Source organism: Paraburkholderia dinghuensis (genome assembly GCF_003837865.1).
In the GTDB taxonomy this organism is placed as follows: domain Bacteria; phylum Pseudomonadota; class Gammaproteobacteria; order Burkholderiales; family Burkholderiaceae; genus Paraburkholderia; species Paraburkholderia dinghuensis.
This window is the reverse complement of the sequence record NZ_RQIS01000014.1, coordinates 1-57,671: the sequence shown is the minus strand read 5'-3', so window position 1 is coordinate 57,671 and position 57,671 is coordinate 1. Positions and strand designations below refer to the sequence as shown.

Sequence of the window (57,671 nt, the reverse complement as noted above, 5' to 3'; positions counted from 1 at the left end):
GCACGCTGATTGCGGCGCCCGCGACGACGGTGCTGAAACCGAGATCGTTGTGGACGTAACCTGGCAGGACCGCGAGCGGAATGCCGATGGCGAGGTAGCAGAGGAACGTGAAAAAAACGACCGAAACGATCTGCAGGGTCGTGGCGAACGCGCTGCGCGCCGGCGCCGAATCAGCGGACATGGGGAAAATACGGATAGAACACGGCAAAGGACCGGCGATTTTCCCACGGAACCGGTTTTTATGCAGACGCAGAATAACGGTGTCGTGCTGTGTACGGAACGAGCGGCGCGGCGCCCCCGGATGTCCGCGCTCCGGCCGGTGATAGCCGGACGGTGGCCCCGTTTGCCGGAGCCGGACCGGGAAATCAAGGCATTACGACGCGTCAGCCTTCGCGAGCCCCGAAGGCAGTGAACTGATGCGCTTCACTTCGCGCGAGTCGAGCCAGTTCGGCGAACGGGCGCAGTAGAGCACCATCGGCAGTGCGTCCTCGCCCCAGAACAGTTGCTTGTTCATCCAGAAGCTCGGCACGCCGAACACACCGAGTGAGATCGCGTCGTTGGTATTGCGGCGCAACTGGGCGCGCACCTGCTCCTGTTCGATCAGCGCTTCGCCATGCGCGACGCCCACACGCTGGCACAACTGGTCGAACCCTTCGTCGGTCGACGGGTCGTGGCCGTCCCGCCAGATGAAGCGGAAGATCTCGCGCACGCACGCGAAGTCGCCGCCCGCTGCGATGGCGAGCAGCATCGGCTTGAGCGAATCGAACGGATGCGCCGGCGGCATCTTGAACGGAATGCCGAGTTGTTCCGCGCGAAAGAGCGCGTGACGGTACGTGAAGATGCGCTTGCCGGAAACCGAATAGGAAGGCGCCTGGCCCCAGTGGCGGTGCAACTCGGTCAGCAGCACGGGCCGTGGCACGAAGTCGATGTCCGGCCATTTGCCGTGCTGCTCCAGCAGCAGGTACGAAAAGGGCGACACGAAGTCGTAGAACCACGTTGCCTCGTTGGCGTCGATACCGCTGATCATGCTGTTCCTCCCGCTATGCGGTTCATGCCGGTCGCCCGCTGAGCGGCCCGTTGTTTTGATCTGGTGTTTCGATCTGGCGTTTTGATCTGGTTGTGTCCTGCAATCCCGCCTGCGGTCGCGCGTGCCGACACACAATCTTGCGCGCCTGCTGCGGCGCGTGCCATCGGTGTCATTCCGGGCGATCCGCGTCGCGGCTCCCGCCGGCCGGTTTCGCCGCCGCGCCGCCGCCTTCGTCGTGCGTTGCATCTTCCGGCTTGCCGCGCGCCGCTTCGTCATCGCGCTCGTTCGCTTCGCCAGACGCATCGTCGTCGTCATTGGCATCATCGGCTTCGTGCGCGAACCGCCTGCGCACGAAGCCGATGTGCTCACGCAGCACGTAGAACTGGTCAGCGTAGGCGAGCGGCATCTTCATGCCGTTCACCGAGTCTTCGATGGCGTCGAGCTGACGCAGGAGCTTGTGACGTTCGGCGGGCGACGGGTCGGCCATCGCAGCCCGCTCCAGCGCGATCAACGAACCGTACCAGCGATAGATCCGCGATTTTACCCGCCACGCGTACAGCGAAGGAACGAGCCGCATGCCGGGAATCAGCACGACGATGATCGGCACGAGCAACACGATGAGCCGGTCGGCGAGACTCGCGACCCAGAACGGCAGCACGCGATAGAGGAAGCCCTTGCCGGACTTGTAATAGCGTGCGGCGTCGTCGCTGATCGGGAAATCCTGCGTGCGCGGCGCAGGGAATTCGCCTGCGCGCTGCAGAAGCGTCGAGTGACCGTGCACCTCTTTCGCCGCCTCGATCAGCAGGTCGGAGAGCGCCGGATGCAGCGAATCGCGCGCGACCAGTTCGACGGTGGGCGCGATCATGTGCATCGGCTCGGGGGGCAGGTTGTGGCGCAGGTCGAATGCGCCCATCGGGATCGTGATCGCGGTGAGGAAGGGGTAGCGCCGCGCAAAGGCGTCGGCCTGCTTGAAGTCGAAAAAGCGCACGCCGCGCACATGCAAGAGGCGCGCCATCACGGGTGGCTGTGCGGAGTCGCCCGCGAGAAACGCCGCGTCGATCTTGCCATCGGTGAGGGCTTGCGCCGCGTCTTCGCCGGAGAGCGGCAGGAGCGCGGTCGTGCCGCCCGGCTCGATGCCGTTGGCCTTCAGGAGCGTGAGCGCGAGTTCGCGGGCGCCGCTGCCTTCCACGCCGATCGCGAGGCGTTTCCCCTCGAACTGCGAGAGCCGCGTGAGCAACGGCCCTTGATAGAAGATGGCGAGCGGCACGTAAGCCACGCTGCCGAGCGACACGAGATCGCCAGGCGCCTTGCTCGCCAGTCCGTCCTGCACGAACGCGACATCGACGTTCGATTTCGGATCGGCGAGACGGTGAAGGTTCTCCACCGATCCCTCCGATTCGAGCACGTTCAGTGTGATTCTGTTGCGCGCGAGGATCGCCTTGTACTGCTGCGCCGCGTTCCAGAAGGTGCTGCCCTTCGGACCCGCGCTCATCGTGAGCGTGCTGGGCGGCGCGGGCTGAATGAGCCGCACGGCGAGCCAGATGGCCGCAATGCTGATGAGCAGGATCGGACCGAAGGACACCGCCAGGTCGCGCCACGAAATCGCCACGAAACGCGCGACGAGATGGCGAGGAGGTATGCGGCCTTCGGGTGGGTTCCCTTTGGGTGACTTCATCGGGGGCGTGCGGGGCTCGGTGGTTCCGTTGGTGTGCGGCGGGCGCGCCGGGGCTGCCCGCCGATAGTACATGAGATTCGCTGTCGCCAGCCTTACTGCGGATCGCTGCGTGCAAATTGCGCCACCCGGTGCGCCACTCCGTGCGCCACTCCGGTTAAACCCTGCGTTAAAGCCTTTGCGCTTGGCGCCCGACCAGGCTAAATTGAGCGTCGCCGCTGTGATAAACGCGCCGTATCCTTACGCGTTGCTCCTCTGACCTGGCGCGGAGCCAGGCTTCAGGGAGTCGCTCAGACCAATTCTGGAGCGGCCGCGTGACAGTGGGCCGATCGTGGCGTCTTCAGTGGGCGCGACGTTCCATGCGTCTTTCCATCCTTGCCTCTCGCACATCGTGCCCGTACCAGGGCGGTCCGTCAGCGTTACGTGCGCGCCGGACGTGCTGGCCATTGTCGTAACGAAGCCGTCACACCGTGGCTGACCGGTGACCTTCGAGTCGTCCGGCGGCGCATGGAGGCGGTCCTGTCCAGAGCAACAAGGAGAAAGCATGAAATCGGTCGATTTTGTGAAGACGCTCGGTGCAGCGGTCTGCGTCACGGTGGCATTGAGCGCGTATGCGCAGGACAACTCGGCGCAGAATGCCGCGCCCGCCGCGGCGGCGCCGGCGCAGGCACCGGCCCAGTCGGCGAGGAAGGTGGATCGCAGGCTCGGCTACCAGGTGCGACGGGCACTCTCAAGAACGCAGGGGCTCAACGTATCGAACATCTCGGTGCGTGCGCGTGGCGGTGCCGTCTTGCTGACCGGTACGGTGCCGAATGCCGGTCAGATTGATCAGGCGGGCCAGGTGGCGAAAGGCGTGGCGGGCGTGACGTCTGTGACGAACCACCTCACTGTGGCGCAGCAATAGGCGTGGCACCCCGTTTCGTGGGGTGCAGCAGCAGGACTAACGGGCTCCGGCGTACGGCCGCAGCCCGTTTTTTACGTCTGTCGTGTGTCGTGGGTGCGGATTGACACGCAGGTTTCCCGGTAAACGGCGTATATCTTGAAGAGTGACGCGCAAGAATCCTAGGCCGCGTGGATCTCACTTCAGAACAACTGCCATGGTCATCCATACCTACACCGACTTGCCGCTGGGCGATCGCGCCGCCTTCGAGCTTGCATGTGCCCGGCACGGCTTCGCGCCCATCCACTTCGACATCAGTGGACAGATCGATCCCGACGATCCCGCGCACGGCGAACTCCTCGTCGTGCGACGCGGCGCCTGGGCCCAGGCATACCGCATCGATTCACGCGGACAATGGCTGCGCCAGTTCGAGATCGATCTGAACAGCCGCTTTTTCCGTTTTGCGCCGCACACGTAGGCTGCGCTGGTGCGGACGTTCAGGCCAGCATGAGCCGCACGCCGACGAGCGACAGCGTCGCCGCGAGCAGCACGCGCAAGAGCCGCTCGGGTGCGCGTGAGGAAAGCAGGCTGCCCATAACGATGCCCGGCAGCGAGCCGCATAAAAGCGAGAGCAGCATGGGCCAGTCGATCGAGCCGAGCAGCCAGTGGCCGGCTCCCGCGAGCAGCGTGAGCGGCACGGCATGCGCAACGTCGGAGCCGACGATACGCACGGTCGGCAGCGTCGGATAGAGCAGCAGCAGCACCGTCACGCCGATAGCACCCGCCCCCACCGAAGTGAGCGACACCAGCGCGCCCAGCACGGCGCCCGTCAGCACGGTGAAAAACAGCGTGCGCGCCTCGCTGGGCGCATGGCGGTGACGCGTCGCGAAGGCCGCGAGCTGCGGCCGGAAGATCAGCGCGACGGCGGTGATCAGCAGCGCGACGCCCAATACCGCCTGAATCAGGTGAGCGGCGCGCGGTGTGTTCATGCCGTAGCGGTGCAGCAGGATCAGCGTAACCGTGGCGGCGGGCACGCTGCCGGCCGCGAGGCGCAGCGTGACGCGCCAGTCCACCGATCCCTTGAGCCCGTGCACGAACGTGCCTGCCGATTTGGTCGCGGCCGCGTAAAGCAGGTCGGTGCCGACCGCCGTCGCGGGATGGACATGGAACAGCAGCACGAGGATCGGCGTCATCAGCGAGCCGCCGCCCACGCCCGTCAGTCCGACAAGGAAGCCGACGAACAGGCCGGACAGCGAGTACAGCGGATCGATATGCGGAAGTACCATCGCGCTCGGGCAGGACCGGGTCAGGGTTGCAGTGCGCCACGGCGGATGCCTGACGTTTCCAGTGTGCGTCGCGAGCGACACGTCGGACTGGACGGCGGCAAAGCCGGGCGGCGAAAATCCGCTATTGTCTCAAAACCAGTGAATCGGCGCAGAGCGTATCGAATCCGGGCACGGTCGACGTCATGTCCGGGCCACGTTGCAACTCGTTGACCTGCGCCGCACGCTTGCGCGAGCCGGTGCAGCCCGGGTGCATCCCGCGGTGACGGTACGATGCGCGAACGACCGGGCGCGCCGCCCAATGAAAACCATGAATTCCGGCATCCTCTACGCCTTTCTCGCCTTCGTCATCTGGGGCCTCTTTCCGGTCTACTTCAAGACGCTGCACCAGATTCCCGCCCTCGAAATGCTCGCGCATCGCATGGCGTGGTCACTGGTCTTCGTGTTCGTCGTGCTGCTCGTGCGCCGTCACTGGCGCTGGCTCGGGCCCGTGATGCGGGACAGGCGCCTCGTCGGCCGTTTCGCGGCGAGCGCCGTGCTGCTGTCGGCGAACTGGGGCACCTATATCTGGGCCGTCAACGCTGGACATATCGTCGAAGCGAGCCTTGGCTACTTCATCAATCCGCTCATCAACGTGCTGTTCGGCTATGCGTTCCTCCACGAACGGTTGCGTCCGGTGCAGTGGACCGCCGTGGGCGTCGCCACGGCCGGCGTGGCGTGGCTCACCTGGCAGAGCGGCTCGCTGCCCTGGATCAGCCTCGCGCTCGCCGTCACCTTCGGCGGCTATGGGCTGCTGCGCAAGACCGCACAACTGGGCACGCTCGAAGGTCTTGCGCTCGAGACGCTGCTGCTCTTTCCCGTCGCGCTGATCTATCTGTCGATTCTCGGGGTGAGCGGCGCGAGTCACTTCGGACACGCCTCGCCGTCCCTCCAGCTGCTGCTGGCCGCCGCCGGTCCGGTGACCGCCGTTCCGCTGCTGCTGTTCGGCGCGGCCGCCCGGCGAATCCCGCTCTCGACGCTCGGACTCATCCAGTACGTCACGCCCACGTTGCAGTTGCTCACCGGCGTGCTCGTCTATCAGGAGCCGTTCGGTGCGGTACGCGCGGTCGGCTACGGTGCGATCTGGGTCGCGCTTGCGCTCTATTCGGCAGAAGGACTGCGCTCGACGATGCTGGCGCGTGAGGCGCGCAGGGAGTGCGAGACGCGGGGGACGCGCGGGGGCGATTGATTCCGGAGTCCTGCGCAATGCTGGCTGACCCGCCCATCGCGCGGTAGCATGTCTGGGCAACCCGCGCCGGGTATCGTGTCATGGCTTACGCGCGGCGCTCGTCTGCGGTTCCGGCTGACGACGCTTGTTGCTTCACCACAATGCCAGTGAGCTGGCCGCACCTGGCCCGTACAAAACGATTCGTGGAGTGAGAGACGCATGAGCATCGAGGCCGTCCATCGATTCGAGGAGGAGTTTGCTCCGCGCATCGCGGCGAAGCTCGCGAGCCAGTTCGGCCCGGCGGTGCGCGTGGAAGTCGTGCCGCGCGAAGGGCCTGGGCATCCCACGCGAGTTCACATCGCCGGCGAGGCGAGCGCGTACCGGCATCCGTACCAGTTTGCGCTCAACGTCTCGCTGACCTGGGATGTCGATGAAATCGACAGCCTCTTCGAACCCGGCGGCGAGAAGCGTTTCGAGCACTATCTGGAGGCGATGGCGCGCAAGATGGCGTCGTGGGAGACGGCACGCCCCATCGACTTCACCACGCGCACTCAGGGCGAACCCGACGTGCTGCTCGGCGGGCTCGATTTCGAAGGCTGAGTGTGGCTAAGAGCGCGCCGGTTCAGAACCAGCCGGACGTATGCATCCCGAGTACGGCCTTGACGGCCATCCCGACGGCGACGCAGCCCGCGAACGCGGCGAACGACTGCTGGAGGCGCTTGCCGCTCACGTGCCGGGCGGCGCGGCGGCCGCCAAGCATGCCGGCGAGCGCGCCAGCCGCGAACGGCAGCGCCTCTAGCCAGAGCATGTGTCCGGACGCCGCCGACGCTACGACACCCGCCGCAGAGACGAGCGCGATCACCGCGAGCGACGTAGCGACGATGCCCTGCATCGGAATATCGGACGCGCGCCGGAGCGCGGGCACGATGACGAAGCCGCCGCCCACGCCGAGCAATCCCGAGAGAAAGCCCGACAGCACACCCGAGAGCGCGAGCGCCCGCGCGCAGGGCGCAGTCCAGTCGAGCTTGCCGCGATCGGCGTTGAGACGGCACGGCAGATCAGACGGCGCATATTCAGGCCCGCCGTGCATCGCACCGCTCTTCTGGCGGAACATCCGCACGGCCACCATGCCGAGCACGCAGGCGAACACGAGCGTGAGCGGCGCATCGGGCACGCGATGCGCGACCCACAGCCCGATCGGCGAGATGAGCGCGCCGGCCGTGGCCATCAGCGCGGCCGCCTTGTAGCGCACCTTGCCTTCGCGCAGCGCGAGCAGCGCACCCAGCCCCGCCGACAGCCCCACTGCGAGCAGCCCGATCGGCGCGGCCTGGGCAACGCCAAGCCCCAGACCAAACACGAGCAGCGGCACCGCGATGATCGCGCCGCCCGCGCCGGTCAGAGCGAGGATCAAGCCGACGAGTGAGCCGAGCGCGGCGCTGATGAGCAAGGTGACGTCCATGGTACTTCGCGTGCTTTAGTGACTTTAATGACGTGAGGGGCCCGCGAGCCACTCGCGGCCCTTGAGCATGCCCCACCAGTAGAAGCGCGGCAGCAAGGTGGCTTTGAGGAACCACATGAGCCGGCGCGGACGCGTCGGATCGAGCGGGAACGTGGGCAACAACTTTCCGCCGTAGCCGAACTCGGCGAGCACGACCTTGCCGCGCTCGACGGTGAGCGGGCACGATCCGTAGCCGTCGTAACGGTAGGCGAGCGGCTGGCCCGCGCGCGCGGCGAGCAGGTTTTCGGCGACGATCACAGCCTGCTTGCGGGCCGCCGCGCCGGTCTTCGCGTTCGGCGCGGAGCATACGTCGCCGAGCGAGAACACGTTCGGATAGCGCGGGTGCTGGAGCGTCGCGTGATCGACTTCGCACCATCCGGCTTCGTCGGCGAGCTGGCTGTCGCGGATGAAGTCGGGCGGCAACTGCGGCGGCACGACGTGGATCATGTCGAAGTGCTTCTCGACGCGCGTGACGGTGCCGTCCGCGCTCTTCGTCTCGAACGTGGCGATATGCGCCGGGCCGTCGATCGCGACCAGATTCGACGTGAACACGAGGTTCGCGTTGTAGCGCTTCACGTACTCCATGAGCGGCGGCACGAACGTCGCGACGCCGAACAGCACCGGACCCGCGAGATCGAATTCGACCTTGATCTTCGAGAGCACGCCGCTGCGTCGCCAGTGGTCGCACGCGAGGTACATGGCCTTTTGCGGCGCGCCTGCGCACTTGATCGGCATGGGGGGCTGCGTGAAGAGCGCGGTGCCGCCCTTCATCTGCTGCACGAGCTGCCACGTATAGGGCGCGAGTTCGTAACGGTAGTTCGACGTGACGCCGTTCATGCCGAGCGTGTCCGTGAGGCCCTTGACGCGCTCCCACGCGAGCCGCAGCCCCGGCGTGACGATCAGGTCGCGGTACGCGACGGTCTCGCCGTTGTCGAGACGCACGAGGTTGTTGTGCGGCTCGACACGCGTCACCGACGCGCGAATCCACCTGGCGCCTTGCGGGATCACGCTCGCCATCGGCCGGCGTGTCTTCTTCACGTCAAAGGCGCCGCCGCCGACGAGCGTCCACGCGGGTTGATAGTCGTGGTGGTCGTTCGGCTCGACGATCGCGATGTTCAGGTTCGACTGGCGGCGCAGCAGGCTCGACACGACGGTGATGCCCGCAAGACCGCCGCCAATCACGACGATGTCGTACGGTGCGCCTTCCCAGTCGCAGGCGGGCACGACGGTCGTGGCGCTTGCGGCCTGCGCGATGGCCGGCGAGCTGGCGAGCTGGTAGAGGCTCGTCGCGCGGTTGCCGCTGCGGCAGTACGCGAGGACGGGGCCCGGAAGATCTTCGAGCAGTTGTGCGAAGCGCGCGGCGGCGTCGGCCGTGATCTGGCCGGGCTTGACCGGCAGATAGGCGAACTGCAGGCCGAGCTTCTGTGCAGCGGCGCGTATGTCTTGCGACGTCGGCTGATCTGCGCCGCCTTCGCCGTCCGGGCGGTTGCAGACGATCGAGCGGTAGCCGGCGCCGGCGATGGCGATGAGGTCGTCAACGGTGATCTGATCGGCGCTCGCGAAGCGGTCGTCTTGCGGGACGATATGCATGGGTGGAAAGTCTCCTGGTCAGGGCATTGCAGAGGACGGCGAGGGTCGGTGACGGCGATGTTCTATGGCGGTGTAAAGCGCCATTCCGGCAAGCATGGCGGCGACGAAGATCCACGCGCGGGGTTCGCCGCTGCCGGCGTTGACGATCGCAGGACCGGGGCAGAAGCCGGCGAGTCCCCAGCCCGCTCCGAAGAGCAGGCTGCCGCCGACGAGGCGGAAATCGATGCGCGTGGCCGTGGGCAGTTGCATCGGCGCGCCGAGTACGCTGACGCGGCGCGCGCGCGCAAGACGAAAGCCGATGGTACCCACCGCGATCGCGCCGGCCATCACGAAGCCGAGCGACGGGTCCCAATGACCGGCCAGATCGAGAAAACCCAGCACTTTGGCCGGATTCGCCATACCGGAGAGGATCAGGCCGAGCCCGAATACGAGACCGCAGAGGAATGCATTGAAGATACGCAATTTAGCCTCCGATGAGGTGGCGCACCACGAAGACCGTGACGAAGCCGGCTGCCATGAAGGTGCCGGTCGCGACGAGGGAGCGCAGCGAGCCGCGCGAGAGACCGCACACGCCGTGACCGCTCGTGCAGCCCGACGCGTAGCGCGTGCCGAGGCCCACGAGCAGACCGGCGACGATGAGCGTGGCGGGCGTTGCCTCGATGACAGGCGTGGGCAGGGGCGCGGCGAGTTGCCAGAGCCAGGGCGCCGCAACGATGCCGGCGATGAAGGCTATGCGCCACGCGCGCTCGCCACGCACGGCGTTGATGAGGCCGCCGACGATGCCGCTGATGCCCGCGATGCGTCCGTTGCCGAGCACCAGCATGGCGGCGGCGACGCCGATCAGCAGGCCGCCTGCGAGCGAGGCGAGCGGGGTGAAGTGGGCGAGATCGAGATTCATGGTTGCACCTTTAAACGACCGCAATAGAGGCTCGAGAGCGTTTGCATGACCTGGATGACTTCGGGGCTGGCGAGACTGTAGTAGACGTACTTGCCTTCGCGGCGCGTCGCCACGAGGCCTTCCTCCCGTAGCACGCCGAGGTGCTGCGAGAGACTCGGCTGATGGACGCCGACGAGCGCTTCCAGTTCACCGACATTGCGCTCGCCTTCGGTGAGCTGGCAGAGCAGGAGCAGACGGTCCTCGTGCGCGAGGGCCTTCAGGAGTGCGCAGCATTTCTCCGCGGACGCGCGCAGGGCGGCGAGGGCGTCGGGAGTGAGGGGTGAGTTCATTTGTCGCAAGGAGTCGAAAGACTTTTACCTGTCACTTTGTTGACAAGTATTATATAGATTAATAATATATCTTTCAATATATTGATCAGCGTGCAACCAGAGTTTAGCGGAGCCCCTAATGTTTGATCTCGCTCAGTCCCCGATAGTCATTCCGTTCTTTGATCCAGTCACGGCTACGATTACCTACGTCGTGCACGCGGGACCGGGCTCGGCATGCGCGATCGTCGATCCGGTGCTCGACTACGACCCGAAGTCGGGCCGCACCTCCACCGAATCGGCCGACCGCGTGATCGCCTACGTGCGCGAAAACAGTCTCACCGTGCAGTGGCTGCTCGAAACGCACGCGCACGCGGACCATATGTCGTCGGCGCCGTATCTGAAGTCGCAACTGGGCGGGAAGATCGCCATCGGCGAGCATATTCGCACGGTGCAGGGCGTGTTCCGCAAGGTTTTCAACCTCGGTGACACGCTCGCCGCCGATGGCAGCGAATTCGACCATCTGTTCAAGGACAACGAGTCATTCGAAGTCGGCGCGATCGGCGCCCACGCGATGCACGTGCCCGGCCACACGCCCGCCGATCTCGCCTACCAGATCGGCGACGCGGTGTTCGTCGGCGACACGATGTTCATGCCCGACGTCGGTTCCGCGCGTTGCGACTTTCCCGGTGGCGACGCACACACGCTCTATCGTTCGGCGCGCAGGTTGCTGTCGCTGCCCGGCGAGACACGTCTTTTCATGTGTCACGACTATCCGCCCGAGTCACGCGAACCGCGCTTCGAGACCACGGTGGAAGAAGAGCGGCGCGGCAACATCCATCTGAACGACAGCGTGAGCGAGGAATCCTTCGTCGCCATGCGTACCGCGCGCGACCGCACGCTGGCCATGCCCAATCTGATCCTGCCGTCCATTCAGGTGAATATCCGCGCGGGCCGTATGCCCGAGCCGGAGGACAATGGCACGCGCTATCTGAAGATTCCGCTCAACGCCCTCTGACGCCCTCTGACACCTTTTGGCTGGACGCCACGCCCCGGCGTCCAGTTCCGTCTGCCTGCGGCGCGAATCGGCGCAGGTCGGGCGGCCGGGTTTTCGCGCTGCATTTCGCGTTCGTTCCAGCATCGCCTCTCGCATCGTTTCGCAGGCTGCTTCCTGCAAGGCCTCTCAGGTCGCCTCTTGCGCTATCGCGTGCACCACTTCTTACGTCGCTCGTCCGAAACACGAAAGTGTTTGTCCACCCAACTGGCTGGGGGCCATCTAGACTTCGATTCAGTTCGACGTCGCGTGTAACCCGATCCCGGACCTTTTATTAACACGAGCAGGCCGACGAGGAGTCGTGTCATGAAAGCCATCCAGTTCAAATCGTTCGGCAAGCCCGACGTGCTCGAATACGTCGATCTGCCGACGCCCGTTCCCGCGCCGGGCAACGCGCTTGTGCAGGTGTTCGCGGCGTCGGTGAACCCGAGCGACGTGAAGAACGTCTCCGGCCACTTCGAGCACACCGTCTTGCCGCGCGTGCCGGGCCGCGATTTCAGCGGCGTCGTCGTGACGGGCCCCGACGCATGGATCGGCGCGGAAGTCTGGGGCACCGGTGGCGACATCGGCTTCACGCGCGACGGCACCCACGCCGGGTTCATCGAGATTCCCGTGGCCGCGCTCGCGCGTAAGCCCGCGTCGCTGAGTCACGCGCAAGCCGCGTCGATCGGCGTGAATTTCGTCGTGGCGTGGCTCGGCACGGTCGATTACGCACGCGTCGCCGAGGGGGAGACGATCGCTGTGATCGGCGTTTCCGGCGGCGTGGGCGGCGCCGTCACGCAAATCGCGAAGGCACGCGGCGCGCGCGTGATCGGTGTCGCGCGCGAAGCGCCACGCGCCGATTCGCCCGCGGCGCGCATGATCGACGCGTTCGTTCCGATCGACGACCACACTGCGCAGCGCGTGCGCGAGCTGACGGCCGGTGCGGGCGCGGAAGTGGTCTACGACACGGTGGGCGGCGTCGCGTTCGAACTCGCGCTTTCGCTCGCGAAGCGACGCGGACGCGTCGTCGAGATCAGCGCTACGGGCAAGCGCCGCGTGGAGTTCGATCTGATCGACTTCTATCACAACGAGACGCAGCTCTTCGGCGCGGACAGCGCGAAGCTCGGCGTCGCGGAATCGGCGCCGATGATGACGGCGATTGCCGAAGCGTTTGACGCCGGCCACTTCGAAGCACCGGTCATCGCCATGCAGTTTCCGCTCGAACGCGCGCGCGAGGCTTACGAAGCGGTGGCGGGCGGTACGCCTGGGCGCGTCGTGATCGAGATGGCCTGAAGTTCAAACCATTCAGGCAGCGCTGCGCACGAGACGCTCGGGCAGATGCGCGCGCAGTGCGCGCGCATCGAGGTGCGCGAGATCCTTGTCGAGTTCGAGCGTCACGACGTTTTGCGTCTGCGTATCGAGCGCCTTGCGCAGCACGCCGAGGAAGGCAGGCGCCGCAGCGATCACCAGGGTTCCATAGCGCGCTTCGGTGCGCGCTTTCGCGAGCGTCGTCGCGATCTGGGCGGCGAACACCGTGGCTTCGCGTTCTTGTTGCGTGGTGTCGGGATCGGAGGCCTGGCGGCCAGGCCCTGCGCTGTCGTAGGTGCGGCCCGGCCTGTCGCTGACGAGGCTCTGCTTGAGCACGCGGCTCTCAGGGTGCAGGAGTGTTTCGACTTCGTCTATTGCGCCGAGTGGGTTGTCCGTGGCGAAAATGCGCGCCGTCACGCGGTTGGCGACAACGATCCAGATCGTTTTCGACATGTTTTCCTCCCGGCCTGGGCTCCGGTGACCCGTCGCGGCGAGCGGCATGCGTCTTGCCGGAGCGATGAGTGGATGCGCGGCAGAGCGCGAATTCCAAGGGTAGCGCGATCGGACCGCACGTGCGACGGGGCGGGCGGCGCGTCGCAAGCCCCTGGTGGCATCCTCCCGTCGCTCGGGAGAATGATTCGCGATTTCAGGTGATTATCTTTTACGGTGGAAGGGGTTAGTCTGCAGGCTTCGGTCAACCCGATCAGAAGGAGCCCGACATGACTTCCGCCGACCGTCGCTATCCGAGCGATGTCGCTTTCACGCCCACCGTGAAGGCGATGCAGCAGCGTCTGGGCTCACGTGGGATGTATGAGCGCGTCGAGTCGGAGCATGGTTGGCCGGCCGCGATTCCGCCCAGCATGAAAAACTTCATCGAAGCGCAGACGAGCGTGTTCCTCGCCACTGCAAGCGCCGAGGGCCAACCGTATATCCAGCATCGCGGCGGCCCCGCGGGCTTTTTGCGCGTGCTCGACGAGCGCACCATCGCATTCGCTGATTTCAGGGGCAATCGCCAGTACATCACGCTCGGTAACCTCGCGGACAACCCGCGTGCGCATTTGTTTCTGATCGACTACGCGCGCACTCGCCGCCTGAAGATCTGGGGCACGGCCCGTGCCGTCGAGGATCGGGAACTGATCGCGAAGCTGATGCCCGAAGGCTACGAGGCGGTGCCGGAGCGCGCGATCGTGTTCACCGTCGAGGCGTGGGATCGCAACTGCCCGCAGCATATCCCGCAGCGTTTCGATGCGGCGGACGTGGAAGCGGCGCTGTCGGCGCGCGATACGCGCATCGAGGCACTTGAGGCGGAAGCGGTGCAGCGTGAGGCCCACGTGCGCAAGCTGGAGGAAGAAGTCGCGCGGCTGCGTGAGCGGAACGCGGCGTAGCACGGTGTTGCTGGCGGCCGCCGTGTGGCAGGCCGCCGGGTGTGGTCGCCCGCGTTGTATATCGCAAACGCGGGTAACGCAGTTGACGAGGCCAGAGCGATCGAAGAAACCAGGGCGGCAGAAATGCCGCCTTATTTCATCTTGTCTGCCTCGTTCGTGATGGCCTGACCACCCTTCGAGAGATCCTGGCCCGCGCCGGCGACGGTGTTGCATGCCGCAAGCGTGACAGTGAAGAGTGCAAGCACGAACGCCATATAACGGTACATGTCGGCTCTCCTTTTGCGCGTAATCGCGAGCGGTGCCGCGAAGCGGCTCCCGGCCCCAACCGGGGCGTGCTAACCGGGACCGCGGGGGCGCAGACCCATGCCGGGAATTGTACGCGCGGACCGGAAGGCGGGCGCCGGGCGTGCCTCAGGTGCGCCGATGCGACTTGTGAACCGACTTGCGCACCACCAGCCACTTCGGCGAGCGAAAGCGCACGATGCTCACGTAGAGCCAGACGTAGGTCAGCGCGAACACCACCACGAAGCAGAAGAGATGGACAGTGTGGCGCCAGAAAAGCGTTGCCGGGATCACCGCGATCAGGCACAGCAGCCACAGGTAAGGCGACGTGAGCGAGTTGCGTCGCGTGAGTTCGCGCGCCGTGCGTGCGCCCACGGCCCAGCGCATCAGCCGCTTGTAGACGAGCATGTGCAGGTGCACGCCGTCGGGGATGCCAGGCGACATGCCGCGCACGAACTTCTTCCGGTAGATCGAGAAACACGTCTCGAAGATCGGGTACATGAAGAGCAGCACCGGATACCACGCCGAGACGTCGCGGTTGCGCATGACGAGCAGGATCGACAGTTCGGCGAGCATGAAGCCGATGAAGTACGCGCCGCCGTCGCCGAGGAAGATCAGCCCCGCCGGGAAGTTCCAGATGAAGAAGCCCATCACCGCGCCCATCATGATGAGCGATGCGGAGAGCACGACCGCGTCGTGCACCTGAAATGCGACGTAGCCGAGCGACGCGAACATCATGAACGCGACCATCGAGGCGAGGCCGTTGAAGCCGTCGATGATGTTGATCGCGTTGGCGAGCGCGGCGACCGCGAGCACCGTGATTACGAACGAAATCGCGGTGTAAGAGAGCAGAAAGTCGAGCGGCGGCACGCTGATGCGCGTGACCGCAATGTCGAGCAGGAAAAACGCGAGCGCTGCGGCGGCCATGGTGCAGATGAGGCGCGCGAGCGGCGAGACCCGTTTGGTGAGGTCTTCCGCGAGTCCCGACGCGAAAGCGGGTAAGCCGCACGCGGCGATGCCGAGGATGCCGCCCGAGACCGCCGGGTACGCATGGTGCAGTTGCACGGCGGAGACGATGAGTCCGGCGAGGATGCCGGTTCCGCCGATACGCGGCACCGGCCGCGCGTGGAATTTCTGGACGCCCGCGAGATCCGAATCGACGGAAAACTTTTCATGCAGATGCGCATACCGCACGATTAGCAGCGTGACCAGCAAAGAAACGATAAAGCCGAGCGCAAAACTGAGCATGAAATCGGGACGCGAGGAAGGGATGCGCGATTATACAAAGCCGGCGAGGCGATGCCCGGCGCGAACGCGTGGGAATGACGCCGGCGGGCAGGTGAGGGCGGCGTTCAGTTTGGGCGTTGGTTGCGCCGCGTTCGCGTGATATCGCGTGATTTCGCATGATAGTATGGCCCACCACGCCGCCCCGGAGAGGCCGAAAGGCGGGTTGCGCGGTCTGCCCCGGCTGGTGTCGGGCGGCAAAACCTGAGTGCCCGCATGTCCGGGCAGCCAAGACCGATGAATCTGGAAGAAGAACGCGTACCCGCTGCCGCGAGCAACGTGGAGCGCCCACTCGTTTCGATTCTGCTGATCGCTTATAACCAGGCCAGCGTGGTCGCCGACGCCGTGGCCGGCGTTTTGGCACAGACGTATTCGCCGCTGGAAATCCTGATCTCCGACGACTGCTCGCAAGACGGCACCTTCTCCGTGATCGAAGCGGCCGTGCGCGACTACCGCGGCCCGCATCGCATCGTGCTCAACCGCAACGAGCGCAACCTCGGCATTTCCGGACACCTCTCGCATCTCGCGCGCATGAGCCGCGGCGAACTCCTGGTGGTCGCCGCGGGCGACGATGTTTCGGTGCCCGAGCGCTGCGAGCGTCTCGTCGCCTGCTGGAACGCGCGGGGTCGACGCATCGATCTGATCGCCTCGGATCTCGTCGAGTTCGATAACGCCGATCCGCAGGCCGGCCGGATCGCGCCGACCGATCTCGGCGGCTATGCGGGCTTCGACGACTGGGCGCGCGGGCGGCCGTGGCTCGTGGGCGCGGCGCATGCATGGTCGCGGCGGCTCTTCGAGCGCTTCGGCGACATGTTGCCGGGCGCCATGGCCGAAGACCAGATCATGACGTTTTGCGCGGTGATGACGGGCGGCGCGTACAGCCTGCGCGAGCCGCTGGTGCGCTACCGGCGCGGTGGCCTTTCGGGCAAGCGCCGCTGGCGCACTGTCGAGCAGTTCATCGCGCGCGTCCAGCAAACCACGCGTTTCGGGCTCGTCGAATCGGAACAGTTTCAGCGCGATGCGGAAATTGCAGGTGTCGGCGAGGGCATGCGTGCGTTGCTCGTGCCGAAGCTCGCGCGTGAGCGGTATACGCGCGATGTTTTCGCAGCACGCGGCGTTGGCGCGAAATTCGGACTTCTCGTTCAGACGAAGGGCGTCAAGCGCGGCTACCGCGTACGGATGTTTCTCTATGCTGCCTGTCCCATCGTCTATCGGCCGTTCTTCGCACTGCGTGCGCTTGTGCGCAACTGAGGCTCGGGCCTCGCGTGACTGCGCGGTAGAGTGCGCAGTTCTGGGATAGCGAGATCGTGTGTGGGCACGGCGAGCATCCGAGGACGCGTGCAGCCCAGGCTCACGCTGCTGCGCACGTCTTGCGCGTCAAAACCGGATTCAGGTTCCGCGTGTTTCACTACATGGCGTGTCCGCGCGTGACTTCGAGCAGAATGACGTGGTCGGGTATGTTCACGGTGAGTTGGCGCAAGTCGCGATGGCTTGCGAGCGGCTCCGCTGAGGCGAGCGGATCGTACACGTCGACATGGCTTGCTTTCTCGCCTAAATCGAGTTCGACGCGGGCGGGCGGGCTGGCGAGCGGAGTGCCCGTCGCACGGTTCCAGATCGGCGTTTCGTTCCACAGTGCGAGCACAAAGCGGCCATCCTTCTTTTGCAGCAGCAGACTGTTTGCCGACACCGGCATTCCCGCGAGCGTGTAGGCGAGCGCGCCGCGCGCCGCGCTGCTCGCCCGATGCATCGCGCCAGCGTTCAGGATCGACGTGAGATTGCGAATTGCCTGGGCCACCGGCTTGGGGCTGTTGTCGTTGCGAAAGAACCCGTAGTGCATTTCGTCGCTCTTGTGCTGCGGATCGGGTTTTTCGTCGAGCAGTTCGTAAACATAGAGCCGCTTCACCCCCGCCGTAGCCGCGTCCATGTAGCCGTTGAGAACGGCTTTGGCCTGTGTCGGCTCGTCGACGCCGAGCATGTACCAGCCCGCCTGGGGTATCGAGAAGTAGCCGAATTCGGTAATGACGAGCGGTAGCTGAAACCGCTCGCCGAGATGGATGGACGACGCCATCCATCTGTCGCCGTTCGCGTTCCAGAACGGTTGCTCGCCGTTTTGCGGATAGGTGTGCTGATTCACGTAATCGGCGGAATCCGCACGCGTCTCGACTAACCTGGAGTCGTAGCCGGTTACGTCGTAGACGACTACGCCCGCGAGTTCCGGCGTGGCGTGTACGCGAGCGTAAATCTCGCGCTGCGCGGCGAGTCCGGCAGCGGCACCCTTGAGTCCGTCGTAGACGACAGGAAAGTTGTCAATCTCGTTGAATCCTTCAATGGCCGTCACGCTGCCGCGAACAGCGGTGTTCAACTTGGTAGCCTGCTCAATAGACGCGGTAATGTTCCCGCCCATCAGAAAATCGAATTTGACGCCGTGTTGCGCGAGATAGACATAACTCGAGAACGGCGCGGAGGCACCGGGTGTCGCATCGCGAACCTGGTGGATGCCGAGCCATGCCAGATCGTCGGCTACGTTGCGCACATTGGCATAGGCGCCATCCGTATAGTTGACGTGGGTGTTGACAGCGAGTGTGTCGATAAAGGTGTCTGCAGGCATCGCACGCACAGCATCGCTGGCTTGCACCGTCGACGCAAACACGAGCGCGCAGATCCCTGTAGCGAGGCTTTTAGCGGCGCGCGTTCCAACCCCATGGAAAGGGTTCGCCCAGTTCGCGTGTCGTGAATCGCGAGAGATGGCTGTATTCGCGAGCAGGGTATCTGTGGTTGCTACGGGATGCGTCACGGCGTATTCCTTGCATCGCACGGTTGCCGACTCCATGCGCGTTGCGCGATGCCGGCATCCCGATGGGCGTACCTCAGTTCGAGGGACATTCGCGGATCACTCTGGTGTGTTCGTGCATCCTTCGTCTGTGCGACGGCGAACGGACAGGGATTCCCCCGACGATAAAACTTCACTTACCACGCCTGTCGCGCATGGGGCACGCGGGTGTCCGCGCGACGCGTACTGTTACTCGATTCGGCGGGCGCGAATCTCATGGTTGAACGTCCGCGCCACTCCACGAAGCTGGACGTCAACACCATGCACTGTAGTCCTAACGAATTAGTCAATTAATTTACAGCGCCGCTTTTAAACGTGGGTTCGCCGCGGCTTTCGATCGCATGATCGAGTGCTCGTCAAACCCGGTTATCAGTGTAAGCAGACTCAGGAGAAGGGCTGCCGGGCGCGTTCTGCCATTGCTTCGGATACGCCAGTGAGTCCGCCGCGCCGTGAGCGGGTGCGATGAACACGCGACCGCGATGATAAGGCAAGAAGTCGTGACGCCGCGCATATCCACGGATTCGAGCGATTCGGTTATGTGCGCGAGCGTACATAACGCAAAGCCCGCAAGTGGCCTCCAGTATGGCTAGCACGTGACACGAAGGCGAGTCAGCAGCGATCAACCAGTGTTAGTGGGGTTGCGCACGGTTTCCCCGTGGTTCACGCCGTAATGTGCTGCTGTGGCATATCGGGGCGGACAGTGCAAACGCATGGATCGCCGAAGGCAAGGGGATTCGCGTGTTCGCTCTCGACAGGCGACCGCGCCAGATCACGGACGTCTGACGAATACGACACGCGCTGGGGCAAGGACATGTCAGATCTAACACAACGGACGATCGATATTGTGCTGATCGTGCTGGGCGCGATATGCGCCGTACACCTCAACCTGAATATCGCGCAAATCGGCGCGGCGCATCATCCCGATCCCACGCTGGTGGCGTTTTGTGCGGCACTCGCGTTGTCGGTGTTTCCCGCTTGTGGGGCCTACGACACGCGTGGCGGCCGCAAGCTCTCCAGTATCGCGGGCCGGACCGCTTTCGCCTGGCTCGCGGTTCAGCTATGCGGCCTCGTGTTGCTTTACGCGATTCATCGTGATCATCTGCTGTCGTTGCCATGGTTCATTTACTGGACACTGACGACGGGTATTTCGCTGCTCGCGACGCACACGCTGATCTTTTCGAAATTCAGCATATTGCGTCACGTGCATGCGTGGTGGCGCCGGGAGTCCATCGAAGCCGGATCGCGCAGCGCGGTGCGCAGTGCTGTCGTGGGGCATGCCTTGAAACGTGTCTTCGATATCCTGGCGGCAGCGAGCGCGATTGTCGTGCTCTCACCGCTGCTGGTTGTCCTCGCGATGTTGGTCAGGCGTGATGGCGGGCCAGCGTTTTACGGTCATACGCGCGTAGGTCGCCACGGAAATAAATTCCGTTGTCTGAAATTTCGATCGATGGTGGTGAATTCTGAACAAGTGCTCAAAGATCTTCTCGCGCACGATCCGGAGGCGCGTGCCGACTGGGAGCGCGAATTCAAGCTCAAAAACGACGTGCGCGTGACGCGAATCGGCCACTTTCTGCGGCGCACCAGTCTCGATGAATTGCCGCAACTCTGGAACGTCCTGCGCGGCGAGATGAGCTTTGTCGGGCCTCGCCCGATCATCGACCAGGAACTGGAGCGCTACGGCGAGGACAGCAAGTATTACCTGATGGCGACCCCGGGCATTACGGGCCTTTGGCAGGTCAGCGGGCGCAACGATACCGACTACGCGACGCGCGTGTCACTAGATGTTTCTTACGTGGAGAACTGGACCTTCAGCAAAGACTTCGGGATCTTGTTCAAGACATTTTTCGTGGTGATTCGCGGCACTGGCGCGTATTAGGCGGGAATAGCCGGGAATGGGCGGGGAAAACGCGGCTGGCGTATCAGGTATCCGGGCCACACGGCATGACCCGGAACGCGGTAGACGGGATTGGGGGCATTGCAATGGGACTGAACGCGATGAAATGGATCGAGGCTGCGCACGGGCGTTTCGCGCCGGATTCCGGCGTGGCGGGCACGATGCGCCGCAGGGCCGCGTCGATGGCGTGGCTAGCACTCGTTGCGCTGAGCGGCTGCGCGTTGTCTCCGGGGATGACGTACGCTCCGCCGTCGGGCGGTGCGGTGTCGAAGCCGGGGGCAGGCGCGGTGTCCGGCACGGCAGTGCCGGACAGCGTCGTGAACAAGGGGATCGCTGGCGCGCCATCCGCCTCGCTCGTGGAGATCACGAGGGAACTAGTGGATAAGGAAGCCGACGATCGGCCCAAGGGAATTCCCCCGGACGTGGAAAAGCTGTTTGCAAAGGCCACTCCGTATGAAATCGGCCCCGGCGATATTCTCAGTATCGTGGTCTGGGACCATCCCGAGCTCAACCTCCCCTCGTCGGGAGCCGGTGGCGACGGTCCCTCGGGTGCCAGTTCGGTCGCGCCGGGCTACACCGTCGATACCGATGGATATATTCAGTATGCCTATATTGGTCCGATGAAAGTCACCGGTCTTTCGGAGATGGGCGTGCGCGACCTCCTCGCTGGCAAGCTCGCGAAATACGTGCGTCAGCCGCAGGTTACGGTGCGCATCCAGACGTACCGCAGCAAACGTGTGTATCTGGATGGCGAGATCAAGTCGCCGGGTGTGCAAGTGCTCAATGACAGACCCATGACGTTGCCCGAGGCGATCAACCGGGCGGGCGGCTTCACCAGCAATGCTGACCGCTCGCATGTTGCCGTGACGCGCAATGACACTACCGTGAACATCGACATGCCGGAGATGATTCGCAAGGGCTTCAATCCTGATCGCATCATTTTGATAGACGGCGACCTCGTGCGTGTCTTTGCGCAGTCAGACAGCAAGGTTTTCGTGGAGGGCGAGGTCGAGCGCCCCGGCGGGGTGGTGTTTGGCAACGGGCATATGTCGCTCAATGAGGCCCTTGGCAACGCCGGCGGGATCAACCAGTCGTCGGGCGATGCCTCGCAGGTCTACGTCGTGCGCGGACGTGATACGAAGCAGCCGGTCGTGTTCCATCTCGACGCCAGCAATGCCGCTGCGATGGCGACGGCCGACTCGTTCGAACTCAAGCCCAATGATGTCGTGTTTGTCGACACGTCGTCTCTTGTGAAATGGAGTCGTGTCATCAGCCTGATTTTGCCAACCACCCAGGCGGCGGCGGCGAGCCGCGCGGTGGGTTACTGATACCTGTTTGAATGCGAGCCGCACCGGTTGGGGCGCTCGTCAACGAGGCGAAATATGCATCAGCGCGACTACCTGATCGAAGGTCCCGCCGAGACGATCATGCCGATACCGCTTGACGGCGGACACATGAGCAGTCTGCTCGACACGCTGTACGCGGGCCGCAAGACGATCCTGATCGTCACGGCGATCTTTACACTTGTGGGTGGCGTATACGCAATACTGGCGTCTCCCGTGTATGAGTCGGATATCCTCATTCAGGTGGAGGAAAGCAAGAATGGTGTGAAATCAGCACTCAGTGATCTTTCTTCCCAGTTCGATATCAAGACCGGTGCGTCGGCTGAAATGGAGGTGCTGCGTTCGCGGCTGGTCGTATCATCCGCCGTGAATGCGACGAAGCTCTATATTCGAGCGACGCCACGCTACCTTCCGTGGGTGGGACGCTGGGCAGCACGGCATCTGAACCTGGCAAGCTGGTCGGGATGGGGCGGTTACGCGTGGGGCGACGAAGCGATCGAGGTCACGCGATTCGACGTACCGGCGCACCTGCAGGGCAGGCCGTTTGTCCTGACCTATCGGGGTGAAGGAACCTACACGCTCGAAAACGGCAGCATCAGGCTCGAAGGGAAGGTGGGCGAAGCGCTGCACGCACCGACCGTTGGCGGTGCAATCGACCTCGTCTTGAACCGGATCGATGCGCAGCCGGGCACGATCTTCGACCTTACTCGCCTGTCCGAATTGAGTGCGATCAAGTCGCTGCAGGACGCGCTCGCGATCTCTGAAAAAGGTAAGGATTCCGATGTTATCGGCGTGATACTGGATGGCGAAGACGCGAACCTCACCAGCACCATTCTCAACGCGATCGGCGGCGAATACGTTCGGCAGAACGTGCAGCGCACGCAGGAAGAAGCGGAAAAGCAGATTGCTTTCCTCGACCAGCAGCTGCCGCAACTCAAGGCACAGCTCGAGAAGGCCGAGAACGAATTCAACACGTTCCGCTCGGAGCATGGCGCCGTGAATCTGGGCGCTGAAGCCACCGCACTATTGCAGAGTTCGGCGCTGGCCCAGCAGCGTATCGCCGATCTGCACCAGCAGCGCGCGATGCTGATGGCACGCTTCACCGACGACAATCCGGCCCTGGCCGCGGTAAACGGACAACTGGCCGAAGCGGAGAAGTCGCTGCAAACGCTGGCTGGGCAGACGCGCGCGTTGCCGCCGGTGGAGCAGCAACTGGTGCGTCTGCAGCGCGAAGTGACCGTTGATACGAATATCTACACGAATCTGTTGAATAGCAGCGAGCAGTTGCGCCTGCTAAAGGCCGGTCGCGTGTCGAATGTGCGCATGATCGATGCTGCGGTACCAGCGGAAAGTCCTATTCGACCAAAGCGCGCGATCTTGATGGTCGCGGCGGTGCTCAGTGGACTTTTTGCCGGCGCCGCGCTCGTGCTGCTGCGTCACAGACTCAATCGCGGCGTCTCTATCGTGGACGAGATCGAGTCGGGCACGGGGCTGGCAGTCTTCGCGGCCGTGCCGCGCAGTCGCGTCCAGCATGCGCTTAAACGTCGCTTGCCGCACGGGGTGCCGGGCGCGAACACGGTGCTCGCGCGCACGGCCGCGTTCGACGCGGCGGTCGAGAGCCTTCGCAGCTTTCGCAGCGCGCTGGAACATTCGTTGGAGCATGCAGCCAATCGCGTCGTGCTGCTGGCGGGGCCGACGCCGATGGTGGGCAAGTCATTTGTCTCGGTCAATCTGGCGGCCGTGTTCGGCGCGTCGGGCAAGCGTGTGCTCCTGATCGACGCCGATCTGCGGCGCGGGTCGCTGAACCAGCATGTGGGCGTGCCGAGCGCACCCGGTGTCACCGACATCGTCGAGCTTCGCCAGGGCTATGGCGAGGCCGTGTTCCGCGAGGTCATGCCGGGCGTCGACTTCGTCGCGACGGGCGGCTACGTGAACAATGCCAGTGAGATGCTGCGCGACGACGCTTTCAAGGATTTCGTGGCGTGGGCGAATGAGGCGTATGACCTCGTGTTGATTGATTCGCCGCCGGTATTGCCGGTGGCGGACGCCGGGATCATCGGCAAGCTTGCGGGTACGGTGTTCATGATCGCGCGTCAGGGAACCACAAGCGTGGCCGATCTACGCGAGTCTGTGCGTCGCTTCGAACAGGTTGGCGTGCCGATTCGCGGCGTAATCTTTAACGACATGACATCGCGTCCGGGTCGTTACGGCGATGAGTATGCCGCATATGGCTATTCGAGCTACGGTTTTGCGAAAGATGCGGGCAGAGGCAGCGCCGACTAGCGAGCTGTTGCCGGGGGGCACGTGTTCCAGCTGTTCATATTGCGCCGACGCTCACTGTAATGGGCGACAACCGGCGTAGATCGAAGATATTCGAGTCGTCGGTGGGTGCGCCGGGGGACTTGAACTCGACAGCACCATCATCATCTGCATCTCGATGCCGTGACGAGTGTGTGACGCGAACACAAGCCAGGCTACGCGGCATTCAAATCGCCCCGCTCGCGACGCGGCGAGTGTCCACACAGGTGACGCTAGATCGTGTGCGCAGTATGGGTCAACGTCGAAATTGCCTTTGGGGGTCGTTTTCCCACGCGGCTGATTTTTTCCAGCGTGCTTTTTCCATAATAAGGCTGTCGAAAAAGCTGATGTCTGATGTGATCCAGCAATGCCTTCAGTCGTAACAGGCGAGTTCCCTTTGGTGCGAGATGGAACGTCAGCAACAGCCGGGTGGGGCTCAGTCTTAAACTTATTCCGGTGTGTATCGTGTTGTCCGCCCTGTCAATTGCCGTTTCTGCAACCCACGATGGCCATTTCATGTCGAACAGTCTCAGGATTTCGAAAATATCATCCTCGTAGTTTTTCCCAATAAATCCGTTCAGTTGTTTTTGGCCGCCAACCGGCTTTGTGTGCGTTACCGTGCATGCGTCTATGATCGCGCACCTGCCTCCCAGGTCACGCGCAATACTGCACCAAACGAGATCGATGCCGCTTTCAAATCCGAGTGAAAATAGCGGAGAAATTTCTCTCAATACGGATGCTTCGAAAAATGGGCACATCATTTCAACATGGTTGACATGCCGAAGCAGAAATCGCTCATTTTGCAGGCAAGCTCCATACGTCGCATACGAATCGTGGGTGAGACTTGGTTGCCATATGCTCAGGCCGTGATCCCTTCCGAAGGCGAAGCATCGATTGAGCGTCCCGGCGTCCGAATCTATGTCGTCGTCGATCAAGGCGATGCGTTGATAGGTGCTGATGAAATCGTGATGTTCAGACAATACGATGTCCCATCCGTGCACCTTAGTACCCGGAATGAAGATATATTTGACGTGCCCGGAATCATTTTTCATCGCATCTTTGTGATGAGCCGCAACGAGCACGTCAAAGTCGACCGGTTCGCCATCCGTATTTTCTAGCCATTTCGTATGGAGGCTATCTTTTCCGGCTCGAACAATAATCAGGTTATCGGACTTCATGTCGTTTGAACTATCTTGTGGCCTGTGAGATAGGGCCGAAATGAGCGGATCGTTTCAATGGTTCTTGATGTGGGCCCCCGCTGCACCCTTTGGCTCTCTATGGACGAGGCCGAGCGCGTGCTGCAAATACAGTGGGTCACCCTTTAATTCGCGTCAAGACCTCGTCAGAGCTTGCATGCTCACCGCGATAAATATGCCGCTACCTCGCGTCGCCCGCAACGGACTTCCGGCATTCTGCGTTGCAGTGGACACACAGCTCATCCGATTGTTCAGGGCCCGCCGTGTATGTGTAAATTCGCGCGGCATGCGCGAAGGCGAACATTCGCCGGGGCGGAACCCGGCCACACTCAACGTCATAGATGTTGCATCGCGTGACGTGTCGAATGCAGTCGTGTGTTGCAGCGGCTTCGTGCATTGATGACGGGCGGCCATGAGCGATGCCCAGGACCCCAGGATGAAACACGCGCATGCTCCCGGCCTGTTGATCAATGGCCGCTTTCTCGGCCGTCGTGCGACGGGTGTCGACCGCTTTGCGTTCGAGACCATTCGTGCGCTTGATCAATTGATTGAGCTGGGCGATCCGCTGGTCGCCGGATTGCGGACCGAACTCATCGTGCCCGAAGCGCTGGCCGGGATGCAAAATCCATTTCGACATGTCGGGCTGCGAGCGAGCGGCAGGGGCGGCGGTGTGCATTGGGAGCAGATCGTGTTACCGCAAGTCGCGCGCGGCCGGTTGCTGCTGAATCTCTGTAACTCCGGGCCGCTGTTGTACCGTCATCAGGTTACGGTGCTTCACGACGCGGCGCCCGCGCGTGTTCCCGACAGCTACAGCCGGTCCTTTGTGGCCTGGTATCGTTTGATGGCGCCGCGTATCGGCCGAGTGTCGCGCCGGGTGATAACCGTGTCGGAATTCTCGCGGCGCGAGTTGTGTGACGCCTACCGGATTCCGGCCGGAAAAATTGGCGTCGTACCGGAGAGTGGCGAGCACATGCTGCGCGTGCAGCAGGATGAAAGCGCGGTGGTCGCCACATTGAACGAACGTCCCTTTGTTCTTGCAGTGGGAAGCCTGAACCGGCACAAGAATTTCCAGCTTGTGGCTGAGGCTGCCCGACTGATCCGCGAGGCGCAATTCGACATCGTAGTGGTGGGCGGCGGCGATCCACGCGTATACGGGACGGACCAGGAGGCGTTACCCAAATTCGTGAAGCACCTCGGATATGTGAGTGATGGTGATCTGGCGACGTTGTATCGGCGCGCAGCATGCTTCGTCTATCCGTCGCGTTACGAGGGCTTCGGGCTGCCGCCGGTCGAGGCGCTCGCGCTTGGCTGCCCCGTCATTGCATCGCGGCTTCCGGCCGTGCAAGAGGCGTGCGGGGACGCTGCGCTTTACACCTCACCAGACGATCCCGCGGAGCTGGCGCGTTTGCTTGAGCAGATCACGAGCGATGTTGCGTTGCGTGCGAGTCTGCGCGAGCGCGGTCGCGCACGGACTGCGGAACTCACCTGGCGTGCTACCGCCACCAAATTGATCGGGGAGATCTCGCCGTGGCTAACGTAGCGCTTGCCTCAACGCTCGCGAACAACTCACACCGTTTCGGCCGTATCGCAGTCGTGCATGATTGGCTTGTCACCTATGCGGGTTCGGAGCGGGTAGTTGAGCAGATTCTTCAACTGTTTCCACAGGCTGATCTATTCAGCGTCGTCGATTTCTTCCCGGAGTCGCAGCGCGAGGTCCTGGGCGGAAAACACGCCACGACCTCGTTCATCCAGCATCTGCCGCGGGCGCGCACATCGTTTCGCAGCTATCTTCCGCTTATGCCGCTGGCGATCGAGCAGTTCGATCTCTCGCCCTATGACCTCGTTATTTCTTCAAGCCACGCCGTGGCCAAGGGTATTTTGACGGGCCCGAATCAGGTGCATGTGAGTTATATCCATTCCCCCATTCGCTATGCGTGGGATCTGCAGCACCAGTATCTGTGCGAAGCCGGACTGCAGCGTGGCGTCAAGAGCTGGATCGTGCGGGTGTTGCTCCATTACCTGCGCATCTGGGATCAGCGCACGGCACATGGCGTGGATGTCTTTGTCGCCAATTCGGCTTTTGTTGGGCGGCGTATCCGTAAAGCCTACGGCAGTGAGGCCACCGTGGTCTATCCGCCTGTCGCCGTCGAGCGGTTCCAATTGAGTGAGCGGCATGAGGACTTTTATTTGATTGCGTCTCGCATGGTGCCTTACAAGCGTATCCCGCTCATCGTCGAGGCATTTGCCGCGATGCCATCGCGACGTCTCGTGGTCATCGGTGACGGTCCGGATTTCACGCGCGCCAAGGCGTGCGCGACATCAAATGTGACTTTGCTCGGCTACCAGTCTGAGACGGTTTTGCTGGACTACATGCAGCGTGCGCGAGCGTTCGTCGTCGCCGCCGAAGAGGATTTTGGCATTTCGATGGTTGAGGCACAGGCCTGTGGCACTCCGGTCATCGCTTACGGTCGCGGCGGCTCCCGAGAGATCGTCGTGGATTCGCTGGATCCCGAGCGCGGCACGGGACTCTTTTTCGGCGAGCAGAGCGTGGCGTCTATCGTCGATGCAGTGGAGCGCTTTGAGCGGCAGCCGCCTCTCAAAGCGGAGGTATGTCGCCGCAATGCCATGCGCTTTACGGAGGAACGATTCAAACAAGAGTTTCTCGGCGTCGTTGAGCGCGCGATGGACGCCGACAGAGGGTTTGCTGATACGTTGCGTGTGGTCCGACGCTGGCATTCAGCCTGAAATGCCGCCATAACGGGATCGTTCACGAACGATTGTTGCTCGAACCGATGGGGGTTGAGGCACGTGGGACTGACGATATCTGGAGCGATAGTGCTCGTCACCGGACTGGTGGCACTCTATGCGTCGTATCGCTGGGTGATCTACGGAATGGCGGTCTTTTCGCTATTCGGATGTGCGCTCGCGCTCGGATTCGGCGGCATCGGCATTTTGCCGGCACAACTTTTCCTGGCATTCTTCGCTCTCCGCGCATTCAATCTTGCGGGCGGCAAGCGGCTCGCTGACGCGTTCGCGCTGGACAAACCCGGTTTCTGGCTGCTCTGCACCTGTGTATGGGGTATCGCGGGTGCCATCGTGCTGCCGCGTTTGCTGCGCGGTTCGACGCTCGTGTTCCCGGTCGACCGCAGTAACCCACAGGTGCTGCTGCAACCGCTTGGCCCTGTCTCCGGAAATCTTTCGCAGGCGCTCTATTGCGTTGGCGACGTCGTAGTGTATTGCAGCATGTACGCGTTCCTGAAATATCGCGGCGTGTACCGGACGCTCGCAAACGCGATGTTTTTGCTGACCTTTCTCGACGTGTTGGCGGGTCTTGTCGATATCGCTTCGCACGCGGCGGGCATCGATGTGCTTACTGTCGTCAAGACGGCGCAGTTCGCCGATTTAACTGGCGAGGAAATGGGCGGCCTGGTTCGCATCAGCGGCACGTTCAGTGAAACTTCTTCGTTTGCGGGTTTTACGCTGCCGCTCTTTGTCTTTTGCCTGAATCTCTGGCTGGTCGGCTATCGTTCGAGGCTTGCTGGTGCGCTTGCTGTCGCGTCCGGAACACTCTTGCTGCTGTCTACTTCGGGAACCGCTTATGTCGGCTTCGCGGGGTATCAGGCGGTACTGCTCTTTAGCCGCCCCGGTCTCATTGCGCGTGTCGCCACGGTACGCAGGCAACGCATGTGGGTTTTCATGGGTTGTGCCGGTGTGCTGGGAGCACTCTACGTGGTGCTCTTCCTGCCGGGGGTGGCGACGGCGCTTGGCGATTTCGTCGAGGTCTCGATACTGAGTAAGGCAGGGAGTTCGTCCGGCGTTGAGCGTATGACGTGGAATGCTCAGGGGGTAACGAATTTTCTGGATACTTACGGAATAGGCGTAGGGCTCGGTAGCATTCGCACCTCGAGCTTTCTGGTGCTGGTCCTGGCGAGCCTCGGGGTCGTGGGCGTGGTTTGCTACGGGATGTTCGTCGGCAAATCTTTACTGTTGCCGGTACCCACCCACTATCCATTCGCGGAACGTGCCATTTGCTACGCCGCGCGGCAAGGCATGATCGCAGGACTGATCGTTGCTTCGACTTCGGCCTCCGTGTTCGAACTTGGCGCGGGTTTCTACATTTTTGCGGCGGCCGCGGGCGCACTTTCACCGCGAATGCCTGGACGTGCGCCAGCACGTGTTCCGGGGCGTGAGCGATGGGCCGCGAGTGGAGGGATGAATAAAATTAACGCGTCATCCGAGATTCAGTAAAAGGCTCCAAAAAAAGTCCTGGTAGTTGAGCACGGAAGTTCCGCCGAATCACTCGTACTCACAGGACTCTGCCATGCCGGCTAACCAACTTCTGGCGTGGGACAGGGCGTAAATCGTTTTCAGCGTGCGCTGTAATGCACGCGTGAGGGCGGGGGATGCGTTCGGTAGGCCGCAGTGCGAGGCCTACCGTATCGATACCATGCGTTGCACATGCTGACCGGGGTTTCTTGCGGTACCTGCTTTCCTGTGCCGGATTTGGATACCGGTCGTCAGCTCCGGCAGTGGCTTTCCGGTTTCCGGAGAAACTTACAATGGCCGCCGAGGCGGGTGATCACTCTGAGCGCCAGTTCGCAAGCAACCATGGTCATGCAAATGAGTCAGCCTTCCACTGTCAAAGAACCGAAAATTTGCCTGATTTTCGCCACTCGGGGCCGCGCGGATATTCTCAAACAAGTCGTGGCCCGGGTCGACCTGCAAACGGTTACGCCAGACCTGACTATCGTTTCCTGTGTGTCGGAAGAGGACGTGGGCGACCTGCGGGACCGACCAGGAATGATCGTGGTCAAGGGGCGGCCAGGTCTCACGGCGCAACGTAACACGGCCTTGGATCACGTGCCATATGACTTCGATATCCTGATCTTCATCGACGATGATTTCCTGATGCACGACATGTGGATTTCGGAAATCCGCAAGGCCTTCGAAAGTGATCCTTCTATTGCCTGCGTCACCGGTACGGTGCTCGCGGACGGTATCCACGGGCCCGGCTACTCTTATGAAGAGGGACGGTCCATTCTGGCGAGGACGGACGATCTCCCGGAAAGGTTGATCGCAGTTCCAACCGGAGGTCCCTACGGCTGCAACATGGCGTTCCGGGCGCGCAGCATTGCCGGTCTTCGCTTTGATGAGCGCCTCGTGCTCTATGGCTGGCAGGAGGATCGTGATTTCGGAGGGCAGATCTGGAATCGGGGCGATCGTGTCGTTCGCATTAACACCGCACTTGGCGTGCATCTGGGAGTCAAGCGGGGAAGGGTGTCCGGATGTCGGCTCGGTTATTCGCAGGTTATCAATCCGTTCTACCTGGTGAAGAAGAAAACGATGCCGTTGCGCCCCGCGCTCAATCATGTCGTGCGCAATGTCGCCAGCAATATCGTGCGTAGTGTCGCGCCGGAGCCCTGGATCGACCGGCGCGGCCGTTTGAGAGGCAATCTGATTGGCCTCTGGGATTTTTGTCGAGGAAGGTTGACGCCTGAGCGACCGGAAAGACTATAAAACGGCGGGCGGGTGCACTGCGTGGTCGCTCGATCTGGCCTTACGGGACTCGCAGGATGCGCGCAGTTGTGCGCCTGGCCGTACACAGTCCTGGAGCCAGCGCGAACGACGTGTCCGTGCAAGCCGTACGCTACGCGGGCGTCGCCCGGCGGCAATCTGATCGATTTGCCGGATTTGGTGTGGGGAATGTCGACGTTTGAGTGCGGGAAAGCCATGAAATCGATCGCATCGAAGACGATAGCGTTCAACGGCAAGTTCTTCGGGGCGGCGCCGACGGGTGTGCACAGGGTAGCGGAGCAGCTCGTTGCTGCGACCGATGCGTTGATTGGTGCGCAGGTCGGTGACGGCGCCAATTATGCCGTCATTGCCCGAGATCGGGTCGCGATTCCGCCATACCGCAATATTTTGTGCGTTCGCGAGAATCCCTGGGTTCGCCGGATGCACAGGATCGCGTGGGAGCAGTTCTATCTGCCCCTTGCTCGCAGAAAGGACTTCATTCTCAATCTCTGCAATCTCGGGCCCTTGCTTCATCGGGATTCCGCGACGATGATTCACGATGCCCAGGTGTACTCCGCGCCCGAATCCTATTCGCTGCCGTTCCGGTTGTGGTACAGGTTTCAGTTCTTTTTTATCGGCAGACGGCACAGGATCATCTTTACCGTTTCGGAGTTTTCCAAAAGAGAGCTCGTACGGTATGGCGTCGCCAGTGCTAACAAGATCGTCGTCGTACACAATGGCTGCGACCATGTTTTGCAGATTCGGCCCGATGGTCGGCAGCTTGCGGTGTTGAGCCTCAAACCGCGTCGTTATGTTCTCGCGCTGGCGAATACCCAGAAGCACAAAAACATCGGTGTCCTGCTCAAGGCTTTCACTGGCGCAGAACTGAAGGACGTCGAACTCGTGCTGTTCGGTGGCGCGACGCAGGCCGATTTCCAGAATCTCGGATATTTCGTGCCTCCCAACGTGCGATTTGCCGGCCGGATCAGCGATCCCGAGCTTGTTGGGTTGATGATCAGCGCCGGGGCGCTTGCCTTTCCTTCAGTAACGGAAGGGTTTGGTTTGCCGCCACTGGAGGCAATGGCACTGGGTTGTCCGGTCGTGGCCGCGCCGTTCGGCGCACTTCCTGAAGTTTGCGGCGGGGCTGCGCTGTATGCGGACCCTTTCAGTCCGGACGCGTGGCGCCTGAATATTATAACGGCACTCGACGATGAAACCATGCGGCAATGCCTGATATCCGCCGGACTCCAGCGGGCTGGCGACTTTACATGGAAGCGAGCGGCGCGCCGCTTGTGTGAGGCCGTGAAAAACGCAAACGGCGAATTTGCTTGAAGAAAGAGCCATTCGAGGCACGCAATGTCTATCGATGTCGATTTCTCACTGGCCCTTAACGATCGCACCGGCAAGCTCTTTTTGGGGCAGGATATTATTTCGTCGCTCGGCAGTCGAGTCGCCAGGGTCCGGTACGGGCGATTTCACGAATTTCCGCACAACAATTTCGTGCGTCGTGTCGTGGGTCGCTTGACCCACAACGAAACGCTGGCGAGGGTATCCAGATCCAGGTTGATCACTTTTTTGCCGGTAATCCGTGATCCTCGCCCTACATTGCATCTCGACCCGCTCAGCGTTGTGCGTCACCGGTTAGAGCCGCGGGATATCGTCCTCTGCCATGATGTTGGACCGATCACGCACCCGCAATACTTTGCGCCGGGTGTGGATGCGTTGTACCTCCGTGCATATGACCAGATCCGACGCATAAAGCCTCACATCGTATTTGTCAGCAAGACGTCACAGACGGAATTTCAAAGGCTGTATGGGAAAGACTATGCATCCTCGAACGTCATCTATGTTCCGACGCGATTGGGGGTAAAGGAAGGATCGGCGCGTCGGGTGGACGGAATTATTCAGCCCTTTCTCCTGACGGTGGGGAGTCTCGGCAATCGCAAGAACCAGGCTCGTTGCATCGAGGCATTCTCGACAAGCGGGCTTGTGGAGAAAGGGTGGCGGTATGTCATTGTCGGTGGGCACGAGGCGGGCGCTGGTGCCGTTATCCAACTCGCGAAGCAGACGCCGGGCGTTGTGATGCCGGGATATACGACGGATGAAGAGCTTCGTTGGCTCTACCGCAATGCCTCCGGTTTTGTGCTGATGAGTCTTCTGGAAGGATTCGGAATGCCGGTTATCGAGGCGATAGAGCATGATTTACCATGCCTCGTCTCCAGTTCAGGCATTTTAAAGGAAGTCGGCGGCGAAGCCATGCTTGACGCCGATCCGCTTGATCCGGAATCGATCGCATCCGGTTTGGCGTCGCTGGCCGAAATGTCGCGTGAGGAGCGTACCCGGCGAATTTCCCAGGCGCGCGCACATCTCCAGACTTTTGCCAGGGAACCCATCCTCGCGAGCTGGAGAGAGTTGGTTGAGAGGGTTGGGTGAGTCACGGACTCGTACTCGACACGCCGGACCCGGGCAGCGGAGTTCATCGGGGTCGCAACCACGGCAGAAATGATGCCAGATTAAGGGCAGGCGAGGTGGCTAACGCCGTCATTGGGAAGCCGCGACTTCGGGTAGGAATACGTTCATTTTTGGCCCGATGCGACAGGGTGTTTGTCTATGGCTCGTTTGAATAAAGTGCTACTGGCAACTTTTTGCGGCGCACTGATCGCTGCAGGAGTGATTCTGTTCAGTCCGGGCGTGCCTCGCCTCTTGCGCGGTCCGTCCGCAACCGTCGAAGCTGCGTCGGAGGCGCAATCAGGCAGGATTCGATTCGCAGTGCTGGGAGACTCCGATAGCCAGTCCTACCACGACACGCTGATGCTAGGGGATCCGGGTGCGCGGGGAGGCCCCTGGCGCGCGACCACCTGGCAGTGGACCGAGGTTCTGGCTCGGCTGCGGGGCGATCAGATCGACCTCGGCGAATGGGGAGCGTGGGGAACCGGCAAATACCGCGCCTATTTTGACGAGGCGTTCGGTCGTCTCGCCCGCACGCCTCGCAAATACGACTATCGCTACAACTTTGCCATCAGCGGCTCTATCTGCAGCCAATTGATGGGGCATCCGCTGCGCCAGGCGATCCGGCTCGTCGATTTGATGGATACGGAACCACAAGCCTGGAGGGGCGGCATCGTGCTGATCCGGATTGGCGTCAACGATATCGGTGCGCACGACGTCCTTGACGAGTTGTCCCGTGATCGAAACGCATCGCGTCCCACAGCATTGATCAATGCCTGTGTCGGCGAAATCGGCAAAGCGGTCGCCCTGATCCGCATGCGCCACCCGGATACCAATGTCGTACTGGTGGGGGTGCTCAACAATGCGGACCAGTCGGTCGACTGGCAATCAGCCAGCGAGATAGCCAATATCGACGCCGGCATGGATCGCTTCGACAATGGCTTGCGCAAGCTGGCCGCGGCGGATCGCCATGTCTACTTTCTCGACGATCGCGCATGGTTCGAGAGCCTGTGGGGCAAGCGTGACGAACAAGGTCGTCCGCTGTACAAGACGGTGCATCTGTCACCTGGGTGGGCAATCACCAATACCTCCGGCGACGATCCTCACCACGCCGTCCTCTCCGATGGTCATGCCGGCGTCGTCTGGAATACCCTCTGGACACAGCATCTTGTCGCGTCCCTCGACGCCGCATTCGGACTACATCTCAAACCGATCACGGACGGCGAGGTCACTGGCTTTCTGAAACAGAGCTTTGCTGTAAGGGCGCAATCAGATCTGTCGCCGCTCACAACGTCGGCGAAATAGCGTGGCATGCGCGATGGCGAACACTCCCCGACGCGAAGATCGGCGACACTGCTGGTCATATGAATAACGTGGCGCGGTTTGTCGAATCCGGTCGGGCACCGTCGTGACATCGCCGGCCGACGCCGCCCGCTCATGAGCGATACGTTGGACTTCGTCGATGCAACATCGAGGCCGGAATTACCGCGTCGGAATTCTCGGGGAGCGCGCCGTGTGACGCTACCGGATTCAGGCCAGCAAAAGCGGCGTTGTGTCGGAGCAGTGTAGAACGCGTATCGCAGGTGCAACAGAATGGGAGTGGAGCGGCATTCACGCTGAACGGACATCCGTTCGTACTGTTCAGGACCAGCTATCACAACCGGGGTATCGGAGCGCATCAATGGAAGCACAGATCAGGCTGCGCGATATTCAAATCGTGTGGGCCGCGAAGGTCTTCCGACTTCTCGGCATGATAGGGTATGGCCGCGTTTTGATAGAGGGAATCGAACGCACCCGGTTCGGCGCCACGTTTTTTGGATGGATACTGGGATACAGACGTAGCTTCCGAACGCTTGACGAAGCCGAAAGAGCGGTGAGGCCATATTCGAAAGGCGGTCATGAAAATCCCGCCAGACTCGAACTCAGCCGCGTTGCAAAGCCCAGCGATTACGCCGCTTTCTATTATCTCCGCGACCGGCTGCCTTGCATCAAGAAAATATTCGACATGGGCGGAAGTGTCGGCAATCTCTACTATTGCTACATAGACTATGTACCTCTAGGAACGGATGCGGTCTGGACTGTTTATGATCTTCCGGAAAATATCCGGCTCGGGCGGACAATGGCAAGCGACAGCAACGTCGATAACCTTCAATTTACTGATGATCTGCAGAATGCCAATGGCGCTGATTTGCTCATTGTTAGCGGATCTCTTCATTATTTCGACAAGCCAATGCCGGAATTTGTTGGCAATCTGGCACAACGTCCAAAATATATTCTTATTAATCGGACCCCGCTGACGGAAGGTCCAGAATTCGCTGTCGTTCAAGACGCACGCCATATTCGTGTCGCTTGCAAGCTTTACAATCGTTCGAAACTCATCGCCGATTTCAATCGCCTGGGCTACAGAGTGGTGGGTGAATGGCACGCGGCAGAACTCCGTCTTGTCGTGGTGGATCGCCCCTCCTCGAGCGTAGTCGCCTATACAGGCCTATGGCTTGAACACTCGTAGCCGTCATTGCGTCGATCGGACGACGCCAGCGTAATCTGGATTGGAACCAGTCTGAATTAACCTTGGCCAGCCATGCGAAGAATCGCAGCGTCAGACGAGAAGATGGTAGGAATGTTGTTCTGCGCGGTTGAATATCGGCGGCTTGATATAGGCGTAAGACTTTTACGCGTTCCACGCGATTGGGAGCCTCGGCGCCAACGGGTCTGGTTGACCATCCTATATCAGACTGCAAGGCAGGCGCTCATGCATTCAAAGTCTAGAGCGATGCGCGCACGCGGTTCGTGCGCTCGGCCAAACTGGCCGCTGACGGGGCGCTTCATTGGGCAGGCTGCGCCTGCCCTCGTGGCGGGGCAGGCCCGCGAGTCGGCTGGGACTTTAGTGAATAAATTCTAAGGTGGCAATGCGAGCTACGCCACATATTCGCGCCGCCCGCTCGTGGTACAAGAATCTCCAGTCGCCGAGGTCACTGCGTATAAGGCATATACGGACGCGTGCGGTATCGCGATGCTGAGGATGCCCATTCGTTGCTTCCGCGCTTGCAAGACATCCATCTCGCTGCAGGAGATCGATTCATGAAGTCTGTATCCGTGGCAATGGCTACCTACAACGGTGGCCGATATCTGCTCGAGCAACTCCAAAGTCTCGCGTCACAAATTCGTCCGCCGGCGGAACTGGTCGTCACGGACGATGTCTCGACCGACGACACGTTGGCCATCCTTACCGAATTCTCCCATACTGCACCATTTCCGGTGCGCGTTTACGTGAATACGCAGAGACTCGGCTATCGCGCCAATTTCATGCGCGCCGCCAGTATGTGTAGTTCGGACATCATCGCGTTCTGCGACCAGGATGACGTATGGCGACCCGATAAACTCCAGCGCTGCGTGGACGTGCTCGAACGCACAGACGCCTTGCTGGTCTACCACAATGCGATTGTGACGGACAGCGCCCTGAGTCCCATCGGTACCCTCGCGAGGTTCGCGCTCGCCAACTCCTGCAACCCGCCGTTGAGTGTCGACCCCTTCATGGGCGTCTATGGCTTCACCCTCGTCTTCGACCGCCAGCTCGTACAGTTTTCGTCCCTATGGGATCGTTCTATCAATATAAAAGACGGCAATAATCCGATCGATCATGACCAGTGGTACTTTTTCCTCGCCCAAACCCTCGGCACGCTCGCCTACGTTGACGAACCTCTAGCGCAGTACCGACGGCACGAGTCTACGACGACGACGTCCGAATACGATTGGATCGGCAAGTCGCTTCTCTCACAGGCCCCGCATTTTATGTTCGAGTGCCTGGGTCGCTGGGAGCATCTTGCGCTCGGTTTCGAGCGACGCGCAGCAATCCTGAATGAGATTGCGCGAGAGCCCGCGATCCCCCACGCGGCCAGCGCACGGGCCGGGGCAGAAAAATATCAGGCGATTGCGCGCATTTACCGCGAACGCATTGAGCTATATAAGGATGACAGGATTGTTCATCGGTTCCGGCAGTTCATGGGCATTCTCACATCGGGTGGATACCGGTCTGGGGACGTATGGGCCAAGGGGCCCAAGAGCGGGATAAAAGATCTGATTCTCGGCGTACTGCGCGTCAGTCGGATCGTGCCCGCCGCCGCGAAGATCAAGCTGCGTGGATACTGAGTCGGCCCTGAAAAATTGGAAGCACATTGCGCAGCAAGGGTTTGACGCTGATAGTTGTTGATGGATTTGCAGCAACCTGGCAGATTATGGGTGGTTTCCTGCAAATTCTGTCGAGGTCTGGATGGGTCCGAAGACAGCGGTGAGCGAAGGCGATTTGCTTCGGCATCCTCTGCGTGAGCAGATCAACCTGAAGCATCGGCTGGTGCGTCTGGCCGATCTGATCAACTGGGACGGATTGAATGGGTCGATGAGCGCGAGCTTCGTCTCGCGCAAGGGTCTGCCGGCCACGTCACCGAGGCTGATTGCTGGCTTGTTGTATCTTCAGCATGCGTTCGACTTGTCGGACGAGGAAGTGGTCTGGCAATGGGTGGAGAACCCGTATCGGCAGGTCTTCACCGGCGAAAACATTTTTACAGACCGAGCCGCCGATCGATCCGTCGAGCCTGACGCGTTGGCGCACGCGCCTGGGTGAAGCCGGAGTTGAGGAGTTGCTGGCCGAGACGATCGAACGGCCTGTTTCAAGCCGCCAAGCGACGCGCTCGTGGCCACGCAAACCTCGAAACCATGCGCACCGTGCTGTTCCTGATCGTCGGCAAACTCAACTTCGCGTCGATCAATCCGCACGCCGCATAAGAAAGGAGTCCGTGCGTCGGCTGACGCATTTGGCCACGACGACGTCGTAGCCTTCCCTCCGCTTCGCTACCAATAGCTGCATGACGCCGGGCGGGTCCTGCAGATCGGTATCAAAAGGGATCACGATTGCGCCGCGCGCTTCGTCGAGTCCAGCCGAAAGCGCTGCCTCCTTGCCAAAACTGCGAGTCAGATCGACTACACGGATGCGACTATTTTCATTCGACATGCCTATCAGCATGCGGAGCGTTCCATCACGGCTGCCGTCGTTGACGCGGACGATTTCGAACTGGGTTCCATCGATCGCTTCGAGGGCAGGAATCACCGCGCTGAAAAATGCGGGGATCATCTCCTCCTCGTTATAGAACGGTACGACGAGCGACAGGAGGAAGGATTCGCCAATCCAGGGGGCCTCTGCTAGCGAAGAATTGGACCGGGCAGTAGTGTCACGCGCCCCTGCCGGCGCGGTTGGCACACCCCGCAGAAGCGTTTCCGGAACCAGAAAGTGAGGGCGGTCGACAAAGTCCATGGTTACCCCGGAACGATGCCGCGGTTGTCCGACTGGCGTAACGATCTCGTCGCAAGCTTCCTTCACGGCTAGCCCCAGCGGTCGGTCCAGTCAGGACTTGTCGCAAACCAAAGCGTCTGACCAGTGTGCGCTCATGCGTTCAAAGTCTGGAGTGATGCTGGAGCACGGTTTGTGCGCTCGGTCGCACTGCCGGCTGCCTCAGCGGCTCGCTTATGCCTGGTGGGCGCCGCGCCGTGGCAATATCTCTAGATGAAGTCGCCCGGTCACCGGCAGCCAGAACGTGAAACTGAGACGGGAATCATTCGGGCGACGCAATCGGAGGTGGATGTGCGGCGGGAAATTCAAGGCGACTGGACAATTTCGACCACACGTCAAGATAGACATGGATGTACGTCAACACACATTTGACCGGCAGACAGGGTAGTAGGCTACGAGCAATGCTGTCTGATCAACGCCGTGTGTCATGTTTGGTGCTAGCGCAGGTATTGCGTTAGCGAATATATTAGGCCGACTACGCTCAGACGGAAAATAAATTCAGGATTGCAGTAAATAATTAAAATTAAATTTCAATTCTCTGACTTTCCAGTCTAATCATGCATTGCACGCGAGTGGCTTGTTCGAGAGTCCAGGAGTCGTCGAACTGGCCACGCGGGTACTCGAAATGATGGTCGCGTCCGTGACTTCAAGCGTGGCTCCACAGATTAAAAGGCCAGTGTCATGCGATAGAGAGCGAGGCTGGGCGAATAGGGTTTAGCCTTGGCCAGCCATGCGAAAAATCGCAGCGTCAGCCGGGAAGAAGGCAGGAATGTGGTCTCGCACGGTTGACTATCGGTGGCTTGTTATAGTCGTAAGATTTCTACGCGTTCCACGCAATTGGGAGCCTCGGCGCCAACGGGTCTGGTTTTATAAACCCATATCAGACTGCAAGGAGCGATCGCATGGATATTTTCGCTGTTCCCCCCGTTCTTGACGCGACGTTGCCAGACAAATGGATCGATGCAGATCCTTCGGTGTTTAGAGAGAACTTTGAGCGGAAGAGTTTTGAGGTCTCGCATCACCTGGCGTCGCATCCGCTCTTTCAACTTCCCCAATTGATGGATTTGGCGGAGCGAACGCTGAGAACGCGTCCATCTGATCTCTACTACGATATGGGCGACGTCGCGCCTGGTCAAAAATGGAAAGATACGAACCGCGCTTTCTCACCGCTGAAAGCACTAGATAAGCTGGAAGAGTCCGACGCGTGGTTCATCTTCAGAAGCACGCAAAAGGATCCGGCCTACGCCGAGTTGTACAGGCACGCGGTAGCAGAGATCAAGGATATGGTGGGTGGCGATATCGATTCGAAGATCAGCAAGGAGGACATCATCATTTTCGTAACGTCACCGAAGCGGGTGGCGGCCTATCACATAGATCGTGAATGCAATTTCATTCTTCAAATCCACGGGGAAAAGGATTTGTACGTCTTTGATCGCGAAGATCGGCAGATACTGCCGGAAGTGGAAATCGAGCGGTTCTGGGCAATGGACAACAACGCGCCGAACTATCGACCAGAGCTGCAGGATCGGGCATGGGCGTACAAACTCGCACCCGGAAATGGCGTTCACGTTCCGGTCAACTGTCCCCATTGGTTGAAGAACGGCGACAATGTCTCGGTGACCCTGAGCGTAAATTTCCAGTTTGTTGACTCGATGCGTGCGGATATTTATCGGGCCAATCATTACCTCAGGAAGCTTGGCATCAATCCCAGCCCGCCTGGACGGAGCGCGGTGAGGGACCGGGTCAAGGCGATGGCGTATTCGACGGCGAGTGCCGCACGGCGAGCTGCCAGGTCGGCTTTGCAGCGGGGCCGCTAGTTTTCCGTGCTGGATATTCCGGTCGACGGCACGATCAAATGTCAACGCACATATGGGTGTTCGTCAACGTACATTGGGCCGGCAGGTGGGATAGTAGGCTATGAGCAACGGTCCCTAACCCAGGAAGGTGTGTCATGTTCGCGCCTAACGATGGTACTGAGGTAGCTAATACATCTCACCAGTCGCCATCGGGCGACAACCTGCTTGAGGCGTGCAAGAAAGAGTTTAAAAGTAGTTTTAATCTGCACCCGTTCAAATTCAATCATACATTGCATAGAAGTGGGCTATTCGATATTTCTCGAATCGGTGAACTCACCAGGCGAATGATGGAAAGAAATGGTGATTTCTGTGCCCTTGACTTCAAGCGTGGCTCGATAAGTACCAAATTCGGTGATGGCGCTGTTGACAGGAAAATCAACGCCGTGCCGTCGCGCGAGCGTCTCGATGAGACGATTGCCCGTCTCGGCGAAACCAGCACGTGGCTCAAGCTCACGCGCCCACAGGATTACGACGCCGAGTACGCTCAAGTTCTCGATGCGATTACGACCGAACTTGAAATCCTGTCTGATTTTCCGCTGCGCGAGGACATGACCTACGCAACGATGACATTGATACTCTCCTCGCCGAAGGTTGCGACACCCTTCCATATCGATCACGAATCAAACTTCCTCTTTCAGGTGCAGGGATCGAAGGACGTATGTCTTTTCCCGGCGACCGATCGCGAGCTGGTACCGGAGCAGGAGGTCGAAAGTTACTACACCGGCAATTTCGACGCTGCGCATTATCGCCGGGAATTTCAGGATCGCGGCACGATCTATCGGATTACGCCGGGCGACGTGGTGCATCACCCACCGCTAGCACCGCATTGGGTACAAAACGGTGACAACATCTCGGTGAGTATCAGCATCAACTACTGCATGAAATCGCTCGAGAAGCGAGCGAGGGTTTACCAGGCAAACTATTTTTTACGCAAGATGGGTTTAAAGCCCTTGCCTCCGGGGCTTTCGCCTTTGCGCGACAGCTTGAAGAGGAACGTGCTTTCGACGCTGGAACACCGTAATCCAAAGACGTTTTCGGAAGTTGTCCACACCCCGGTGAACAGGTTGAAATTGCCGCTGACTGCGGTTCGGCGGCTCGTCAAGCGCTGACCAGACAAACCATGTACGTCGGCTCCTGCCGCGTTTGCGACCTTGTCTCACCCAGTCCGGATTTATAACGGTGATACCTTCTGCCGATGCTCTGCTGACCGTTGATCCAGCCGTCTAGAAGACGGCGCTCAACAATACCCCGTTTAATTTCACGCACAATCTGCATCAGCTATCGCTGTTCCAGCCGGAGGCGTTAGCAGAGTTGGCAAAGAAGTATGATGAGTGACCGGCGGACTATTACGTCTCCAATTCGGTTCCCGCGATGCGTTCGTCTATGAGACCGATGCGACCCGAGCCCGTGGCCGTATTCTTGCCGCCAATCACTACCTGCGCAAACTCGGTGCCAGTCCCCAGCCGGCCGGTGCGAACCCGGGCGCCGACAATGCGAAATCACTGGTGATGAAAGTGGTTGTTCCCGTCCGCAGGCGCATTGTTCGCAATCTGGATCGAGTGCGCCGATCCCGCGAAATGGAACGTAATTTCGACGCTGGAACACCGTAATTCAAGGACCTGAAATCGTATCCATGCCTGATGGCGTTGGCGATCCGGCAGCGATGATGGCGGCCGGGCGGCGCAGCAGATAGGGCACGGCCAGTCTCGCAAGAATCGGGGCGACTACGTTCAGCACTCCATAGAGCCCGAGCCGTCTTTGCGCAGACGGGACATCACCCGGGGAGCCGGTCGCAAGCCTCGGCACGGCTCATGAAAGCGGCCGGAGCGTCCTCCCGGTCAGGACCGGCTTCAGTTTCAGTATTGGCCTGGATTCCGGAGAGGCGCTCCCGCAGTTGCTTGCCGATGACCGCTGCGCCGGCGGCGCGGAATATCTGGTCGTGCATGCCCGGAACCGGGGTGACGACCGGTTTGCCCGTTACCACGCGTCCCCATCCCAGGTCCCAGGCGAACAGCCGCCCCCTGAGCGCCTGGTCACTGCGAAAGATTTGCACGTCGCCATCGTAGAGCGCTGGACGGTACCGTGTCTGCTGGGCCAGCAGATATTCGATGTACCAGCGATTCTCGGAAATCATATGCTCAGTGGCACTTCCTTTGATGAGGCCGAGCCTGAGAGCAAGGTCAGCAACGCGGAGCCAGCGAACGGCCCGGTATTGCTTGAGAAAGCCGACCATGGATATCTCGCCGCGCATGGCCTTGCGGAAGTCGCGTGGAATGTTGTCCGCACGCACCTGCATCTTGCGCAATTGCCGATCGTACCAGGGCATCGACTCGCGATAACCCGGGCACCACGAATCAACGAGGATGACGAGTTCCACCGTTTCGCCCTCGCGCCGTAGCTGATGGGCCGCCTCCAGCGACATCGCACCCAGCACGCAGTGCCCCATGAGGATATAGGGGCCTCTCGGCCGGGCTAGCCTGATGAGCCGCACGGCATCTGCCGTGATGTCCTGGAACGCCCGCTGCGGGAACTCGCGCGGAGCCCCCTCCGGCACCATGGGGATGTCGATGAGAGGTCGATCGGCGGCGATCTGCTGAGCCAGTCCATATAGCACGGCCGTGTTGTTGAGCGCGATGACGGGCGTCCCCGGCGCATTCTCATTGAATCGCACGATATTGCGCGCTTTCGCCGCCAGTTCGGCCTGACTCATGAATCCGCTGGCACCGACGCCTCCCGCGACTTTCGCCGTCTCTCCACCGGGAGCACTGCGGTCAGCGCTTGCCGGCGACCGTTCGTCGAGGAGTTCAACGGTTTCCAGCACCTCACGCCAACTTGCCAGATAACGGTCGATCGTCTCGACGTCGTAGAGGTCCGTGTCACCCTCACAGGAAATGCGCCAGCCTTCCGGACGCCGCACCATGAAGAAGTTGAGGTCGTAAAGTGCGCCCGCGTTAAAGGAGGGCGATGTCGTGGCGCCGAAATCGTTCCGGCGAACCTCATCACCCATGCCGACGAAGCTTTGCTGCAAGGCGAAATTGACGGAACACAACGGCGGCCGGCTGATGTCGGACACTTCACCCGCCATCTCGATCATCTCTTCGAACGGCACGTGGAGATGTTCAATGGCCTCGCTGAGCTTGGTGCCACACTGCGCGATGACGGCGGCCAGCGAGCCGCTTTCGGGAACGTCGATACGAAGGATCACCGTGTTGATGAGCGGCCCGACCACGCTCTCGAGTTCCTGTTGATCCCTCACCGACATTTGCGTGCTCATGGCGACCCTGGTCTGGCCGGTCTCCGTTCGCAGCATCGTCGCGAGGCTCGCAGCCGCAACGCTGAAAAGGGTCACGCCTTGTGCCTTCGCGGCCGCGATCAGCCGGTCGCCAAGCACGACCGGCAACAGAATGGAGCGAATGACGCCCTGGAAGCGCCGCTCTTGCGGCCGGGGACGATCGCCGGGAACGTCAAACCGGCAGAAATCCTCAAGCTCCTGGCGCCAGTGGTCGCGCGCGCGATCGAGCGCGCCGCTTGAAAGAAACTCTCCCTTCCACAGCGCGTAGTCGCCATAGTGAAGGTCAACTTCGGGGAATTCGGGCTCATGGCTTGCGCGCAACGCGGCAAGTCCTTCCACGAGTTCGCGCACTAGGATCGCGAAGGACCAGCCGTCCATCACAAGCGAATGGAAGGTCAACTGCAACTCGCCCTGAGTGTTCGACCGGGGCAACCACACGGCCCGGAAGAAGGAAGCGGACGACAACTCGAAAGGCGTGCGGGCCTGCTCTCCACCGACACGCTCTGCCTGCGCAACCGCGGCCTGCTCCTCGAAACCGGTGAGGTCGATCACTTCGAGCCGGACGCTCGCGTGGCTCCAGACCTGCTGGCGCAGCCCCGCGCCCGTCATCAGGAAGCCGGTGCGCAGTATCTCGTGTCGCGCTACCAGGTTGCCGAGGACACGTTCGATGCTCGCGGCGTTTAGCGGTCCTGACAACTGCAGCCGGAAGGCGATGTTGAGCGCGGAGGCGCTCGGCGACACCTTCTGCTCGTGCCAGAGCCGTACCTGGCAGGCGGTTGCCGGGAACAACGCGGGGCCGGCTTCGCTCTGCTGGGCAGCGGCGATATTCGCGGCTATGCCGTTCATCGATCAGGCTCCCTCCGCAATCCGGCGCTTGAAGTTGAGGATCGACGGCCTTGCCACGGCGGGAGCCTCGATCGGCTCATGCGCCGATGTGTCGTCGAGGCTCGCCGCCAGTTCCGCGATCGTCACGTTCCTCATGAGTTGCCTGGCGTCGACGCCGAGCCCGCGCTCGTTCATCCGCGCGACGATGCGGAACAGCTGGAGGCTGTCCGCGCCGAGGCTGAAGAAGCGCTGGTCGATACCGACATGCTCGAGGCCGAGCACTTCGCCCCAGATCGCAGCGATGGTGGACTGTGTCGGCGTCATGGCCGCCGGTTCGGTCGGTGCCGATTCCGTTACCGCAGGTACCAAAGCATCCGGTTCGAGCGCTGCGGGTTCGATCGGCGTCGGGGTCTGCGGAACCACCTTGAGCGCAGCATGCGGTGGGCGCACAGGTGCGGCCACCATGTCCGCGGTCGGCACGGGCAGGGCTTTGCGATCGAGCTTGCCGTTGCCGGTCTGAGGCAGTGCATCGAGCGTCATCCAGAGGGTCGGCACCATGTAGGCCGGCAATTGCCCGGCAACATGCGCCGCGACCGCGCTCTGGTCGGGTTTGTCGAAGGCAGTTCCGACGATGTAGCCGACAAGGCGAGGACTGCCGCTTACCGTATGCAATGCGACGGCGGCCGCGGCAACGCCGGGCGCCTGGCGCAATGCGACCTCGATATCCTCGATCTCGATGCGGAATCCGCGCAGTTTGATCTGCTGGTCGCGACGGCCGAGGTGCTGGAGCGTGCCATCGGCGAGGCGCTTCGCCAGATCGCCGGTGCGGTAGAGCCGGCGCGGCGCGGCGCCCTCGATGGCGATCGAGCGGAACGCGGCCTCGGTGAGGTCGGGGCGATTGAAGTAGCCCTTTGCGAGGCCTTCACCGCCGATCCACAGTTCGCCGCTGATGCCTTCCGGCGCCAGATGCAGGTCGTCGGTCAGCACGTGCAGGTCCGTGTTGGCGATTGGGGCGCCGATCACCACAGGCCCGTTCGCGACGACACGCGAGGCGGACGACCAGATCGTCGTCTCGGTCGGTCCGTAGAGGTTCCATACCTGCGCGCCGGTCGCCAGCAGATCGTCGGCGAGATCGCGTGGCAATGGCTCGCCGCCGCAAAGGATCTTGAAACCCTTCGGCGCCTTGAAGCCAGCCTCCAGCAGCATGCGCCAGAGCGACGGCGTCGCCTGGACCATGGTGGCGCCCTCCTCGTTCAGCCGGGTCACCAGCTCGTAGCCGGTGCGCACCTCGGTATGGCCTGCGATGAAGGTCTGCCCACCTGCGATGAGCGGCAGGAACAGCTCGAGACCCGAGATATCGAAGGAGAACGTGGTGACCGCGACAATGCGATCCCTGACCGTAAAGCCCGGCTCCTGCGCCATCGACAACAGGAAGTTGGTCAGCGCGCGATGGGGAATCTCCACGCCCTTGGGCTGGCCCGTCGAACCGGAAGTGAAGATCACGTAGGCGGAATCCGCATCGGTCACGACGGGCAAAGTCACGGCCTCGTCGTCGCTTTCGTCGAGGAGCGTTTCCACTTCCAGCACGCGATGTTCGCCAGGTTCCAGCGCCGTACGGCTTTCATCATCGCTGAGGATGGCAGCGATGCCGGCAGCATCGAGGATCTGGCGCAGGCGTGCAGGCGGCATCGTCATGTCGAGCGGCACATAGGCACAACCGGCCCGCCACACGCCGATCATGGCGGCCACGGTCATCGCAGTCCGCTCCATCGCGATGGCAACGCGTGAGTGCGGCGCGATGCCGGCAGCCACGAGCCTGCCCGCGATATGCGTGGCGTGCGTATCGAGTTCGCCGTAGGTGAGGCTCGTCGCTTCGTCCGATACGGCCGTCGTGTCGGGGCTTTGTGCAGCCTGCGCGGCAATCATCGCCGGGGTCGTCTGCGAAAGCGCGAAGTTGCGCTGCGAGGCGTTCAGTTCGTCGCGAAGGTACTGGATTTCGGCTTCGCTCAAGAGCGGCAGTGCGGCGACCGGCGTTTCGGCATCGCGTGCGATCGCGCTCAGCAGCGTTTCGTAGTAGCCGAGCCAGCGCTGGATCGTCGTCTCGTCATACACGTCGGTGTTGAAATCGCAGTCGAGACGCAGGCCCTGCACCGACTCGATCACGTTCAGGAACAGATCGAAGTTGCTGTAGGCCTTCGCGTTCGGCGTGAAATGCGTGGTCACGCCCGCCATGTCTAGCTCGCCGTCGACCTTCTCCAGGTTGAACTGAAGATCGGTCAGCGGAAGCCGGTTGAGATCGCGCTTGATGCCGAGATCGCGCACCAGCGCGCCGTACGTGTAGTTCTGCCGGTCGCCTGCGTCGTAGAGGTGATCGCGTAACGCCTTCATGTGCGCGGCGAATGGCTTGTCACGGTCGAACCTCACGCGCAGGGGCAGGAAGTTGACGCAGTGGCCGACCAGCAACGCATCTCCGGCTTGCGACTGGCCGGCCATCGGCGCGGCGATCACGACATCGTCGTTGCCCGTGAGGCGGCCGAACAGCACCTGGGCGGCGCCGAGCAGGGTGGCGAAAAGCGAGCAGCCTTGCTTCGAGGATACGGTTTTCACCTGCTTGAGAAGATTGGCTCCGAGATGGCGGGTCGTCGAGGCGCCGTTGAAGCTCTTGCGCTCCGGGCGCGGACGGTCGCCGGGCAAATCGGGCTGCGGCGCGGGGGTGCGGTGGAGGTTCAGCCAGAAGTCGCGTGTTTTCTCATCGACGCCGATCTCGTCCTGCGCCTTGGCGTAGGCGAGGAAGCTCTGCACCTCGTCGAGTTCGGGCTGCGTGCCCCAGACTTCTGCCGCGTAGAGGGCGGCCAGATCGCGCAGGATGACGTTGATCGACCACCCGTCACAGACGATGTGATGGGCCGTGAACACGAACGCCCACTTCTGCGCCGCGAGGCGCACCAGCGCGGCGCGCGCCAGCGGAGCGCTGGTGAGATCGAAGACTTCGCGCGCTTCCGCGTCGACGATGGCCTTGAGCTCGCCCGCCGGATCGGCGTGGCCCGAAAGGTCGATCGGCACCAGCGGAACGGTCGTCGACGCATCCGCGTACATCGTGTCGCCGACGCGTGAGAAGTGAGCGCGCAACGCATCGTGGCGGGCGACCGTCGCAGCGAATGCGCGTTCGAATGCGGCCTCGTTCAGCTTGCCGTTGAGTTCGAGCGTGAACGATTCGTTGAACGCAAGCGAGGCTTCATGGCCCTGCTGAGCCGACATCCAGATTTCCTTCTGCGGCTCGGTGAGGGCGGACTGCGTGAGTTGCGGTTCGGCCTGCGGCGTGACAACGGCGGCGTCCTGCGTGCCTTTGAGAATGCCTGCGCGCTGGAGCGCGTCGATGCTCGCGACGAAGGCATCGCCGATCTTGCGGATGTCCTCGTCCGAATGGCTGGTCGTCAGGAAGCAAGGGAAGCCTTCCATGATATGCACGCCGAGGTAGCGCATATACGGATAGAACAGGCTGCCGAGGCGATCTTCGCTTGCGAGATTGACGTAGAACCAGCTCGAAAAGGATTCGGCGCGCGCGGCGATGCCGACCTTCTCCAGATGGGCATTGACTCGCTGCACGAGGCCGTCCATGCGTGCGCCGAGCGATTCCTGCAGCGCCGGGCCGGCTTCCTTGAGATGCAGGAGGACGGCTTTCATTGCGGCCAGCACCAGCGGATGGCGCACGAACGTGCCGGCGAAGAAGGTCGGCGGGACTTCGGGAACCGATGCGTCGCCGAATTGCCACTGGCCGCCGTCGAGCGCATCCATGAACTGGGCGCTGCCAGCGAGCACGCCGATGGGCAGCCCGCCGCCGACCACCTTGCCATAGGTCGCCATGTCGCCCTTGATCCCCCACACGCCTTGCATGCCGGCCGGATGGACGCGAAAGCCCGTCACGACCTCGTCGAAGATCAGGGCCGAGTCATTGGCCGCCGTGACCTCGCGCAGTTGCTGCACGAACTCCTTCGGGCGCAGATTGGGATGACGCGACTGCACAGGCTCGATCAGCACCGCGGCAATATCGTCGATATTGGCCTTGATCCACTCCAGGCTTTCGGGCCGCGCGTAGGGCAGCACGACCATGTTGCCCACCGAGGTCTGCGGGATGCCGGGCGCGATCGGGAATGCACGCGGCTGGCCCGCCTCGCTGCCCGGCTTGACGAGGACTTCGTCGAACTGGCCGTGATAGTCGCCGTCGAAACAGACGACCTTGTCTTTGCCCGTCACCGTGCGCGCGAGGCGCATCGCTGCCATCACGGCTTCCGAGCCGGTGTTGCAGAAAGTGACGCGCTGATGCCCGGTCATCTCGGCGAACATCTCGGCGACCTCGCCCGCAAGCGGGGACTGCGGTCCGATCGCGAAGCCTTCGGCCAATTGCGCGTTGACCGCCTCGACGACGAAATCCGGCGTGTGGCCGAACGCGGTCTGACCGTAGCCGTTGACCATGTCGATATATTCATTGCCGTCGACGTCCCAGATCTTCGAGCCTTTGGAGCGCTGGGCGACGATCGGATAGACGAGCTCCTTCCATTCCTCGCGGAAACCGCTGGCGGTGCGCGGATCGGCGAGCACAGATCGACAGGACTGCGTACGAGCCTTCGAGGTGGGGGTTCTGGCCGAGTAGCGCGCCGCCAGATCGGCGATGAATGCCTTCTGGGCGTCGGTCATCTGCGCCGAATTCGCCGCGCCGGGCTTGTACGCGGTGAAGCGCGTAGGGCGGTTCTCGTCGAACTTGATCGCGGGGCCGGTGGGCTGCGCCGGGGCCGCAGCCGGTACGGGCGCGCCGACCGGAGCCGCGGCTGGGGCCTGGATGGCCGCTGCGGGTTGCTGGACCGCTTGCGGCCCGCCTTGAAGCACATCGAGCTGACGCGCCATCAGGCTTTGCATCGCGGCGAGCTGTTCGCGGATTACCGCGTGGATGTCGCCCGTGACCGGGGCAGCAGCCCCGTTGGGCGCCGACGATGCCGCAACGGCGACCGGTGTCGCGACGATGGACGCGGCCGGAGTGACTGGAGTGAGCGGCGCGGCCTCGGCTGCGACCGGCTGTTGCGAATCGGGCGGCAGCGTTTCGTCGAGGAATGCGGCCAAAGCGGGCAGCGTCGGATAATCGCTCATGATCTGCCGGAAGCTGATCGTGACGTCGTAGCGGCGGCGAAGCTGCCGCGATACTTGTCCCATGAACAGCGAGTCGTAGCCAAGATCCCAGAACGTCACATCGGGATTGGAGGTATCAGGCACCTCACCGGACATCTCGCCGAGAAGCGATGCCAATTCGGCAATGAGACGCGGTTTGCGGTCGATCTGGACGGTTTGGGCCATGGCAGTCTGAGGAACATCGGTTATGGCTTCGGACGGGCGTGGAGCGGCAATCGTCGTCGGCTGGCTTGAAGAGGCAGGTGCAGGAGCGTCGATCCAATGCCGTTCCGGTTCGAACGGATAAGCCGGCAGCGACACGCGGCGGCCGGCTTGCGGCTGGACGGTTTTCCAGTCCGGCGTGACCCCGTTGAGCCACAGCCGTCCGGTCGCCTCCGCGAGGACGGCGAGCTCCCGGTCGCGTGTTGCGAAGTCGGGCAGGGAGGCAATCGCGCCCTGATGCCGGTCCTTGGGCAGTCCCTGCATGACAAAGGTCGAGAGCGTCCGGCCAGGGCCGATTTCCAGCAGAAGGGGCTTACCCTCTGTCGTCACTGTGCTCAGCGCGTCGCTGAAGCGCACGACATTGCGGCAATGCGTGGCCCAGTAATGTCCCGTCACCGGTTGATCTATCGCTGCCCACCGTCCGGTCACCGAGGACACATACGGGATCTTCGGCAGCGCGAATGAAAGGGTATCGGCAACCCCGGCAAGCGCGTCTACGACGCCGGACATCATGCGCGAGTGGAAGGCATGAGACGTGTGGAGCCGTCGATGCTCGATATCGCGCGTCTTCAGCGTGGCCTCGAATGCCTCGATGGCCGCGAAGGGGCCTGCCACGACGCTGAGCGTCGGCGCATTGATCGCGGCGAGGTCGACATCGTCGGGCAGCATCGGCGCGAGTTCGGCCTCCTGCAGGCGTACGACCAGCATCGCGCCCGGTTCGGCCGACTGCATGAGCGCACCACGCCTCGCGATCAGGTACAACGCGTCTTCGAAGCCGATCGCCTCGGCCACGCAGGCCGCGACCAGTTCGCCGACGCTGTGGCCGATCATGGCAGTTGGCTTGATGCCGCGCGACATCCACAGTTGCGCCAGCGCATATTCGACCAGGAACAATGCGGGCTGCGCGTAGATCGTCGAACGGATGGGGTGCGGGGTGTCGTCGCCCTCAGGGGACTCGCTGAACAGCAGGGTCCGGATGTCCAGCCCGAGATGGGGCGCCAGCGCTTCTGCGCCCTTGTCGATCCATTCGCGATAGACCGGCTCGGTGCGATAGAGCGCTTCCCCCATGCCCGGATACTGGGCGCCTTGTCCGGGGAACATGAAGACGACTGCAGGCGTGGCCTGAGGCGCCTGGGCATCGACGGCCCCCTTGTTGAGCTTCGCTGCGGCTTGCTCGACGTTATCCGCGATGACGACGGCGCGGTGCGTGAAGGCACGGCGGCCCGTTTGCAGCGTCGTGGCCACGTCGGCAAGCGAGAGGTCCGGATTGGCAGCCAGATGCGCGGTAAGCGCGGCCTTCGCGCGTTCGAGCGCTGAAGCGCTTCGTGCCGAGAGCGGCAGTATCTGCAGCCCCGCCGCGTGTTCACGCGCGTCGACCTTGCGCGGTGCTTCCTCCAGCACCACGTGGACGTTCGTACCGCCGACACCGAACGAACTCACACCGGCGCGGCGAGGCGCCGGGCCATCGCCCCATGGAGCGGCTGCGACATTGAAAAAGAAGGGGCTATTGGCAACGTCGATGCCGGGGTTGGGCGAACGGAAATGCGTGAGCGGCGGCAGGATGCGGTTGCGCAGGGCGAGCGTCGCCGCGATGAAACCCGTCACGCCGGCGGCCGCGTCGAGGTGTCCGACATTGGCCTTCGCCGAGCCGAGGGCGCAGAACTGCCCGCCGTTGACGCCGCCGAGGCGAAATGCCTGCACGAGGCCGGCGAATTCAATCGGATCGCCAAGCGGCGTCGCCGTGCCGTGGGCCTCGACATAGCCGATGGAGGCCGGATCGACGCCGGCCTCGGCATGCGCGATGGCAATGGCGCGAGCCTGCGCGTCGACGCTCGGCGCAGTGAAGCCGACCTTGTCGGACCCGTCGTTGTTCATGCCGACACCGCGAATCACGGCATAGATCGGGTCCTCGTCGGCGATGGCGTCCTCGAGGCGTTTCAGCAAGACAACGCCCGCGCCGCTGCCGAATACCGTGCCTTTCGCTTCGGCATCGAACGGGCGGCACACTCCATCGGGTGCGCCCATGCCGCCTTCCTCGTAGAAATAGCCGCGCTTCTGCGGGAAAGTGATCGACACGCCGCCGGCCAGCGCCATATCGCAGCGCCCCGCCCGAAGGTTGTCGACGGCAAGCGCAATCGCCGTCATCGAGGTGGAGCACGCCGTTTGCATCGATATGGCAGGCCCCGTGAGACCGAGCTTGTAAGCGGTGCGGGTGGCGACGAAATCGCCGGCCCCGACCAGCTTTTGATACTCGCCGATCTGGAACTGGCTCGTGAATTCGTCGATAACCCCACGGTCGGACAGGACATGCTTGAGGAAGTAGGTGTTCATCGAGGTGCCGGCGAACACCCCGACGGCACCGGCGATCGTTGCCGGATCGTATCCGGCGTCCTCGAACGCCTCCCACGCGATCTGGAGGAACAGGCGCTGTTGCGGGTCGGTCAATGCGGCCTCGCGCGCCAGCATGCCGAAAAAGCCTGCATCGAAGCGGTCGACGTCCGGGAGTATCGGACGCGCTTTGACATAGCGCGCTTCACGGCGAGAGCCGTCGTCGAAACTGTCTTCCAGTTCGGCCACATCGAAGTGCGTGATGCAGTCTCGTTCCGCGAGGAGGTTGGCCCAGAACTCGCGCACATTGCGCGCACCCGGAAACCGCCCGGACATGCCGATGACGGCGATCGCTCCGCTCTGCGTATCGCGGCGGCTCCGGATTGCCTCCGCGTTCGACGTTCCGAAGCTCGCACGCAGATGCGCGGCCAGCGCGTCGACATTGGGATGGCGAAACAGATCGACGAGCGCAACCGTCGGCGCTACGTCGCGTGCGATGACGGCGTGTGCACGCATCAGATCGAGCGAGCGCAACCCAACGTCAAAGAAGTTTGCACGGCGATCGACGGCATGCCCGAGAAGTCCCTCGAACACTGCAGCCAGTTTCCCGGCGATATCGTCGGCTACGGGCTGGGTCTCGGCAGATGTTTCGGTATGCGTATCAAGTTCAGCCAGCAGCGCTTTGCGGTCGATCTTGCCGTTGTGCGTCAGCGGAAAGGCCGGCAGGACACGCAGTTCAGTCGGCACCATGTAGTCGGGCAGCGCAGCCTTGAGATAAGCGCGTAAGCCTTCCAGGAAGACGGCGGCCGAAGCCACATCGGCCTTCACGAAGCCGGCGATGGTCTTCCCGCTTCGGCCATCGACTGCCGCCACGGCCGCATCGGCAACGCCGGGCGCCACACGCAGCGCATGTTCGATTTCGTCGAGTTCTATGCGTTTGCCAGCGATCTTGATCTGCCGATCGTTGCGGCCCAGGAAATCGATGGCCCCGTCCGCGCGCCGGCGCACGAGGTCACCGGTGCGGTAGAGCCGGCCACCGGGGCAAAACATGTCGTCGATGAACTTCTGGGCCGTTAGCTCGGGACGATTGAGGTAGCCGAGCGCAACGCCGTCGCCACCCGCGACGAGCTCGCCGACTTCACCAACGCCTACGGGAACCAGCTTGTCGTCCACGATGTAGACGCGCGTGCCTGCGATGGCGTCGCCGACCGGTATCGCGTCGCCATTGGCGAGAGCGTCGCCGCCGCGCGGAATACGGTAGCAGCAGGTGAAGGTCGTGTTCTCGGTGGGGCCGTAACCGTTGATGATCTGCAGCTCGGGATGCGCCTCCATGACCTTGCGTACATGGACGGGCGATAGCACGTCTCCGCCCGTCAATGCTTCCTTGAGCGGACGAAAGGCTTCCGGCCGATAGTCGGCGAGTGCATTAAACAGGCCGGTCGTGAACCAGGCGCTCGTGACGCCGAGTCGCGCAATTGCGTCTGCGATCGTGTCGAGTGAAGGCTGAATCTCGTTGATGATCGCGGCGCAGCCGCCGTTCAGGAGCGGACCCCAGATTTCCAGCGTGCTCGCATCGAAGGCGAGCGGCGCGAGGTTGAGAAAGCGTGTGCGCGGCGATAGCTCGGCGAAGGTCTGGCCCCGTACGAGGCGGACAATCGCGCGGTGTGGCACGACTACGCCCTTGGGTTTGCCGGTCGAGCCGGAGGTGTACATGATGTACGCGGGGTCGTCGCCACCGCACGCCTGCAGCGGAGCCGGACCGGCGGCCGCCGACGACGCCACGATCTCCGCCAGATCGATCAGGACTCCGTTCAGGTCGTCGACACTGGAGAGCGCGGCCTTGTCGGTGATGATGAGGCTCGGCGCGCAATCGGCAATGATGAAATCGAGCTGCGAGCGCGGATAGGCCGGATCCAGCGGCACATAGACGGCTCCGAGGCGCAGGATCGCCAGCATCAAAGCCAGCGTGTCGCGACTGCGCGGGACCATGATGGCGCAACGCTCACCTTGCTTCAGGCCCATGCCGGATAAGACGGTCGCAAGACGGGCCGAACGTTCGCCGAGGTCGGCATAACGTTCTTCACCCGTTGTGTCGATCACGGCAAGATGATCGGCATATTCCGCACATATGGCATCGAAGCGCGCTATCACGCCGGGTATATAACCGGTCCCGCCCGGTGAGTCGTCTGAGTATCCGTCGATGAGTGACATTTGCCCCTCTCAAACAATTCTTTGAGAATTATTTTTATAAAGGCTCTGTACTGAGCCACGCCGCGCGGTCTGTGCGCATATCACGCGCGCACATCGCGTGGCAGGTCCCGGGGGCAGTCAGCACGCGGTTTGCCGTGCCTTGAACATCTCCCAAGCGGGTCATTCGCTGTAAGTGGAAGGTAAACCTCGGGGGGGAATCTATCCGTTCGGCGTCGCACACACGGTGGACGCAACAACACACCGTGTTGAGGCGCTGAGGCGCGCGGAGATTAGCTGACGTGTGTGCCTGAACCCGGAAAAGCGGGCGAGATGAAGGGCGCCAACAAGCGTATCGCGGGGCCGGCCCACGACCTGCATTTTGTCGTGAATGCGGGTCTGCCAGAAAACGCAACGTTCGCTACCGAACGGCTACTCGACCAGGACGTGTCGCGACGGCGGAAATCGTGAGTGGAACGTCCGGACCGATCGCGCTGCCACGCCGATGCGGGCACCGTCGGTTAATGCATTTCGACGATCGACCAGCCTGTGCGCCTCGCCGCCACTGCTCCCGCGCAGTCCGGGCCGGAGGACAACTCGCGAACTCGCCATTGCGCCGCTTCCTGCGCGGTGCCGCCGACGAGCAGAGGCGTTGTGTCGCCGTGGATAGAAAGATCGAATCCGAAATGGGTCGGTGGCAGGATAAATCCGGTGCCGAGCGCCTTCAAGCAGGCCTCTTTGCGTACCCAGGTTTCAAAGAACACCGCTTGCTGTTCTGCATCCGGCAATGCGGTGAATTGCGCGTGCTCCCGGGCAGAGAATATTTCGGGCGGCACACACGCTTCGATCGGGCGGATACGCTCGATGTCGATGCCGACTTCGAAACCGTTCGCGATTGCGAGCGCCGCCGAATTTTCGCAGTGGCTGAGGTTGAAGCGGATCGGCCATCCAGAAGGCTCGATCGTGCAGAAGGGTTTGCCTTCCGGACCCACGCCAAGCGCGAGCGCCTGCGGTGGCAGTGCTAGATAGCGGCCAAGGATCCGTCTGAGTTCGCCGCGTCCTGTCACGTAGCGACGGCGATGCCGTTCGAAGCGGAATTTGTCAGCGCGCTCGCGCTCGTGCGCCGACAGCATCTCCCAGTACCCGTCGAAATCGCTGCCGCGGACATCGAGATCCCACTGCCAGACATGCACTTCCTGCGCAGAGGGCGGTGAAAGGGGGGAAGAGGACATTAATATCGTGGCTTCAACCGGCGGTGAGATGTGTTGATTCTACAGGGGCAGTATCCGCACGCCGCGTGTAACCCATGCAATTTCACGCAAAAGCCTTGGTGCCGTCTGGATAGCCAATGCGCGCTCGGGTCTAGCCGCTCGAGCCATGTATTGGGAACCGGACGCGCCGCGGTCCGTTATGACCTTGCCATCAAAAGCGGCTCAGTCGAGAGGCCGCATCGATGTAACTCACGTGGAATTGTTGGGCATCTAACGGTGCACCGAGAGGGCGTTGCCCTAAGATCTGTTAAAGCGTTTCGCGCCTGTTGATGCGATGGCGCCGGACGACGTACGTGCACCGTACAAGTGCATGACCACAACGAACGCGATGCGTTGCGCGTGACACGGAGTCTGGCGCCGACGCGAAGCAGGCGTGAATATGTGTGGCGACCGCACAGTAGCCACTATCGTCGTGAGCTGCTTCAGGCACCCCCAAGATGCACGCCATGCATGCGCCGATGAGACGCGGCGTCAATATCCGAATAGCCTTAGCGACCTTAAACCCGTGATGCTCTCAGAAAGGAGCCAGGCCGCATGGTTCATTGTGACGCGATGCGGCGTTTTGCAGTACTTCAACCAGGCGATGTTCGAAAAACAATAGGCCGCAAGCCGGCAATGCGGGGCAATGAATGCGCAATACAACTCGATGTTATTAGTAATGCGGCTGAAGGTGATTCGTAAGTAAATCCCGGCCGGATCAGACTGAATAGTTTTGCTCGGCATACGTGTGAGTTGCCGAAATCAAGATTTGAGGTGCGGGATGCTGCGTGATCTGGATTATGCCTATGATGTCAGTGTGATAATTCCGCACTACAAAACTCTCGATTTACTTCGGGCGGCTATAGATTCGATATCTAGCCAAACCATTGTTCCCCGGGAAATTATTGTCATCGACGATGCATCGGAGTTGCAGTTCGAACTACCAGGTCACTGCGGCGACAACATCGCATTACGCCTGATTTGCGAGACCGAGAATCGGGGGGCGGCGTGGTGCCGGAATAGAGGCATTGAGGAGGCCACCGGCGACATCATCGCCTTTCTGGATGCAGATGACCGATGGCTTCCTGACAAGCTTGAGCGATGCATCGCCGCGTTCGGGCCCAAACCTGATGAGCATGAAGCAAGGGTGTTGTTCAGCAACGTCCTGGTAACCGACGGAACCCGACACGTCCTCGGTAATCACTCTCCATACGATGGACAATCGATGCTTGATTTCATCTTATTGGAGGGAGGCTATATTCAAACTTCATCGATCATGATGTGGCGTCATCAGTATCCGATGATCAGTTTCGATGAATCTTTGCGTCGTCATCAGGATTGGGACTTCGCCATTAAAGCGGAAATGGCTGGCTGTGCGTTCGTCTATCTGCACGATGCTCTGGTCGAGTACTATTTGAGTTCGGGTGCCGCCAGAATATCGATGGTTGTAAATTGTGAGCCAAGTCTCGTTTTTTTTAAGAAACATTATGACTTGATGTCAAAAAAGCATGTCTCCGCATTTGTGTTCAATGTCCTGATTTACAAGAGGATGGATATTGCCTTGAGGCTTGCCATTGTCGAAAAAATAATATCGAAAGAGATAGAAATTCCGAGCAAAGGTTGGGTGCTGTTGTTCGTGAGGCTGATTGTAGGAAGAGGCATCGTGGATTTGATAAAACAATTGTGGCGGAAAATTCAGATTCGTGATTGCTCGACTTGATTGTCGACGTACGCGTCAGGCATTCTTCGCCCAGCAAGCATCTCGGGCACTCGCACTGGGTTTCGCCCTGTGCCAACGCGAACGCCTAAAGCTGGTTTCTCTCGTCTGGCGCTGCCTGCGCGGGTACTTCACGGATTCGAATATTCGGGGCCTGAGGCCGGATGACTTCGGCCATGAGGGCGCTGCCAAATCATCCGACGACTCGTAAACAACTCGCCGGTCCTGTATTGACCCAGCGAAACCTGCACAGATTAAGCAGCTAAAGCGAATGCCTCAGCCGGGGTTTTCATCTTCAGCGCCTGGTGGGGC

Annotated in this window: 42 protein-coding genes and 1 pseudogene (1 of these 43 running past the window's edge); 25 read left to right on the top strand and 18 right to left on the bottom strand. The window is 61.7% G+C overall.

The features are described 5' to 3' along the window. The 3 genes from D1Y85_RS18915 to D1Y85_RS18905 all read right to left on the bottom strand — a co-directional run. Nucleotides 1-181: the start of an MFS transporter gene (locus D1Y85_RS18915; RefSeq protein WP_124152609.1), read on the bottom strand. Its footprint begins 1,055 nt before the window's first position; the window shows 181 of its 1,236 coding nt (coding positions 1-181); the start codon lies at nt 179-181; the stop codon falls past the left edge of the window. Nucleotides 182-373: 192 nt separating this feature from the next. After that, nucleotides 374-1,027, bottom strand: a complete 654-nt coding sequence (locus D1Y85_RS18910; protein WP_124152608.1) for a 2-hydroxychromene-2-carboxylate isomerase — start codon at nt 1,025-1,027, stop codon at nt 374-376. 169 nt (nt 1,028-1,196) lie between these two features. Beyond that, entirely contained in the window at nt 1,197-2,702 is a 1,506-nt protein-coding gene (locus D1Y85_RS18905; RefSeq protein WP_124152607.1) for a TAXI family TRAP transporter solute-binding subunit, read from the bottom strand. A 541-nt stretch (nt 2,703-3,243) separates the two neighbouring features. On the opposite strand from D1Y85_RS18905, the gene D1Y85_RS18900 reads away from it, so the two are divergent. Both D1Y85_RS18900 and D1Y85_RS18895 read left to right on the top strand, forming a co-directional pair. Next, nucleotides 3,244-3,603 carry a BON domain-containing protein gene (locus D1Y85_RS18900; RefSeq protein WP_124152606.1) on the top strand — a complete coding sequence of 120 codons (360 nt, stop codon included), beginning with the start codon at nt 3,244-3,246 and terminating at the stop codon, nt 3,601-3,603. A gap of 193 nt (nt 3,604-3,796) precedes the next feature. Continuing rightward, complete coding sequence (locus D1Y85_RS18895) at nt 3,797-4,057, top strand: hypothetical protein (RefSeq protein ID WP_124152605.1); 261 nt, start codon at nt 3,797-3,799, stop codon at nt 4,055-4,057. A gap of 19 nt (nt 4,058-4,076) precedes the next feature. Here the strand turns inward: D1Y85_RS18895 and D1Y85_RS18890 are convergent, their stop codons facing one another. After that, the gene (locus D1Y85_RS18890; RefSeq protein ID WP_124152604.1) at nt 4,077-4,865 is read right to left on the bottom strand and encodes a sulfite exporter TauE/SafE family protein; all 789 of its coding nucleotides are present in this window, start codon (nt 4,863-4,865) and stop codon (nt 4,077-4,079) included. A gap of 307 nt (nt 4,866-5,172) precedes the next feature. Here D1Y85_RS18890 and rarD point away from each other — a divergent pair, with 307 nt between their 5' ends. Continuing rightward, the gene (rarD, locus tag D1Y85_RS18885) at nt 5,173-6,090 is read left to right on the top strand and encodes an EamA family transporter RarD (protein ID WP_124152701.1); all 918 of its coding nucleotides are present in this window, start codon (nt 5,173-5,175) and stop codon (nt 6,088-6,090) included. A gap of 198 nt (nt 6,091-6,288) precedes the next feature. Beyond that, nucleotides 6,289-6,669 carry a DUF5594 family protein gene (locus D1Y85_RS18880; protein ID WP_124152603.1) on the top strand — a complete coding sequence of 127 codons (381 nt, stop codon included), beginning with the start codon at nt 6,289-6,291 and terminating at the stop codon, nt 6,667-6,669. A gap of 22 nt (nt 6,670-6,691) precedes the next feature. On the opposite strand, the gene D1Y85_RS18875 is transcribed toward D1Y85_RS18880, so the two are convergent. The 5 genes from D1Y85_RS18875 to D1Y85_RS18855 are packed head-to-tail and all read right to left on the bottom strand — an operon-like array spanning nt 6,692 to nt 10,384. Continuing rightward, nucleotides 6,692-7,528 (bottom strand): sulfite exporter TauE/SafE family protein, encoded by an 837-nt coding sequence (locus D1Y85_RS18875; RefSeq protein WP_124152602.1) that lies wholly within the window; start codon nt 7,526-7,528, stop codon nt 6,692-6,694. 24 nt (nt 7,529-7,552) lie between these two features. After that, nucleotides 7,553-9,157 (bottom strand): bifunctional protein tyrosine phosphatase family protein/NAD(P)/FAD-dependent oxidoreductase, encoded by a 1,605-nt coding sequence (locus D1Y85_RS18870; RefSeq protein WP_124152601.1) that lies wholly within the window; start codon nt 9,155-9,157, stop codon nt 7,553-7,555. 18 nt (nt 9,158-9,175) lie between these two features. Continuing rightward, nucleotides 9,176-9,619, bottom strand: a complete 444-nt coding sequence (locus tag D1Y85_RS18865; protein WP_124152600.1) for a YeeE/YedE family protein — start codon at nt 9,617-9,619, stop codon at nt 9,176-9,178. 1 nt (nt 9,620) lies between these two features. Next, the gene (locus D1Y85_RS18860) at nt 9,621-10,055 is read right to left on the bottom strand and encodes a YeeE/YedE family protein (protein ID WP_124152599.1); all 435 of its coding nucleotides are present in this window, start codon (nt 10,053-10,055) and stop codon (nt 9,621-9,623) included. Further along, nucleotides 10,052-10,384 (bottom strand): ArsR/SmtB family transcription factor, encoded by a 333-nt coding sequence (locus tag D1Y85_RS18855; RefSeq protein ID WP_124152598.1) that lies wholly within the window; start codon nt 10,382-10,384, stop codon nt 10,052-10,054. Before D1Y85_RS18855 ends, D1Y85_RS18860 begins: the two co-directional genes overlap by 4 nt. Before the next feature lie 118 nt (nt 10,385-10,502). Between D1Y85_RS18855 and D1Y85_RS18850 the strand changes: the two genes are divergently transcribed. Beyond that, entirely contained in the window at nt 10,503-11,378 is an 876-nt protein-coding gene (locus D1Y85_RS18850; protein ID WP_124152597.1) for an MBL fold metallo-hydrolase, read from the top strand. Nucleotides 11,379-11,720: 342 nt separating this feature from the next. Beyond that, nucleotides 11,721-12,689, top strand: coding sequence for a quinone oxidoreductase family protein (locus tag D1Y85_RS18845; protein WP_124152596.1), 969 nt, complete (start codon nt 11,721-11,723; stop codon nt 12,687-12,689). Nucleotides 12,690-12,701: 12 nt separating this feature from the next. Here the strand turns inward: D1Y85_RS18845 and D1Y85_RS18840 are convergent, their stop codons facing one another. Further along, complete coding sequence (locus tag D1Y85_RS18840; protein WP_185219043.1) at nt 12,702-13,157, bottom strand: host attachment protein; 456 nt, start codon at nt 13,155-13,157, stop codon at nt 12,702-12,704. Between the two features lie 266 nt (nt 13,158-13,423). Here D1Y85_RS18840 and D1Y85_RS18835 point away from each other — a divergent pair, with 266 nt between their 5' ends. Then, nucleotides 13,424-14,089, top strand: coding sequence for a pyridoxamine 5'-phosphate oxidase family protein (locus tag D1Y85_RS18835; protein WP_124152594.1), 666 nt, complete (start codon nt 13,424-13,426; stop codon nt 14,087-14,089). Nucleotides 14,090-14,220: 131 nt separating this feature from the next. Here the strand turns inward: D1Y85_RS18835 and D1Y85_RS18830 are convergent, their stop codons facing one another. Both D1Y85_RS18830 and D1Y85_RS18825 read right to left on the bottom strand, forming a co-directional pair. Continuing rightward, nucleotides 14,221-14,355: an entericidin A/B family lipoprotein gene (locus D1Y85_RS18830; protein ID WP_124152593.1), complete on the bottom strand. Its 135-nt coding sequence runs from the start codon at nt 14,353-14,355 to the stop codon at nt 14,221-14,223. Nucleotides 14,356-14,500: 145 nt separating this feature from the next. Then, nucleotides 14,501-15,619, bottom strand: a complete 1,119-nt coding sequence (locus tag D1Y85_RS18825; protein WP_124152592.1) for an MraY family glycosyltransferase — start codon at nt 15,617-15,619, stop codon at nt 14,501-14,503. 252 nt (nt 15,620-15,871) lie between these two features. Between D1Y85_RS18825 and D1Y85_RS18820 the strand changes: the two genes are divergently transcribed. Next, entirely contained in the window at nt 15,872-16,906 is a 1,035-nt protein-coding gene (locus D1Y85_RS18820) for a glycosyltransferase family 2 protein (RefSeq protein WP_246024976.1), read from the top strand. Between the two features lie 157 nt (nt 16,907-17,063). Here D1Y85_RS18820 and D1Y85_RS18815 read toward each other — a convergent pair whose 3' ends face one another. After that, nucleotides 17,064-18,263: a calcium-binding protein gene (locus tag D1Y85_RS18815; protein WP_246024975.1), complete on the bottom strand. Its 1,200-nt coding sequence runs from the start codon at nt 18,261-18,263 to the stop codon at nt 17,064-17,066. 1,033 nt (nt 18,264-19,296) lie between these two features. On the opposite strand from D1Y85_RS18815, the gene D1Y85_RS18810 reads away from it, so the two are divergent. The 3 genes from D1Y85_RS18810 to D1Y85_RS18800 all read left to right on the top strand — a co-directional run bounded on the left by D1Y85_RS18810 (nt 19,297) and on the right by D1Y85_RS18800 (nt 24,005). Next, entirely contained in the window at nt 19,297-20,361 is a 1,065-nt protein-coding gene (locus D1Y85_RS18810; RefSeq protein WP_124152590.1) for a sugar transferase, read from the top strand. Between the two features lie 65 nt (nt 20,362-20,426). Further along, complete coding sequence (locus D1Y85_RS18805) at nt 20,427-21,707, top strand: polysaccharide biosynthesis/export family protein (protein WP_246024974.1); 1,281 nt, start codon at nt 20,427-20,429, stop codon at nt 21,705-21,707. Between the two features lie 54 nt (nt 21,708-21,761). Continuing rightward, a complete protein-coding gene (locus D1Y85_RS18800) occupies nt 21,762-24,005 on the top strand; it encodes a GNVR domain-containing protein (protein ID WP_124152589.1) in 2,244 nt (747 codons plus the stop codon). A 248-nt stretch (nt 24,006-24,253) separates the two neighbouring features. On the opposite strand, the gene D1Y85_RS18795 is transcribed toward D1Y85_RS18800, so the two are convergent. Beyond that, nucleotides 24,254-25,198: a hypothetical protein gene (locus D1Y85_RS18795; RefSeq protein ID WP_124152588.1), complete on the bottom strand. Its 945-nt coding sequence runs from the start codon at nt 25,196-25,198 to the stop codon at nt 24,254-24,256. Between the two features lie 454 nt (nt 25,199-25,652). Between D1Y85_RS18795 and D1Y85_RS18790 the strand changes: the two genes are divergently transcribed. The 10 genes and pseudogenes from D1Y85_RS18790 to D1Y85_RS18745 form a co-directional block, all read left to right on the top strand. Next, nucleotides 25,653-26,756, top strand: a complete 1,104-nt coding sequence (locus tag D1Y85_RS18790; protein ID WP_124152587.1) for a glycosyltransferase family 4 protein — start codon at nt 25,653-25,655, stop codon at nt 26,754-26,756. Beyond that, the gene (locus D1Y85_RS18785) at nt 26,744-27,961 is read left to right on the top strand and encodes a glycosyltransferase family 4 protein (RefSeq protein ID WP_124152586.1); all 1,218 of its coding nucleotides are present in this window, start codon (nt 26,744-26,746) and stop codon (nt 27,959-27,961) included. The genes D1Y85_RS18790 and D1Y85_RS18785 overlap by 13 nt, the downstream gene beginning before the upstream one ends. A 351-nt stretch (nt 27,962-28,312) precedes the next feature. Then, nucleotides 28,313-29,464, top strand: coding sequence for a hypothetical protein (locus tag D1Y85_RS18780; protein WP_246024973.1), 1,152 nt, complete (start codon nt 28,313-28,315; stop codon nt 29,462-29,464). A gap of 372 nt (nt 29,465-29,836) precedes the next feature. Next, nucleotides 29,837-30,733, top strand: a complete 897-nt coding sequence (locus D1Y85_RS18775; RefSeq protein WP_124152585.1) for a glycosyltransferase family 2 protein — start codon at nt 29,837-29,839, stop codon at nt 30,731-30,733. 213 nt (nt 30,734-30,946) lie between these two features. Beyond that, nucleotides 30,947-32,062, top strand: coding sequence for a glycosyltransferase family 4 protein (locus D1Y85_RS18770; RefSeq protein ID WP_124152584.1), 1,116 nt, complete (start codon nt 30,947-30,949; stop codon nt 32,060-32,062). Nucleotides 32,063-32,086: 24 nt separating this feature from the next. Then, nucleotides 32,087-33,163, top strand: a complete 1,077-nt coding sequence (locus tag D1Y85_RS18765) for a glycosyltransferase family 4 protein (protein ID WP_124152583.1) — start codon at nt 32,087-32,089, stop codon at nt 33,161-33,163. Nucleotides 33,164-33,340: 177 nt separating this feature from the next. Continuing rightward, the gene (locus tag D1Y85_RS18760) at nt 33,341-34,483 is read left to right on the top strand and encodes a GDSL-type esterase/lipase family protein (RefSeq protein ID WP_124152582.1); all 1,143 of its coding nucleotides are present in this window, start codon (nt 33,341-33,343) and stop codon (nt 34,481-34,483) included. Nucleotides 34,484-34,859: 376 nt separating this feature from the next. Further along, complete coding sequence (locus D1Y85_RS18755; RefSeq protein ID WP_124152581.1) at nt 34,860-35,687, top strand: methyltransferase, TIGR04325 family; 828 nt, start codon at nt 34,860-34,862, stop codon at nt 35,685-35,687. Nucleotides 35,688-36,259: 572 nt separating this feature from the next. Continuing rightward, a complete protein-coding gene (locus D1Y85_RS18750; protein WP_124152580.1) occupies nt 36,260-37,327 on the top strand; it encodes a glycosyltransferase in 1,068 nt (355 codons plus the stop codon). Nucleotides 37,328-37,448: 121 nt separating this feature from the next. Continuing rightward, a pseudogene (locus tag D1Y85_RS18745) lies at nt 37,449-37,836 on the top strand (transposase); the annotation flags it as partial. 104 nt (nt 37,837-37,940) lie between these two features. On the opposite strand, the gene D1Y85_RS18735 reads toward D1Y85_RS18745, so the two are convergent. Continuing rightward, nucleotides 37,941-38,486 (bottom strand): glycosyltransferase, encoded by a 546-nt coding sequence (locus tag D1Y85_RS18735; RefSeq protein ID WP_124152579.1) that lies wholly within the window; start codon nt 38,484-38,486, stop codon nt 37,941-37,943. 938 nt (nt 38,487-39,424) lie between these two features. Between D1Y85_RS18735 and D1Y85_RS18730 the strand changes: the two genes are divergently transcribed. The 3 genes from D1Y85_RS18730 to D1Y85_RS18720 all read left to right on the top strand — a co-directional run bounded on the left by D1Y85_RS18730 (nt 39,425) and on the right by D1Y85_RS18720 (nt 41,988). Next, the gene (locus D1Y85_RS18730; RefSeq protein WP_124152578.1) at nt 39,425-40,339 is read left to right on the top strand and encodes a transcriptional regulator; all 915 of its coding nucleotides are present in this window, start codon (nt 39,425-39,427) and stop codon (nt 40,337-40,339) included. A gap of 134 nt (nt 40,340-40,473) precedes the next feature. Continuing rightward, the gene (locus D1Y85_RS18725) at nt 40,474-41,487 is read left to right on the top strand and encodes a cupin-like domain-containing protein (protein ID WP_124152577.1); all 1,014 of its coding nucleotides are present in this window, start codon (nt 40,474-40,476) and stop codon (nt 41,485-41,487) included. A gap of 222 nt (nt 41,488-41,709) precedes the next feature. Next, nucleotides 41,710-41,988, top strand: coding sequence for a hypothetical protein (locus tag D1Y85_RS18720; RefSeq protein ID WP_124152576.1), 279 nt, complete (start codon nt 41,710-41,712; stop codon nt 41,986-41,988). A 164-nt stretch (nt 41,989-42,152) separates the two neighbouring features. Here the strand turns inward: D1Y85_RS18720 and D1Y85_RS18715 are convergent, their stop codons facing one another. From D1Y85_RS18715 to D1Y85_RS18705, 3 genes are all read right to left on the bottom strand, one after another. Further along, on the bottom strand, nt 42,153-44,516 hold the full coding sequence (locus D1Y85_RS18715; RefSeq protein ID WP_124152575.1) for a condensation domain-containing protein: 2,364 nt from the start codon (nt 44,514-44,516) through the stop codon (nt 42,153-42,155). Nucleotides 44,517-44,519: 3 nt separating this feature from the next. Beyond that, nucleotides 44,520-54,416, bottom strand: coding sequence for a non-ribosomal peptide synthetase/type I polyketide synthase (locus tag D1Y85_RS18710; protein WP_124152574.1), 9,897 nt, complete (start codon nt 54,414-54,416; stop codon nt 44,520-44,522). Between the two features lie 497 nt (nt 54,417-54,913). After that, nucleotides 54,914-55,624: a 4'-phosphopantetheinyl transferase family protein gene (locus tag D1Y85_RS18705; protein ID WP_124152573.1), complete on the bottom strand. Its 711-nt coding sequence runs from the start codon at nt 55,622-55,624 to the stop codon at nt 54,914-54,916. 799 nt (nt 55,625-56,423) lie between these two features. Here D1Y85_RS18705 and D1Y85_RS18700 point away from each other — a divergent pair. Beyond that, a complete protein-coding gene (locus D1Y85_RS18700) occupies nt 56,424-57,362 on the top strand; it encodes a glycosyltransferase family 2 protein (protein WP_124152572.1) in 939 nt (312 codons plus the stop codon). The last annotated feature ends 309 nt before the right edge of the window (nt 57,363-57,671 follow it).

What these genes read in the sequence shown, in the direction of transcription:
- D1Y85_RS18910 (WP_124152608.1), bottom strand. Translation starts at nt 1,027, where the DNA reads ATGATCAGCGGTATCGACGCCAACGAGGCAACGTGGTTCTACGACTTC.
- D1Y85_RS18905 (WP_124152607.1), bottom strand. Translation starts at nt 2,702, where the DNA reads ATGAAGTCACCCAAAGGGAACCCACCCGAAGGCCGCATACCTCCTCGC.
- D1Y85_RS18900 (WP_124152606.1), top strand. Translation starts at nt 3,244, where the DNA reads ATGAAATCGGTCGATTTTGTGAAGACGCTCGGTGCAGCGGTCTGCGTC.
- D1Y85_RS18895 (WP_124152605.1), top strand. Translation starts at nt 3,797, where the DNA reads ATGGTCATCCATACCTACACCGACTTGCCGCTGGGCGATCGCGCCGCC.
- D1Y85_RS18890 (WP_124152604.1), bottom strand. Translation starts at nt 4,865, where the DNA reads ATGGTACTTCCGCATATCGATCCGCTGTACTCGCTGTCCGGCCTGTTC.
- rarD (WP_124152701.1), top strand. Translation starts at nt 5,173, where the DNA reads ATGAATTCCGGCATCCTCTACGCCTTTCTCGCCTTCGTCATCTGGGGC.
- D1Y85_RS18880 (WP_124152603.1), top strand. Translation starts at nt 6,289, where the DNA reads ATGAGCATCGAGGCCGTCCATCGATTCGAGGAGGAGTTTGCTCCGCGC.
- D1Y85_RS18875 (WP_124152602.1), bottom strand. Translation starts at nt 7,528, where the DNA reads ATGGACGTCACCTTGCTCATCAGCGCCGCGCTCGGCTCACTCGTCGGC.
- D1Y85_RS18870 (WP_124152601.1), bottom strand. Translation starts at nt 9,157, where the DNA reads ATGCATATCGTCCCGCAAGACGACCGCTTCGCGAGCGCCGATCAGATC.
- D1Y85_RS18860 (WP_124152599.1), bottom strand. Translation starts at nt 10,055, where the DNA reads ATGAATCTCGATCTCGCCCACTTCACCCCGCTCGCCTCGCTCGCAGGC.
- D1Y85_RS18855 (WP_124152598.1), bottom strand. Translation starts at nt 10,384, where the DNA reads ATGAACTCACCCCTCACTCCCGACGCCCTCGCCGCCCTGCGCGCGTCC.
- D1Y85_RS18850 (WP_124152597.1), top strand. Translation starts at nt 10,503, where the DNA reads ATGTTTGATCTCGCTCAGTCCCCGATAGTCATTCCGTTCTTTGATCCA.
- D1Y85_RS18845 (WP_124152596.1), top strand. Translation starts at nt 11,721, where the DNA reads ATGAAAGCCATCCAGTTCAAATCGTTCGGCAAGCCCGACGTGCTCGAA.
- D1Y85_RS18840 (WP_185219043.1), bottom strand. Translation starts at nt 13,157, where the DNA reads ATGTCGAAAACGATCTGGATCGTTGTCGCCAACCGCGTGACGGCGCGC.
- D1Y85_RS18835 (WP_124152594.1), top strand. Translation starts at nt 13,424, where the DNA reads ATGACTTCCGCCGACCGTCGCTATCCGAGCGATGTCGCTTTCACGCCC.
- D1Y85_RS18830 (WP_124152593.1), bottom strand. Translation starts at nt 14,355, where the DNA reads ATGTACCGTTATATGGCGTTCGTGCTTGCACTCTTCACTGTCACGCTT.
- D1Y85_RS18825 (WP_124152592.1), bottom strand. Translation starts at nt 15,619, where the DNA reads ATGCTCAGTTTTGCGCTCGGCTTTATCGTTTCTTTGCTGGTCACGCTG.
- D1Y85_RS18820 (WP_246024976.1), top strand. Translation starts at nt 15,872, where the DNA reads ATGTCCGGGCAGCCAAGACCGATGAATCTGGAAGAAGAACGCGTACCC.
- D1Y85_RS18815 (WP_246024975.1), bottom strand. Translation starts at nt 18,263, where the DNA reads ATGCCTGCAGACACCTTTATCGACACACTCGCTGTCAACACCCACGTC.
- D1Y85_RS18810 (WP_124152590.1), top strand. Translation starts at nt 19,297, where the DNA reads ATGTCAGATCTAACACAACGGACGATCGATATTGTGCTGATCGTGCTG.
- D1Y85_RS18805 (WP_246024974.1), top strand. Translation starts at nt 20,427, where the DNA reads ATGACCCGGAACGCGGTAGACGGGATTGGGGGCATTGCAATGGGACTG.
- D1Y85_RS18800 (WP_124152589.1), top strand. Translation starts at nt 21,762, where the DNA reads ATGCATCAGCGCGACTACCTGATCGAAGGTCCCGCCGAGACGATCATG.
- D1Y85_RS18795 (WP_124152588.1), bottom strand. Translation starts at nt 25,198, where the DNA reads ATGAAGTCCGATAACCTGATTATTGTTCGAGCCGGAAAAGATAGCCTC.
- D1Y85_RS18790 (WP_124152587.1), top strand. Translation starts at nt 25,653, where the DNA reads ATGAAACACGCGCATGCTCCCGGCCTGTTGATCAATGGCCGCTTTCTC.
- D1Y85_RS18775 (WP_124152585.1), top strand. Translation starts at nt 29,837, where the DNA reads ATGAGTCAGCCTTCCACTGTCAAAGAACCGAAAATTTGCCTGATTTTC.
- D1Y85_RS18770 (WP_124152584.1), top strand. Translation starts at nt 30,947, where the DNA reads ATGAAATCGATCGCATCGAAGACGATAGCGTTCAACGGCAAGTTCTTC.
- D1Y85_RS18765 (WP_124152583.1), top strand. Translation starts at nt 32,087, where the DNA reads ATGTCTATCGATGTCGATTTCTCACTGGCCCTTAACGATCGCACCGGC.
- D1Y85_RS18760 (WP_124152582.1), top strand. Translation starts at nt 33,341, where the DNA reads ATGGCTCGTTTGAATAAAGTGCTACTGGCAACTTTTTGCGGCGCACTG.
- D1Y85_RS18755 (WP_124152581.1), top strand. Translation starts at nt 34,860, where the DNA reads ATGGAAGCACAGATCAGGCTGCGCGATATTCAAATCGTGTGGGCCGCG.
- D1Y85_RS18750 (WP_124152580.1), top strand. Translation starts at nt 36,260, where the DNA reads ATGAAGTCTGTATCCGTGGCAATGGCTACCTACAACGGTGGCCGATAT.
- D1Y85_RS18735 (WP_124152579.1), bottom strand. Translation starts at nt 38,486, where the DNA reads ATGGACTTTGTCGACCGCCCTCACTTTCTGGTTCCGGAAACGCTTCTG.
- D1Y85_RS18730 (WP_124152578.1), top strand. Translation starts at nt 39,425, where the DNA reads ATGGATATTTTCGCTGTTCCCCCCGTTCTTGACGCGACGTTGCCAGAC.
- D1Y85_RS18725 (WP_124152577.1), top strand. Translation starts at nt 40,474, where the DNA reads ATGTTCGCGCCTAACGATGGTACTGAGGTAGCTAATACATCTCACCAG.
- D1Y85_RS18715 (WP_124152575.1), bottom strand. Translation starts at nt 44,516, where the DNA reads ATGAACGGCATAGCCGCGAATATCGCCGCTGCCCAGCAGAGCGAAGCC.
- D1Y85_RS18710 (WP_124152574.1), bottom strand. Translation starts at nt 54,416, where the DNA reads ATGTCACTCATCGACGGATACTCAGACGACTCACCGGGCGGGACCGGT.
- D1Y85_RS18705 (WP_124152573.1), bottom strand. Translation starts at nt 55,624, where the DNA reads ATGTCCTCTTCCCCCCTTTCACCGCCCTCTGCGCAGGAAGTGCATGTC.
- D1Y85_RS18700 (WP_124152572.1), top strand. Translation starts at nt 56,424, where the DNA reads ATGCTGCGTGATCTGGATTATGCCTATGATGTCAGTGTGATAATTCCG.